The 57671-nt window shown below is 61.6% G+C and carries 48 protein-coding genes (1 of these 48 running past the window's edge); 26 read left to right on the forward strand and 22 right to left on the reverse strand.

The window, feature by feature from the left end; all coding sequences use genetic code 11:
• Positions 1–359: 359 nt before the first annotated feature.
• Both AC1DV9_RS00005 and AC1DV9_RS00010 read left to right on the forward strand, forming a co-directional pair.
• Positions 360–1361: an IS30 family transposase gene (locus tag AC1DV9_RS00005; RefSeq protein WP_477945417.1), complete on the forward strand. Its 1002-nt coding sequence runs from the start codon at positions 360–362 to the stop codon at positions 1359–1361.
• Between the two features lie 228 nt (positions 1362–1589).
• The gene (locus AC1DV9_RS00010; protein ID WP_477945419.1) at positions 1590–2726 is read left to right on the forward strand and encodes a calcium:cation antiporter; all 1137 of its coding nucleotides are present in this window, start codon (positions 1590–1592) and stop codon (positions 2724–2726) included.
• A gap of 32 nt (positions 2727–2758) precedes the next feature.
• On the opposite strand, the gene AC1DV9_RS00015 is transcribed toward AC1DV9_RS00010, so the two are convergent.
• The 10 genes from AC1DV9_RS00015 to AC1DV9_RS00060 all read right to left on the reverse strand — a co-directional run bounded on the left by AC1DV9_RS00015 (position 2759) and on the right by AC1DV9_RS00060 (position 14255).
• Positions 2759–3460, reverse strand: a complete 702-nt coding sequence (locus tag AC1DV9_RS00015) for an SDR family NAD(P)-dependent oxidoreductase (RefSeq protein ID WP_477945420.1) — start codon at positions 3458–3460, stop codon at positions 2759–2761.
• 170 nt (positions 3461–3630) lie between these two features.
• Positions 3631–4815 (reverse strand): M20 metallopeptidase family protein, encoded by a 1185-nt coding sequence (locus AC1DV9_RS00020; protein ID WP_477945421.1) that lies wholly within the window; start codon positions 4813–4815, stop codon positions 3631–3633.
• Positions 4802–5983, reverse strand: coding sequence for a M24 family metallopeptidase (locus AC1DV9_RS00025; protein ID WP_477943967.1), 1182 nt, complete (start codon positions 5981–5983; stop codon positions 4802–4804). The genes AC1DV9_RS00020 and AC1DV9_RS00025 overlap by 14 nt, the downstream gene beginning before the upstream one ends.
• 336 nt (positions 5984–6319) lie before the next feature.
• Positions 6320–7681 carry an NAD-dependent succinate-semialdehyde dehydrogenase gene (locus tag AC1DV9_RS00030; protein WP_477943968.1) on the reverse strand — a complete coding sequence of 454 codons (1362 nt, stop codon included), beginning with the start codon at positions 7679–7681 and terminating at the stop codon, positions 6320–6322.
• A gap of 48 nt (positions 7682–7729) precedes the next feature.
• A complete protein-coding gene (locus tag AC1DV9_RS00035) occupies positions 7730–8398 on the reverse strand; it encodes a copper chaperone (protein ID WP_477943969.1) in 669 nt (222 codons plus the stop codon).
• A gap of 43 nt (positions 8399–8441) precedes the next feature.
• On the reverse strand, positions 8442–10415 hold the full coding sequence (locus AC1DV9_RS00040) for a primary-amine oxidase (protein WP_477945423.1): 1974 nt from the start codon (positions 10413–10415) through the stop codon (positions 8442–8444).
• A gap of 95 nt (positions 10416–10510) precedes the next feature.
• Complete coding sequence (locus tag AC1DV9_RS00045; protein WP_477945425.1) at positions 10511–11548, reverse strand: extracellular solute-binding protein; 1038 nt, start codon at positions 11546–11548, stop codon at positions 10511–10513.
• A gap of 21 nt (positions 11549–11569) precedes the next feature.
• Positions 11570–12376, reverse strand: coding sequence for an ABC transporter permease (locus tag AC1DV9_RS00050; RefSeq protein ID WP_477945427.1), 807 nt, complete (start codon positions 12374–12376; stop codon positions 11570–11572).
• On the reverse strand, positions 12373–13242 hold the full coding sequence (locus AC1DV9_RS00055; RefSeq protein WP_477945429.1) for an ABC transporter permease: 870 nt from the start codon (positions 13240–13242) through the stop codon (positions 12373–12375). The genes AC1DV9_RS00050 and AC1DV9_RS00055 overlap by 4 nt, the downstream gene beginning before the upstream one ends.
• A gap of 11 nt (positions 13243–13253) precedes the next feature.
• Positions 13254–14255, reverse strand: a complete 1002-nt coding sequence (locus tag AC1DV9_RS00060) for an ABC transporter ATP-binding protein (RefSeq protein ID WP_477946337.1) — start codon at positions 14253–14255, stop codon at positions 13254–13256.
• A gap of 523 nt (positions 14256–14778) precedes the next feature.
• Between AC1DV9_RS00060 and AC1DV9_RS00065 the strand changes: the two genes are divergently transcribed.
• Both AC1DV9_RS00065 and AC1DV9_RS00070 read left to right on the forward strand, forming a co-directional pair.
• Positions 14779–16062 (forward strand): ROK family transcriptional regulator, encoded by a 1284-nt coding sequence (locus AC1DV9_RS00065; RefSeq protein WP_477943974.1) that lies wholly within the window; start codon positions 14779–14781, stop codon positions 16060–16062.
• 219 nt (positions 16063–16281) lie between these two features.
• Positions 16282–16584, forward strand: coding sequence for a hypothetical protein (locus AC1DV9_RS00070; RefSeq protein ID WP_477945431.1), 303 nt, complete (start codon positions 16282–16284; stop codon positions 16582–16584).
• A 5-nt stretch (positions 16585–16589) separates the two neighbouring features.
• On the opposite strand, the gene AC1DV9_RS00075 is transcribed toward AC1DV9_RS00070, so the two are convergent.
• The 7 genes from AC1DV9_RS00075 to AC1DV9_RS00105 all read right to left on the reverse strand — a co-directional run bounded on the left by AC1DV9_RS00075 (position 16590) and on the right by AC1DV9_RS00105 (position 24010).
• Positions 16590–17717: an HPP family protein gene (locus tag AC1DV9_RS00075; protein WP_477943976.1), complete on the reverse strand. Its 1128-nt coding sequence runs from the start codon at positions 17715–17717 to the stop codon at positions 16590–16592.
• Between the two features lie 139 nt (positions 17718–17856).
• Entirely contained in the window at positions 17857–18570 is a 714-nt protein-coding gene (locus AC1DV9_RS00080; protein WP_477943977.1) for an ABC transporter ATP-binding protein, read from the reverse strand.
• Positions 18567–19391, reverse strand: a complete 825-nt coding sequence (locus AC1DV9_RS00085; protein WP_477945433.1) for an ATP-binding cassette domain-containing protein — start codon at positions 19389–19391, stop codon at positions 18567–18569. The genes AC1DV9_RS00080 and AC1DV9_RS00085 overlap by 4 nt, the downstream gene beginning before the upstream one ends.
• Positions 19384–20241, reverse strand: coding sequence for an ABC transporter permease (locus tag AC1DV9_RS00090; protein ID WP_477943979.1), 858 nt, complete (start codon positions 20239–20241; stop codon positions 19384–19386). The genes AC1DV9_RS00085 and AC1DV9_RS00090 overlap by 8 nt, the downstream gene beginning before the upstream one ends.
• Positions 20238–21320 carry an ABC transporter permease gene (locus AC1DV9_RS00095; protein ID WP_477943980.1) on the reverse strand — a complete coding sequence of 361 codons (1083 nt, stop codon included), beginning with the start codon at positions 21318–21320 and terminating at the stop codon, positions 20238–20240. Before AC1DV9_RS00095 ends, AC1DV9_RS00090 begins: the two co-directional genes overlap by 4 nt.
• On the reverse strand, positions 21321–22901 hold the full coding sequence (locus AC1DV9_RS00100; RefSeq protein ID WP_477945435.1) for an ABC transporter substrate-binding protein: 1581 nt from the start codon (positions 22899–22901) through the stop codon (positions 21321–21323).
• Positions 22902–23086: 185 nt separating this feature from the next.
• A complete protein-coding gene (locus AC1DV9_RS00105) occupies positions 23087–24010 on the reverse strand; it encodes a DMT family transporter (protein ID WP_477945437.1) in 924 nt (307 codons plus the stop codon).
• A 107-nt stretch (positions 24011–24117) separates the two neighbouring features.
• Between AC1DV9_RS00105 and AC1DV9_RS00110 the strand changes: the two genes are divergently transcribed.
• Complete coding sequence (locus AC1DV9_RS00110; protein ID WP_477943983.1) at positions 24118–24993, forward strand: LysR substrate-binding domain-containing protein; 876 nt, start codon at positions 24118–24120, stop codon at positions 24991–24993.
• On the opposite strand, the gene AC1DV9_RS00115 is transcribed toward AC1DV9_RS00110, so the two are convergent.
• Positions 24962–25960, reverse strand: coding sequence for a GlxA family transcriptional regulator (locus AC1DV9_RS00115; RefSeq protein ID WP_477945438.1), 999 nt, complete (start codon positions 25958–25960; stop codon positions 24962–24964). The two genes, AC1DV9_RS00110 and AC1DV9_RS00115, sit on opposite strands and share 32 nt — an antisense overlap.
• 100 nt (positions 25961–26060) lie before the next feature.
• On the opposite strand from AC1DV9_RS00115, the gene bcoG reads away from it, so the two are divergent.
• From bcoG to AC1DV9_RS00150, 7 genes are all read left to right on the forward strand, one after another.
• Complete coding sequence (gene bcoG, locus AC1DV9_RS00120; RefSeq protein ID WP_477945440.1) at positions 26061–26963, forward strand: 3-dehydrocarnitine:acetyl-CoA trimethylamine transferase BcoG; 903 nt, start codon at positions 26061–26063, stop codon at positions 26961–26963.
• Positions 26964–26970: 7 nt separating this feature from the next.
• Positions 26971–28464, forward strand: a complete 1494-nt coding sequence (locus AC1DV9_RS00125) for a carnitine 3-dehydrogenase (RefSeq protein ID WP_477945441.1) — start codon at positions 26971–26973, stop codon at positions 28462–28464.
• Positions 28465–29169: 705 nt separating this feature from the next.
• Complete coding sequence (locus AC1DV9_RS00130) at positions 29170–30759, forward strand: ABC transporter substrate-binding protein (RefSeq protein WP_112388202.1); 1590 nt, start codon at positions 29170–29172, stop codon at positions 30757–30759.
• 92 nt (positions 30760–30851) lie between these two features.
• A complete protein-coding gene (locus AC1DV9_RS00135) occupies positions 30852–31859 on the forward strand; it encodes an ABC transporter permease (RefSeq protein WP_477946340.1) in 1008 nt (335 codons plus the stop codon).
• Positions 31856–32683 carry an ABC transporter permease gene (locus tag AC1DV9_RS00140; RefSeq protein ID WP_112514923.1) on the forward strand — a complete coding sequence of 276 codons (828 nt, stop codon included), beginning with the start codon at positions 31856–31858 and terminating at the stop codon, positions 32681–32683. Before AC1DV9_RS00135 ends, AC1DV9_RS00140 begins: the two co-directional genes overlap by 4 nt.
• Positions 32676–34307 (forward strand): ABC transporter ATP-binding protein, encoded by a 1632-nt coding sequence (locus AC1DV9_RS00145; protein ID WP_477945443.1) that lies wholly within the window; start codon positions 32676–32678, stop codon positions 34305–34307. The genes AC1DV9_RS00140 and AC1DV9_RS00145 overlap by 8 nt, the downstream gene beginning before the upstream one ends.
• A gap of 57 nt (positions 34308–34364) precedes the next feature.
• On the forward strand, positions 34365–36368 hold the full coding sequence (locus tag AC1DV9_RS00150; RefSeq protein ID WP_477945445.1) for a CocE/NonD family hydrolase: 2004 nt from the start codon (positions 34365–34367) through the stop codon (positions 36366–36368).
• A gap of 3 nt (positions 36369–36371) precedes the next feature.
• Here the strand turns inward: AC1DV9_RS00150 and AC1DV9_RS00155 are convergent, their stop codons facing one another.
• The 4 genes from AC1DV9_RS00155 to AC1DV9_RS00170 form a co-directional block, all read right to left on the reverse strand.
• The gene (locus tag AC1DV9_RS00155) at positions 36372–37283 is read right to left on the reverse strand and encodes an alpha/beta hydrolase (protein ID WP_477943988.1); all 912 of its coding nucleotides are present in this window, start codon (positions 37281–37283) and stop codon (positions 36372–36374) included.
• A gap of 104 nt (positions 37284–37387) precedes the next feature.
• Positions 37388–38581: an acyltransferase family protein gene (locus AC1DV9_RS00160; protein ID WP_477943989.1), complete on the reverse strand. Its 1194-nt coding sequence runs from the start codon at positions 38579–38581 to the stop codon at positions 37388–37390.
• Between the two features lie 155 nt (positions 38582–38736).
• Entirely contained in the window at positions 38737–39051 is a 315-nt protein-coding gene (locus AC1DV9_RS00165) for a type II toxin-antitoxin system RelE/ParE family toxin (protein ID WP_477943990.1), read from the reverse strand.
• Positions 39041–39322 carry a type II toxin-antitoxin system ParD family antitoxin gene (locus AC1DV9_RS00170; RefSeq protein WP_477945447.1) on the reverse strand — a complete coding sequence of 94 codons (282 nt, stop codon included), beginning with the start codon at positions 39320–39322 and terminating at the stop codon, positions 39041–39043. The genes AC1DV9_RS00165 and AC1DV9_RS00170 overlap by 11 nt, the downstream gene beginning before the upstream one ends.
• A 303-nt stretch (positions 39323–39625) precedes the next feature.
• On the opposite strand from AC1DV9_RS00170, the gene AC1DV9_RS00175 reads away from it, so the two are divergent.
• From AC1DV9_RS00175 to AC1DV9_RS00240, 14 genes are all read left to right on the forward strand, one after another.
• Positions 39626–40603 (forward strand): LacI family DNA-binding transcriptional regulator, encoded by a 978-nt coding sequence (locus tag AC1DV9_RS00175; RefSeq protein ID WP_477945449.1) that lies wholly within the window; start codon positions 39626–39628, stop codon positions 40601–40603.
• A gap of 40 nt (positions 40604–40643) precedes the next feature.
• Positions 40644–41882: an ABC transporter substrate-binding protein gene (locus AC1DV9_RS00180; protein WP_477945451.1), complete on the forward strand. Its 1239-nt coding sequence runs from the start codon at positions 40644–40646 to the stop codon at positions 41880–41882.
• Positions 41883–41968: 86 nt separating this feature from the next.
• The gene (locus AC1DV9_RS00185; protein ID WP_477945453.1) at positions 41969–42883 is read left to right on the forward strand and encodes a carbohydrate ABC transporter permease; all 915 of its coding nucleotides are present in this window, start codon (positions 41969–41971) and stop codon (positions 42881–42883) included.
• Positions 42883–43746 carry a carbohydrate ABC transporter permease gene (locus AC1DV9_RS00190; protein WP_442209380.1) on the forward strand — a complete coding sequence of 288 codons (864 nt, stop codon included), beginning with the start codon at positions 42883–42885 and terminating at the stop codon, positions 43744–43746. The genes AC1DV9_RS00185 and AC1DV9_RS00190 overlap by 1 nt, the downstream gene beginning before the upstream one ends.
• Positions 43747–43773: 27 nt before the next feature.
• Positions 43774–45702, forward strand: a complete 1929-nt coding sequence (locus AC1DV9_RS00195) for a glycoside hydrolase family 127 protein (protein ID WP_477945455.1) — start codon at positions 43774–43776, stop codon at positions 45700–45702.
• A gap of 1 nt (position 45703) precedes the next feature.
• The gene (locus AC1DV9_RS00200; protein WP_477945457.1) at positions 45704–46771 is read left to right on the forward strand and encodes an ABC transporter ATP-binding protein; all 1068 of its coding nucleotides are present in this window, start codon (positions 45704–45706) and stop codon (positions 46769–46771) included.
• Positions 46772–46870: 99 nt separating this feature from the next.
• Positions 46871–47458, forward strand: coding sequence for an ANTAR domain-containing response regulator (locus tag AC1DV9_RS00205; protein WP_112388214.1), 588 nt, complete (start codon positions 46871–46873; stop codon positions 47456–47458).
• A gap of 49 nt (positions 47459–47507) precedes the next feature.
• The gene (locus AC1DV9_RS00210; protein WP_477943997.1) at positions 47508–48782 is read left to right on the forward strand and encodes a CmpA/NrtA family ABC transporter substrate-binding protein; all 1275 of its coding nucleotides are present in this window, start codon (positions 47508–47510) and stop codon (positions 48780–48782) included.
• Between the two features lie 361 nt (positions 48783–49143).
• Positions 49144–50442 carry a CmpA/NrtA family ABC transporter substrate-binding protein gene (locus AC1DV9_RS00215; RefSeq protein WP_477945459.1) on the forward strand — a complete coding sequence of 433 codons (1299 nt, stop codon included), beginning with the start codon at positions 49144–49146 and terminating at the stop codon, positions 50440–50442.
• A gap of 59 nt (positions 50443–50501) precedes the next feature.
• Positions 50502–51389: a nitrate ABC transporter permease gene (gene ntrB / locus AC1DV9_RS00220; protein ID WP_477945460.1), complete on the forward strand. Its 888-nt coding sequence runs from the start codon at positions 50502–50504 to the stop codon at positions 51387–51389.
• Between the two features lie 72 nt (positions 51390–51461).
• Entirely contained in the window at positions 51462–52259 is a 798-nt protein-coding gene (locus tag AC1DV9_RS00225) for an ABC transporter ATP-binding protein (RefSeq protein WP_477945461.1), read from the forward strand.
• 4 nt (positions 52260–52263) lie between these two features.
• Positions 52264–54714 (forward strand): nitrite reductase large subunit NirB, encoded by a 2451-nt coding sequence (nirB, locus tag AC1DV9_RS00230; protein ID WP_477945462.1) that lies wholly within the window; start codon positions 52264–52266, stop codon positions 54712–54714.
• A gap of 4 nt (positions 54715–54718) precedes the next feature.
• Positions 54719–55054 carry a nitrite reductase small subunit NirD gene (gene nirD, locus AC1DV9_RS00235; protein ID WP_477945463.1) on the forward strand — a complete coding sequence of 112 codons (336 nt, stop codon included), beginning with the start codon at positions 54719–54721 and terminating at the stop codon, positions 55052–55054.
• Positions 55055–55260: 206 nt separating this feature from the next.
• A protein-coding gene (locus AC1DV9_RS00240) for a nitrate reductase (RefSeq protein ID WP_477945465.1) crosses the window boundary here: on the forward strand, positions 55261–57671 show its 5' portion. Its footprint extends 244 nt past the window's final position; the window shows 2411 of its 2655 coding nt (coding positions 1–2411); the start codon lies at positions 55261–55263; the stop codon falls past the right edge of the window.

Consider the following 57671-nt stretch of genomic DNA (forward strand, 5'->3'; position numbering starts at 1 on the left):
TTTACGAAGGATCCTGCCGTCATCGCCCGACGGCGGCAAGCGTTGGCGCGCCTGGGTCCGGCCGAGTGATGTAAGCGATCCGGCTGAGAAAGCGCAGTATATGATTGCGCTTGAGTCATCCGCCGCCGACCGAGCTGCGCAACCCTGGCSATCTCCGCCCGGACGGCGGCTAATTCCCGAGCACACATCAATATAGAATCTTGCAATTCCAGTAATAGTTAATAGAATGACGTCGCGTTTCTAAATTGCTTACTTTGTCTCATCTTTAAATAGCTGTGACATGATGTGCGTCGCGGTACATTCTATTTCCAAGTGCGACATGCCAGTAATTTCAATGGCTTCACTTTGGAGATTTTGGCATGTCGCTTTGCTATCAGCAGTTCACCATCGCCGATCGTCGCCGTCTTTATCATCTCAGAGAGCGAAAGGTGCCAGTTGGCGAGATCGCCCGCCAGCTCGGACGTCATCGCTCAACGATCTATCGTGAGCTCAAGCGCAACACTTTTCACGATCGCGAGTTTCCCGAGTATACCGGCTACTTTGATACGATCGCCGATGACATCGCCAAGGAGCGGCGTCGAAGGCTGCGCAAGCTCAGGCGGCACCCAAGATTGCGCGAGCTGGTAATTGACCGCCTGAAGGCCTATTGGTCCCCGGAGCAGATTGCCGGCCGTCTTGCCGAAGATGCCGCCAACCCGGTTCGCATTTGCCCTGAGACCATTTATCGCTTTGTCTACTGCAAGGAGGATTATGGTCTGGGCCTCTATCGCTATCTGCCGGAGGCACGCCGCAAGCGTCGACCTCGAGGCTCTCGCCGACCGCGCGGCAACGTCTTCCCGGCCGATTGCAGGATATCTCAAAGGCCTGATTTTATTGGCAATCGGACCGAGTTCGGACATTGGGAAGGCGATCTGCTGATCTTCAAGCGGGAGCTTGGGCCGACCAATGTCACCTCACTGATTGAACGCGAGAGCCGCTATACGGTCATGCTCAAGAACAACAGTCGTCATTCGCGACCGATCATGGATAAGATCGTTCATGCTTTCTCGCCGTTGCCAGCGATGGCGCGGCGGAGCTTTACCTTCGATCGCGGCACGGAGTTCAGCGGCTTCAGGGCTTTGGAGGAAGGCATCGGCGCAAGGAGCTGGTTCTGCGATCCCAGCGCGCCATGGCAGAAAGGCGCCGTTGAGAACACCAACAAACGTATCCGACGCTTCATGCCTGTTGACACGGATCTTGCCAATGTCACCCAGCAACAGCTGACTGAGTTGGCGCATCATCTAAACTCACAGCCTCGCAAATGCCTCGGATACCGGACCCCCGCCGAAGCCTTTGCCGCCTATTTGCGCGAAGGTGGCTGATGCCCTACCCTCCAAGGCGGCCATGATGCACTTGGGTTAGCTTCCCCACGCCGGACGTGCTGCGCCTCTCGCGAGGAGTTCCCTCGAAGCACAAAAGATGATGAGCTAGACTGCCGTGGCCGACGGTCGGCTCCAGAACGTTCGGCGTGCATTTGATGATCTCCTCGATTATAGATTGCCTCTGTCGCTACACGTCTGATCAAACACCGCCGGAAGTCAGGAACAGCTATGAAGCAAGCTTCGATTGCCGCCACCGAAACACATCACGCGGCAATTCCGGCCTGGACCTGGGTGGCTCCGCTTCTTGCCTCGGTCCTATTGGCGCTGAAGTTTCTCCATGTCGTGCCATCGGACGCGGCACTGGTGCTGGTTTTTGCGGCCGTCTTCCTTGGTGCTTCCGTCTTCAGCGCCGTCCATCACGCCGAGGTCCTGGCACTCAAGCTCGGCGAGCCGTTCGGCTCGATCCTGCTGGCGATCGCCGTGACTGTCATTGAAGTTGCGCTGATCGTCTCCATCATGGCCTCAGGAGCAGAAGGCAGCGGTTCGGTGGCGCGTGATACGGTATTTGCGGCCGTGATGATCGTGCTCAACGGCGTCGTCGGGCTTTGCCTGATCGTGGGCGGCCGGCGGCACTTCGAGCAGACGTTCCAGCTTCAGGGCGCGTCGTCCGCCCTGGCCGTGCTCGGCACCCTCGCCGCGCTGGCGTTGATCCTGCCTAACCACACGCTGACAGTCCTTGGGCCGTCATACTCGCCGCTACAGGCGATGTTCGTCGGGTTGGTTTCCCTGATGCTTTGGGCCGTGTTCGTCTTCGTGCAAACCGTCAAGCATCGCGCCTATTTCCTGGATACGCCTGCTGACGATGTGGAAAGCGATAGCACGGTGGCAGAGCACCACGCGAAGCCGTCCGACCGGGAATCGCTGGCATGCCTCGGTTTGCTGCTGGTATCTCTCGCCGCCGTCGTCCTGCTTGCCAAGACCCTTTCCCCCTCTCTCGACAGGGCGATCGATCTGGCAGGCCTGCCTCACACGTTCGTCGGCGTGGTGATCGCCGCGATCGTACTTTTGCCGGAAGGCATTGCGGCGGCGAAGTCCGCGCTGAAGAACCAGCTTCAAAACAGCATCAACCTCGCTCTCGGATCGGCGATTGCGAGTATCGGCCTCACCATCCCGGCCGTCGCCGTCGTCTCGCTCGTCCTCGATCAGCAACTGTCGCTGGGGATCTCAGCAGCAAACACGACGCTGCTGGTGCTGACCCTCTTCGTCAGCACCCTGACTTTAGGCACCGGCAGGACGACGGTCCTGCAGGGTGCGATCCATCTGGTGATATTTGCGGTGTTTCTGCTGGTTTCGGCAATCCCCTAAGGACCGCCTTCGCCCATGCTGAACCGTGACCGTCAGAACCGCTCGACCCATGGCCTGACTTCGATCTCCCATGACCAGGCGCTTCGATGCTGGCGCAAGAGATCGATATAGGTTTGCGCGATTGCGTCAGGGTCGAGCGTGCTATCCGGCGCCTCCGCGGGATCGCCGCGACGCTCGCTCCGGACACCCCCATCTACCACCACATGGGCGACATGAATTCCCTTCGGGGCGAGTTCTCTCGCAGCACTTTGTGCCAGCCCGCGCAGCGCGAACTTTCCCATGGCAAACGGTGCCGAGTTGGCGAAGCCCTTTACGCCGGCCGTAGCACCCGTCAGCAGGATCGCGCCCTTGCCGGCTGCAAGCATACGCCTGGCGGCTTGCTGTACCGAGTAGAATGCACCCAACGCGGAAACGGCCACGGCCCTTTCGACCTCCGAGGGATCAAGATCGGTGAGTGGTCCGCGCACGCGGCCGCTGGCGTTATAGATGACGACCTCAGGCGGCCCGATATGCGCGTCCGTTTGCGCGAAAAGTCTCTCGACCTGGGTCGGGTCGCTGGCGTTGACCTCAAGAGCCATGGCACCGGTCTCCTCTGCCAGCGATCTGAGTTTGCCGGTGTCGCGAGCAGCGATGACAACGGAGAGGCCTGCCAAGCGAAAGCTTCTCGTCAGTGAGGCGCTGATGCCTGGGCCCGCTCCGATGATGAGCGCGCTGCGATAGGGAATGGTCGACATGTCTCTTCTCCGATGTGGCCGCTGAAGATACAGATCGGATCGATGCTGCCGCCATGCAATGGCGGGAAAGCAGGAACTCGTTCGGAGGGTGTGATTTTTTCTTGATGCCGCTATGCGGCTTCAAAACCGGATCCATCCAGACTTCGGCAATGACTAGCGGTCGGGCAGCCTCATAGCCCCTCGCCTAGGGCGTCACACGCGACTTTTACGACGAGTTCGGCACCCACTCTCAAGGCTGTCTCATCGATCTTGAACTGCGGATGATGAAGGGGATAGATACAGCCCTCCGCCTCATTGCGGATGCCAAGCCTGAAGTAGACTGAGGGCCGTTTCTCGCTGTAGAAGCCGAAGTCATCGGCGGCTGTCCATCCGGCCGCCGCAACCGCTGTTCCGGCACCGAACAGGGTGTCCGCCGCCAATGCGACAACGCGGGCCAGTGCCGGATCGTTGACGACAGGTGGCTCGCCCTCGACAAGGCTGAATTCGACGGTTGCCCTATGCGCGAGCGCAAGTCCCTTCAATATGTCCTGGACACGTTCGCGGGCGCGGAGACGCGTCGCCGGGCTGCCGCTGCGGATGGTTCCCTTCAAACGGACGGTATCGGCAACGACATTGTAGGAACCGCCGCCTTCGATGCTGGTCACGGAGATGACCAGAGGATCGTAGGCATCCCGCTCCCTCGAAACGATTTTTTGCAGCTCCGAGACAATGGCGCATGCTACCGCAATGGCATCAACGCCTTCCTCCGGCTTGGCCGCATGTGCCGAAGAGCCGCGGATCACGGCATCGAAAATGTCGCTGGCAAGCGTGAAGGGGCCTCCGGCGACGGCAATCTTGCCTGCCTGCGTGTAGGGATCGACGTGAATACCGATCGCCGCGTCAATATCGTCGAGGAGCCCTTCCTCTACAATGCGGCGGCCGCCGAGAGGCTCGGCCTCCTCTGCGGGCTGGAATATGAAGCGGACTGTTCCGGCAAAGGTGTCGCGATGCCGGTGAAGATGCATCGCCGCAGCCAACACCATAGCCGCATGCGCATCATGGCCGCATGCATGCATGACGCCCTTCGCCGTCGAAGAGAATGCAACGCCGGAGCGTTCCTCGATCGGCAAGGCGTCGATATCAGCGCGAACGGCAACCTTCCGGTTGGAAAAGCCGGCTGTTCCCTCGATATCGACGGCAAGCCCGAAGCCCGCAACATCGCGGACTGCTGTCAATCCTCCGGTCTCCAGCTGGCCGCGCAGATAGGCTTGCGTCCGCCTCTCCTGATTTGACAGCTCGGGATGGGCATGCAGGTGCCTTCGCACCTCCAGCATGTGCTCGATCTGGCCCGGCGACAGGCTGTCAGGTCTTGGCATGGATTTCTCTCGGAAAATTGGTCAGGGTTTCGCAGCCGGTCTCTGTCACCAGAATGGTTTCGCTCACCTCGATGCCCCACCCGTCCATCCACATGCCCAGGATCGAATGCAGGACATTGCCCGGCTGCAGGACCGACTTGTCTCCAGGACGCAGGCTGATCGTGTGCTCACCCCAGTCGGGCGGATAAGCAACGCCGATCGAGTATCCGATCCGGGATTCCTTCTTGAGCCCATGGCGCTCGATCACCTTGCGCCATGCGAGCTCCACATCCTCGGCAAGCACACCCGGCCTGATCGCCGAGAGCACAGCCTCCATTCCCTCAAGAACGGCGTTGGCGGTGTTGGTGACCTGTTGCGGTGCTTTCCCCAACTGCATCGTCCGCGCCAAACCGGATGTGTACCGGCGGCAGACGCCGGCGAGTTCGAGAGCGATCGTCTCGTTTGCGCCAAAGCGGCGGTTGCTCCACATGATGTGAGGGGCCGAGGCATTTTCACCCGCGAGAATGGTGGGCGGCAATGCGGTGATGTCGCCGGCAAAGTCGGGACTTCCGGCGATCTGCGCGGCCTGGATCTTCGCGATGGCATCGCATTCACGAACGCCTGGTGCGATAATGTCATAGGCGGCTGAAACCGCTGCCTCCGCGAGCCGGGACGCCTTGCGGAGATAGTCAATCTCGGCCGGGCTCTTGACCGACCTTATCCAATTGACCAACAGATCAGCGTCAACAAATGTTGCATTCGGAAGTCCTGCGGTCAGGCGGGCATGTGCTTTGGGTGAGTAATAGTAGGCTTCGAGCTCGATGCCGATCCGCCGGCTGCCCCATCCCTTCGCAGTGATCCACTGCGCGATCCAATCCATCGGGTGACGATCGGATTGCTGTACGTAGCCCTCGGGAAATCCGACGATGTTGTCCGGGCGCATCCACGCCGTCAGCAAGCCGCCGGCCGCATCCATGGCACGGCCGAGCCAGACCGGCTCCGCGCTTTCCTCGATCGGCAGCAAGACGGTCTGTGGGGTATAGAACGACCAGCCGTCGTAACCCGTAATATAGTGCTGGTTCGCGACATCGTTGATCACAAGAAGCTCGAGATCGCGCCTGCCCATCTCCGCACGTATCCGGCTCAGACGCTCCTGGTATTCGCGCCTGTCAAACGGCAGCTCGATCATTCTTGCCCCTCACCTACATGTACTCTGATCAAAGGGTTTCATGTCGCGCAATCCGGCGCAACATGCCCTTGAGTACCGAGTGTGGCATCACCTCCGCACATTTTTGGTCTAAAGTTTCCCCCTTCGCTAGACGATTTCTCTCTTTGCCAAGTTGAGCGAAGCTTTGACCCGGGCCATCATCAGTGGCATTGCTGCCATCGATGCGGAAGCGCAGAGCGCCGATCGATCCTTACCGTCTCGGTGCGCGAGGGCGCACTGAACAGTGCGGCGCAAGATAATCAAACGGGCGTTGAGCCGAGAAGCCAACCGGAGGTCCCGGTTGGCTTCGTTCTTTGATCAAGCACCTCGCCAGACGAGCTTGGCATTGGCGAGCTCACGCGCGCCGAGGCCGCCAAGCTCCCGGCCGAAGCCCGAGCCTTTGATGCCGCCAAAGGGCGCGCGGGGATCGGAACGGACGAAGTCGTTGATGAAGACGGCTCCCGCCTCGATGCGGGAGGCGACGCGTTCGGCACGTTCCGGATTGCTGCTCCACACGGCGGCGCCGAGGCCGTATTCCGTATCATTTGCCAGTGCCACGGCCTCGTCTTCATCCTTGAAAGTGAAAAGCATTGCGACGGGGCCGAAAAATTCCTCGCGTGCCACGGCAGCATCGCGGGGCAATCCGGCAATCACCGTCGGCTCGTAGAAATAGCCGTCGCCCGGGATCGATTTGCCGCCGGTCAGAACACGCGCGCCTGCCTTCACGGCGTCATCGACCTGGCGCTGGACATTGTCGCGGATATCGGCTCGGGCCAGCGGACCGAGCTTTGTTTCCGCCTTCATCGGATCACCGACCGGAATGCGCTTGACGGCATCGACGAAGGCCGCGGCGAAGCGCTCGGCAATCGGCGCGTGGACGAAAATCCGCTTGGCGGCAATGCAGCTCTGCGCATTGTTCGAATAGCGCGAAACCACTGCCATCTGCACCGCTTTATCGAAATCGGCATCCTCAAAGACGACGAAGGGATCCGAGCCGCCGAGCTCCAGCACCACTTTCTTGCCGAGGGAACCCGCCTGCTCCGCAACCGTGCGGCCCGCGGCCGTGCTGCCCGTCACCGTGACGGCGGCGATGCGTGGATCGGCTATCACTGCCGGAGCACGTTTGCGATCGATCACGAGATTGGAATAGAGCCCCTGCGGCGCGCCGGCATCGAGGATCAGCTTCTCGATCGCCGCCGCCGATCCCTGGACCGTTTCGGCATGCTTGACGATCACGGTGTTGCCGATGAGGGCGGCCGGGATGAAGAAGCGCAGCACCTGCCAGAAGGGAAGATTCCACGGCATGATCCCGAAAATCGGCCCGATCGACTGATAGACGATCTTGGCAGGCGTTCCGGGGATCGGCTCGTCGGCGATATAGGCCAATCCGTCACCGGCGAAGTGCCGGGCGCCGAAAGCCGATTTCTTGATTTCGCCCTGCGCTTCGGCGAATGGCTTGCCCATTTCCGAAACGATCAGCGCGGCGTATTCGTCGACACGTGCCTCCAGCAGATCCGCAAGGCGGTTCAGAAAAGCAGCGCGCTCGCTGAGCGGTGCGGCGGACCAGGTCTTCCAGGTCTTGTGCGACTGATCGAGGATCCGTTCGACCTCGGCTCCGGTGTGTTCTTCATAGCGGCCGATCAATTGTCCATCGGTTGGATTGTAGGAAAGGAAGCCCATCTAAATCTCCTCTTGTTTTAGCAGGCAGGCATCGAAGTGCAGGAGGCGTCAGCCGCTTCCCTGCAGCAGAGAAAAACTGGCGGCGAGACCGAGCGTCAGGCCGCCAAGAACGGCAAATTCGCGCCGCCAAGGAATGAGGCTCTCCAGCGCCATCCACGTGGAAATTGCCGCCATCCAGAGCATGTTGGTGGCGCCTCCCGTGAACTGCAGCAGAACCATGCTGGCACAGCAGGCGGCGCGGCAGAGCACCTCCCTGCCCTGTTCATTCCGGCTGCGGATCAGCACGAGGACGGCGGCGGCAAACATGGCCGGGGCAAAGAGCGGCGCAGCGAAGCGGCCATCGCTATCGAGGAGCCCGAATGGACGCATCAGCCACTCGGCCAAGGCGCCGGTAATGGTGGCGGCAAGAAGCATTGGTACCGGCTGTGACGCTGCCCTGCCGCTCAGGCGGAACAGTCCACGCGACACGAGTAGCGACGGAGCGGCCATCGCCGTCATCATTACGAGCCAGGAGACGATTACCGCCGCCAATCCAGGGGGCTCTGCGGTGGACGCGCCAGCTGACCGGCAAATCACATCGCCGATCGCCTGTGGAGCGCAGTAGAGCGCGAGCCACGCCGCGAGACCGACCGCCAGCATGCCGCAATCGGCGGCACCGCCGCTGATGTTCCGTCGTGCTATCGCCGTGACCATGCCCTTGTCCCAAAGCTCCATCATCAGGGGGACCGGTGGCGGCTTGCCACCGGTCACTGTCCTCAGATCAGCTGCAGCAGCTTGCCTTGTTCTCTCCAGCGAGAACGCTTGCCCTGTTGATCACCGGCGGCAGATTGTTCGACGGATTGACCTCGAAGAAACCGGCCGGTGCGAGCGAGAAGCCGCAGGAAATGCAAGGTTGAACCGGAAAGTCTTCGGCGCGCACGACATGGTGGAGACCGAAGGAATGCCAGAGCACGATGTCGGTGTTCTCGACATTCCGGTCCTGTTTGACGAGCTCGGCGAGACCATCCCTGCCATCGGAATTGGCAACGAATTCTCCCGCCGGATAGCGTTCGTTCTCATTGAACGGCGTGACCCAGATGTGATTGCGGATGAAGTTGGAGCGGACACCCGAAGGACCGTCGTCCTGGATCATCGGTGTTACGCAGTTCGGGGCATGGAGCTTGTAGGCGACCGGTTTGCCGACCTGGTTCAGCTTGTTCGGATTGACGACCTTCCAGCTGCGATGGGTGGAAAGATCGGCGCGCCGCGCCGCCGCAAGTTCGGTCTTCAGCACCGTATCGACAGCATGGAAGGCGTTGCCATACGGATTGCTGTCGCTGAAGGGCTCCATGTAGGAGTTGGTTTCGACGACGCTGTTGCCACCACCATCCACCGCCATATCGAGGCGCGCGCAGAAGATGTGCTGATGGATCGGAGCGCCGAGACCCGGCTGAATCTCCGTCGAGTATTTGTCCGGCTGCCCGGGATGGCATGCATTGGTATTGACGATGCCGGTCGCCTTCATCTCGAATTCGATTTCACCGGCCTGATCGAGATACCAGTACTGGGCATATTCATAGTTGCCCACGGTGCAGATGCTCGAGATAACGAGCTTGCGGCCGCGGTGCAGCACCGTCCGCCCTGTTCGGAAATCCCAGTGTTTCCAGAGGATTCCGGCGTCTTCCTCATGGATGCAGACCGCCTTTTCGATGGTGACGACCTCGCCTTTCAATCCGTTCACATGTGCGTCGAGATACTGGATCTGGCCGAGGCAATCGCAGCCGAGTTTCAGCGAATTGGTCAGCTTGCCGAAACCGTATTCGCCGACATCGAAGATGTTCTGGCGGGCGTGGCCGTAGAGTGGTGATCCGTAGGGAACGACGAGCTCGGCAACAGCCGCACGCCGCACGACGGAGCGGCCGTCAAACCGGATATCGTGAAGCACGAGACCTTCGCGTGGCGTAAAACCGATCGCGAGCGTCCACTTGTCCCAGGAAATCGCATGGTCCTTGATCGTGAAGCTGACGCCATCCGGCTGAACGACATCGAGCGGCTTCAGCGGCGCGTCCGGCGGCGGCAGGAACTCCGGATCGTAATCGTAGCGCGTCATCGGGATTGGCGGATGCTCGGTATAATCGTCGACCCGCAGCACTTCGCCGGTCTTCACGTCGATCACTGCATTCAGCCCCTCGATTGGGTGGGCATAGTAGTTGCCGAACTCATGAACGCGCAGCCAGGAAAAGGTGTGCGAGATCAGCCTTCCCTCCTCATCTTCATGGCCGAAATTGCCGCCCGACCAGGAATCGACGATCACACCCGCCATGTCGGAGATGCCGCGCTTGCGGCAGGCCTCGATGAAGCGCGGGTCGTTCTTGACGTTGACCTCGACGCTTATCATCTGCTCGACCATGAAGCCGGCACGCGCGGCCGGGAAATGCGTGCGACGGATGATTGCCTTGTCCGCAACAGAAATAATGAGCTGCCAGACGCCTGGGACATCGAGATGGTTGACGTTGATACGTGCCTCGCGCGGCAGTTTTCCGCCGTCGAGATAAGCACGGTACTCGGCAGGCGATGGCTCGCGCAGGTCTATATTCTCGAACAGAACGCCTGAGCCAAGTTCCGGATCCGCCTTGACGACCGCGACGGCGATGTTGATTTCGTCCGGGGTGAGTGGCGCCAGTGCCTGCAAATGCTTCGGCGGCGGAGGTGCCGCAGCAGGTTTGAGGGTGGCAGGTTTGACGGCTTCATTCATGGTTCTGTCCTCAAATTCATGGCCGGAAGCTACGCGCCGCCTGCCGTCTTATGCGTGGAATGGCAGGGCATTCGCGCCCGCCTATTTTTGGCTGATCACTGGCGGAGCGATGTCCAGATGCGGTCGTAGGCGCGGGTTGCCTTTTCTTCGCAGGCAGGCGCAAAGACGATCTTCATATCTTTCGGCGGGTTGAATTCGGGCGATTCACCCGTTTCCTTTGGCAGGAACTTGTCGGAACCGGTGACTGCGCTCTGATAGCCGGTTGATTTCTGCTGGAGGGCGATGTTCTCAGGATTCATCAGGAAGTTCAGGAACTTCTTGGCATTGTCGGGATTTGGAGCGCCTTTCGGAACCGCGACATTGTCCATCCAGCCGACAGCACCTTCCTTCGGGAAGACATACTTGATCGTCGGCTTCTGCAGGCGAGAGGCAAGCGCCTTGCCCGACCACTGCTCGTGCATCACGGTTTCGCCGGAGACCTGGCGCTCTGTCGTGCCGTCCGAATTGTAGACCTTGACGAAAGGCTTCTGGGCTTCGAGCAGCGCGTTCAGCGCCTTGAGATCAGCCGGATTGCTGTTGCACTGGTCCTTGCCGAGATAGAGGAGACCGAGTGACATGACCTCGGACGGCGAGCCGAACATGCCGATCTTGCCTTTGAGATCGTCGGACGGCTCGAACAGCGCCTTGAGGCTGTCGGTCGGTCCCTTATAGACAGCGGTATCGACTGAATAGGAGGTCGTCCCCCAGACCCATGGAACCGTATATTCGGCCTTCGGATCCCAGCTGCGCTTCTGCCATTTCGGATCCAGGTTCTTGAAGTTCGGCATGGAGGCCACGCCGGCCTTCTCGAGCAATCCCTGCTTGACGAAGATCGGTACGAAATCGTTGCTGATGATCATGACGTCGTAGCCGGCTGCGCCCGAGCTGATCTTCGCCAGTGCCGTTTCATTGGAGTCATAGGTGTCGATCGTCACCTTGATGCCAGTTTCGGCCTCGAATTTCTTGACCATCTCCTCCGAGGTATAGTCGGTCCAATTGTAGATATGCAGGACGCCAGCATCGGCATGCGCGATGCATGGAGCGGCGATGGCAAGCAGACTGGCGGTTGCCAGCATCCTCTTTGCGGTCTTCATGTTCACCCTCTTCTTTTTTGGTTATTCGTTGCCTTGGCTCTTGCGCCCGAGCAGCAGCGCGCCGGTGACGAGCACAAGCGAGATGCCGAGCAGGATGGTGGAAATGGCATTGACCTCCGGCGTGACGCCGAGGCGCATCATGCCATAGACATAGACGGGCAAGGTGGTCGATCCGGCACCTGAGACCATCAGGCTGATCAGGAAATCGTCGAGCGAGACGACGAAAGCCATCAGCGCACCGGCAAAGATCGCAGGCAGCAGCAGAGGAAACGTTACGCAGCGGAACAGCTGCCATTCGCTGGCGTAAAGATCGCGGGCTGCCTCTTCCAGATTGGTGCTGAGATCGCGCAATCTGGCCTGGATCGGCAAGAGCGCGAAGGGGATGCAGAACACCGTGTGAGCAATCATCAGGTTGACCAGTCCGTTGGTCATCCCGAGCGCCGAAAAGAAGATCAGCGTCATGATCGCAACGATGATTTCCGGAACGATCAGGGGGAGCGCGATCAAGGAGGTGAGTGCCCCGCGCCCCCCCTTCAAGTCACCGCGCTCGAGAGCGATGGCCCCGGCCGTGGCAATCACTGTGGAGGAGATTGTCGCGACAATGGCGATGACAATGCTGTTGAAAGCCGCCCGCCGGATATCCTCGTTGGCCGCCACTTCGCCAAACCAGCGCAGGCTGAAGCCGGACCAGATGGTCACCAGCTGATTGGCGTTGAATGCGTAGACGACCAGAATGGCCAGCGGCAGATAGAGAAAGATCAGAATGGCGGCCGTGAAAGGGCCGAAACCCGGCGTATGACGCCAGTCGAATGGACGCTGCGTCTTCATAGCCGCGCCTCCTCGGCCTTTCTGGACCGCACGAGGAAGATTGCCAGAACAGCGATAGTCACCAGTATCGAAAGGGCAGCGCCGAATGGCCAGTTGCGCGACGAGGTGAACTGCATTTGCACCAGGCTGCCGACAAGGAGCTTCTTCCCGCCGCCGAGAAGATCGGGGGCGAGAAACGAACCGAGCGACGGCGCAAAGACAAGGCTGGCGCCGACGAGAACACCGGGCTTTGCCAGCGGCCAGACAACCCAGTGAAAAACGGCGATCCGGCTGGCATAGAGATCATAAGCGGCCTCGATCAGCCGCGAGTCGATCCGCTCCAGCGTCGAATAGACCGGCAGGACCATGAAGGGCAGAAAGGTATAGACGAGCCCGAGCAGGATCGAGCCGTCGTTGTAGAGCAGCGGCAAGGGCGTCGAGATCACCCCAGCAGCCTTGAGAAGTCCATTTGCCAGACCTTCGTCCCGCAGGATCAGCACCCAGCAATAGGTCCTGATCAGCGTGTTGATCCAGAATGGCAAGGTGACGAGAAAAAGCAGCGTGCGGCGGCGGTTCTCAGACTGGCAAACCAGGTACCAGGCAACCGGAAAGCCGAGCAGCATACAGATCGCCGTCGTCAGGCCCGCCAGATAGACCGACCGCAGGATGATGATCACATAGCTCCAGGAAAACAGCAGCGTATCATCGAAATCGCGCTGGAAGAGGAACTGCACATAGGCGTCCAGCGTCAGCGGCATGTCGACGCCACCGTAGGGATTGGCAGTCATGAAGGAATAGGCGACGGCCACCAGCAACGGCAGCACCATGAAGATGCCGATGACCAGGACGGCCGGGGCAGCGAGCGTCAATGTGCGCTGTGTGTTCATCCGCCCTCTCCCTAGTTCGTCAGATGCCGTTCGGCATCGCTTGACCAGTCGAGCACCACGGCCTGCCCGGCGGCCAGGCCGTCCACCGACTGGCGGGTGCGGCTGCGCAGCCGATCACCGTTCTCGATGACGATTTCGTAGAGCGTATCGAGGCCGAGATAGGTCACTGCGGTGACCGTGCCGCGGATCCGTCCCGCCGAGCCGCTTGCCGGTGCCGAAACCGCGATCCTTTCCGGCCGCACCGCGATCAGAATGTCGTTGCCGCGGCCGATCATGGCGCCGGGCAAGACATTGGATTCGCCGATGAAATCAGCCACGAAGCGGCTCTTCGGATTGTCGTAGATCTCGCGTGGCTCGCCGATCTGCAGCACGCGGCCGGCCGACATCACGGCGATATGGTCGGACATCGCCAGCGCTTCTTCCTGGTCATGGGTGACGAGGACGAAGGTAATGCCGGTTTCCCGCTGCAGCCGCTTCAACTCGCTCTGCATTTCCTTGCGCAATTTCAGGTCAAGGGCGCTCAACGGCTCGTCGAGCAGCAGCACTTTTGGCCGCGGTGCAAGCGCCCTCGCCAGGGCCACACGCTGCTGCTGGCCGCCGGAGAGCTGGCGAGGCAACCTCGCTGCCATGGTTTCGAGCCGGACCAGCCGCAGCACCTCCGCAACGCGAAGATCCCGTTCAGCCCTGGGCACCTTTTGCATCTGCAGTCCAAAACCAACGTTTTCGGCCACGGTCATGTGCGGAAAAAGGGCATAGCTCTGGAAAACCGTATTCACCGGCCGCTTTTGCGGCGGCAGGAAAGAGGAGTCCGCCCCCTCTATCCGGACCGTTCCGGCGGTCGGAAGTTCGAAACCGGCAATAATGCGCAAAAGTGTTGTCTTACCGCAGCCGGAGGGGCCAAGCAGCGTGAAGAACTCACGGTCCTGGATCTGTATGCTGACCCCGTCCAGAGCCGTGGACGCGCCAGCGCCCTTCGTAGGAAACGATTTTGAGACATTCTCGATGGTGATCATCGCTCGCAAACCAGTCTCCCAAACTGCTATGTAACTATTTAGTTATTAGCTAGCAGTGGCGAATTTACATTGTCAAGTTGAACATCAGAATTTTATTTTTTACCGCCCTCTGATGCGATAGCGTCAGGAAATAGAGGTTGAGAACACGGATTAACCGACTGTTTTAGCGTGTATATCGAAGAAACCGGTAGGATTTCTCTGCGTCAGTGGCATTGAAAAAAATGCAACCAAAGATAAACCGTCGGCAGCTTCCGTCGGAAGCACCGTTGTGAACGCCTGCCCCTGCCGCGTAGCAGCTGCTAGCGCCGGCTTCGGGCAGTTTCTATCAATGTCATCCCAGTTCTGCGCTCACCTTTCCGGCATTCAAATGCCAGCTGCCAACGGCCGGTTGTTCGGCTCTTTCATGGCTTCGCGTTCACCCATTGCCACTGTCTTTCGAACAGTAGATGGGGAAAAAGATAACACAACACTTTTTAATTAAAAGACTTTTGATAAAGCAGGCCGCGATGGTATGAATGGCGGCATGAATCTTCGCCTCGATCGTGACGGTGCGCTGCCCGGCACAAACCTGCTACAGACCCGGACGCTCAACAGAAGAGCCGTGTTCGATGCCGTCCGGCGCAGTGGACCGATCACCCGTACCGAGTTGGCGCAAACGATCGGCCTGACGGTTCAGGCAATCTCGAACATCGCGGCGGATCTCGAGGAAGCAGGTCTGATCCGCCAGCAGGGCAAACGTGCAGGACAGCGTGGGCAGCCGGCTGTGGAGCTGTCTCTCAATCCGCGCGGCGGCTACACGATCGGCCTCAGTCTTGCCTATCAGCGCGTCACCGGCCTGCTTGTCGATCTGACCGGTGCAGTTGTCGCTGCCGAAACCCGGACCCTTGGCGAGCGCGACCCGAAGACTACCGCCGGCGTGCTGGCGGACATCACCTCCGGGCTGCTGGTGGCGGGGCAGGTGCGGCGCGAGGAGATCTGGGGTGTGGGCTGCAGCGTTCCGGGCACCGTCGAGAACGGCACCTTCTGGTACGACAAGGTGCAGGAAGGCGACGACTGGACGAAGTTTCCTCTGACATCGCGTCTCGAGGAGCTGACGGGGATCAAGACATTTGTCGAGAATGACGCGACCGTCGCGGCGATTGGCGAGCGGCTCTATGGTATCGGGCGCACCGTCCGCTCGTTCTTCTATCTACACTTCAATCTCGGCATTGGCGGCGGCCTGGTACTGGATGGCCAGCACTTTCGAGGGGCGTTCGGCGGCGCTGGCGAAATCGGCCACCTGATCGTCAAGCCGGGCGGACGGTTCTGTGCCTGCGGCAGCCGCGGCTGCCTGGAGCAATATGTCTCCTTCTATGCGGCGGCAGAAACCATCTGCGGCCCGGCGCGCACGCCGGACGAGGTTTCGGCCGAAGAGCTTGTCGAGCGCTTGGTGGAGGACGATCCACGCCTGATAGCGTGGCTGCGTGAGGCGGCGCAGTATCTGCGCATCGCGATCCGCAATATCGAGGCAATGTTCGACCCGGACACCGTCGTCATCGGCGGCGGGTTGCCGGCGGAGCTTCTCGAACGTCTTATGGATGCGACGACACCGCTGCCGCCGGCGATGATCCACCGGCATTCAAGCACCCTGCCCCGCTTGATGCGGGCCGAGCACAGCTCGGAGCTGCCGGCGCTTGGCGCGGCGGCTTTGCCGATCGCAATCGCGCTTCAACCCAACGTCTCGGGCTTTGCCAGCAATGCGGCGGGCGCGGCCGCAACCGACAATCCTGCCCTTGTCTCACTCGGCATCGATCTCGGCAGGCGCTAACCCGTTGGATCCGAAGCGTGCTAACAGCCATGCAACGGGTCGGCGTATAAGCCTTACAGCGTTGCTCGGCATAGCGAGATTGCACAGCCAATCTGACGAAAAAACGCGCTGGGTGCGGAAGAAATAGTCAGTGACCGCCGGAGGTTACGGCAATACAGGCTGTTTTCAAATGGCACGGGATTTGCGTCGATTGACCGTCCAACAATCGATCGGCAGCCGATGCTCAACCTTCTGATGACCTGTCTTCTGCTTGCGGCGGCGCTCGGGCTCAGCCTGCGCCGCTTTGCCCTTCCCTATCTTGCCCGGCGCGACATCGCCGAGCAATCGGAACCGGTCACCATGGTTGCGAGCGCGGTCTTTCTGGCAGCCCTCGCCTTGACCGTATCGGACAAGGACTTCTGGCACGCAAGCCTGACGGTCGCGGGTGGCATCGTGGTTGCACTGATTTTCGATCAGCAAAGGCCCAGGCTGGCGGCCGTCTTATCGGCAGCCTGCCTGCTCTGCTATCTGGCGCTGCGCTGAGCCGTTCAGGCCGCTGCTCCCTCTTCGCCGGGTTTCTTCGGCAACGAGCGCGAGACGGAGCTCAGGAGGTCCGTCTGCGAAACCAAGCCAAGAATTTGATCGTTTTCGTCGATGATGATGACGGCATGCGTCCGGCCGTTGGTCAGCAGAGGCAGAAGATCGAAGGCGCGGTCACTGGCGCGCGCTGTCGTCGCTTCCGAAATGCGCCCTTCCAGGGCACCCGAAAAAAGCGCCAGTTCGCGCAGTCCAACGGTGCCGATAAGCCGCCGCCGGGCATCCCTCACCGGCAGGGTGCGGACGTTGTGGTTGAGCAGCAGCCAGCGGGCCTGTTCGACCGTGGCATCGGCGTCGATGGCGATCACATCGCGCGACATGATGTCGGCGCAGCTGATCTCGGCATTGGCGCGCGCGACGGCCTCGAATTCAACCCGGCGCAGCAGACGCCCGAGATCGGCGCGGTCGATGTCGAAGGTCTCGTTCAGCGCCGCAAGCGCCGCGTCGATATCTTCCTCCCGAAAGCCCGTCCGCTCTTCCGGGCGCGGATCGGCAGTCCGGTGGGTATTTGCAGGCGCGATGACGACATGCGGATAGTTGTGCCGCGAGAGCTTGTGGAACAGCAGCCCGATCGCCACCAGCAGGCAGGAGTTGAGAGCCACCGGCACGAAGGGGAAAAGCAGGCCCCAGCTGGCGACGACGGGTCCGCCGAGAACAGCGGTCAGCGCCGCAGCACCGCCGGGCGGGTGCAGGCATCGCGTCAGGGACATGGCCGCAATGGCGAGCGATACGCCGACGCCTGTGGCAACGATCGGATCCTTGATCAGGCTCGCTGCGGCAACGCCCATCAAAGCCGAGATGGTATTGCCGCCGATGATCGACCATGGCTGCGCGAGCGGGCTTGCCGGGACAGCGAACAGCAGAACGGCCGAGGCTCCCATGGGGGCTACGATCAGCGGCAGATGCGATCCCTCACCGAACAGGAACCCGCATAACATGCCCGTCATCGCGATAGCGACGAGCGCGCCCAAACAGGCGAGCAGCCGGTCCCGCAGCGTGGCGCCGGCAAGGATCGGGTGAAACAGGCGGGACGCAAGCGAGTTTTTATCGGAAAAGCGCTGCGGACTGGGAGGGGTCATGGGGTAACCAGATAAGACCGTTTGCAGTTTCGGTATGTCGATGCGGTTGATAGCGGATGTTTGCTGCCGCGAAAAGGAGAAGTTCGAACCGGCGTGGCTATGCCGCATGTCGACTGTCGGTCAGTTTGCAGCCCGGAATTCAACCCGGCAAAGTGCTGCCGGAAAGCGCCTTACGGTCCATGATCTGCGCAATCTTCCCGGCATCCATGACGACGGCACGGTCGCACATATGGGCGACGACGCCGGGATCGTGGCTGACCAGAATGAAGGTCATGCCGTGCGAGGCCTTGAGATCGTTGAGCAGGTTCAGGATTTCGGCCTGCACCGAGACATCGAGCGCCGAGGTCGGCTCGTCGAGCAACAACAGCTTGGGTTTGAGCAAGAGCGCACGGGCAATCGCCACACGCTGGCGCTGGCCGCCGGAAAGCTGGTGCGGATAGCGGCCCGCGACGGCTGTGGGCAGCCCAACCTGATCGAGTGCGATGCGCACCTCTTCCTCGACATTGCGAATGCCGCGCAGTGACAGCGGTTCGCCGAGAATGCGGGAAATGCGATGGCGCGGATGTAGCGACGAATAGGGATCCTGGAACACCATCTGGATACCGGCGCGTAGGGCGCCGGTGATTTTCCGGCCGGGGTGCAGAGGTTCGCCGGACACGGAGATCGAGCCCTGCCAATTGGTGTTCAAGCCGGCGACTGCGCGCAAAACCGTGGTCTTGCCGCATCCCGACGGGCCGATCAGTCCGAAGGTCTCGCCGTGCGCGACATCGAAACTCACCTCGCGCACGGCGGTGAAGCCCTTCCCGCCGCCCTGGAAGCTGACGGAGAGATCGGCGATCGTCAGCGCGCTCATGCCTCGTCTCCATAGACGGGAAGCCGTGTCCCGTAGGTCGCCGCCGACGGGCGAGCGGCCCAGAGCGCACGGGTATAGGCGGAGCTGGCATTGGCAAGATCGGCGGAGGCCATCTGCTCCTCGATCCTTCCCTGGCGCATGACCATGACGCGGTCGGCATAGCGGGAAACCTGTTGCAGGTCGTGGCTGATCAGCAGCAGCCCCATGCCGAGTTCTTCGGTCAGCGAGCGCAGCAAGGTCAGGATCTGGTCCTGCAATTCGCGATCGAGCGCCGATGTCGGTTCGTCGGCAATCAGCAGCTTCGGCCGGTTGATCAGCATGGCGGCGAGCATCACCCGCTGGCCCATTCCGCCCGACAAGGCGGCAGGATAGCTGGAATAGATCCGTCCGGGGTCAGGCAGGCCAACCTTGTCGAGCATGTCGAGTGCGCACTCGCGCCGCTCAGCGGATGAAAGCTTGGTGTGCAGCAGCAGGGTTTCCTCGACCTGCCGGCCGATTTTATGGGCCGGGTTCAGCGAATATTTGGGATCCTGCAAAATCAGGCCAAGGCCGCTGCCGCGCAGGCTGTTCCAGCCGGACGCGGAAAGCGCCGTGAGGTCCTTTTCATCGAATGACAGGCGCTTCGCTGCAACCTCCGCGCGCCTCGGCAGAAGGCCCATGACCGCCCTGCCCGTCATCGACTTGCCCGAACCGGATTCGCCGACGAGTGCGACCACTTCGCGTCCGACCGAAAACGAAATCCCATCGACAACCCGGATCGGCCCGGCCTCAGACGGAAAGGTAACAGATAGATCCTCGGCGGATAGCAGCGGCTCAGTCATGACGCGGATCCAGAATGTCGCGCAGGCCATCGGCCAGCAAATTGAAGGCAAAGGAGGTGACGAGAATGGCAACACCCGGAACCGCGGCCACCCACCATTGATCGAAGATCACCTGCGTGCCTTCGGAGACCATCGAACCCCATTCTGCTGTCGGCGGGCGAACGCCGAGGCCGAGGAACCCTAGCCCCGCAGCCGCGAGGATGATCCCCGAGAGATCGAGCGCCAGCCGGATGATGGCGGATGGCAGGACCAGCGGCAGGATATGCCCCCAGAGCAATCTCGCCCCCCGGATACCGACCATTTCGGCGGCCGCCAGATAATCGCTGCGCCTCAGAGCAGCGGTCTCCACGCGGGCCTGCCGCGCATAGGCTGGCCAGCTGGTCAGCGCCAGCGCCAATGCACCGTTGATGAGGCCCGGCCCCATGATCGCGACAAAGGCGAAGGCGAGCAGCAGACGCGGAAAGGACATGACGATATCGGTGATCCGCATCAGCAGGCGCTCGGTCATGCCGCCGAAGAAGCCCGCGAAGGTGCCGATGAGAATGCCGAGCGGCGCCATCAGCAGCACGACGACGAGAACGAGGAGCAAGGTCGGCCGCGCGCCGTAAATCATGCGCGACAGGATATCCCGCCCGAAGGCGTCGGTGCCGAGCCAGTGCAGGGCGCTCGGCGGCATCAGCCGGTTTGCGGTCTCCTGCAGGTTCGGGTCATAGGGCGCAATCAGCGGCGCCAGCAGCGCGAAGGCGAGAATGAGAAGCACGACGGCGCTGCCGGCGGCGGCCGATGGCGAGCGCAGGACACGCCGGACGAAGGACGGACCGCCGAGCGGCGCCTGGACGATCGCACTCATCGCGTCTTCCCCGCTTCCAGCCGGGCGACACCGAGATCGGTCAGCGCATTCAGAAGCACGAAGCAGGCGCCGACGATCAGCGTGGCGCCGAGGATGGCAGGCATGTCCCCCGCAAACATCGCCGTCGTCAGATAGCGGCCGATACCGGGCCAGGCAAAGACGGTTTCCGTCAACACCGCGCCCTCAAGCAGGCCGGCATAGGAAAGAGCAATCACGGTCAGCAGCGTTCCTGAAATATTGGGAAGAATATGGACGAAGACGATGCGGCCGAGACCTGCCCCTTTGGCGCGCGCTGTCGTCACATATTCCTGGCCGAGTTCGGTGAGGATGGCGGCACGCGTCAGCCGGGAGATGGCAGCCAGCGCATTCAGGGCCAGAACGGTGGCCGGCAATGCCAGATGGGCGAGTGCATCGCGAAAGGCGCCCGCCTTGCCGGACATCCATGTATCGATCAGGGCAAAGCCGGTGACCGGCTTGACGGTGTATTGAAAAACCACATCCGCCCTGCCCGGTCCCGGCGCCCAGTGCAGCCGGGCGTAAAACAGGAGCAGCATCAGCAGGCCAAGCCAGAAGATCGGCACCGAGTAGCCAAAGAGCGAGACGAAGCGGGCAAGACTATCCACCCAGGTGCCTTGCCGCATGGCGGCGGCGATGCCGAGCGCAAGGCCGATCACGGCTCCCAGAATGATGGCCGCGGTCGCCAGCTCGATCGTTGCCGGGAAGGTGCGGGCGATGTCCTTGGCGACCGGCTGGCCTGTGGAGATCGACTGGCCGAAATTGCCCGACAGCGCCGTCTCGACATAGCGGACGAACTGAAGTGGCAAGGGCTGATCGAGCCCCAGCTCCACCCGCGCCTGCTGATAGGTCGATTGGCTGGCATGATCGCCGACCAGCTGCAGCGCCGGATCGATCGGCGAGAGCCGCGTCATCGCAAAGGTCACCAGCGCTAACCCGAACAGCGTCAGCGCGAAAGACCATGTCCACTTGATGAGCGGCCAGACGAAAGACAACTCCCGCCAGCTGTTGTGCTGGCGGGAGTTGTTCATGTCGGCGCTATTATCGGTTGCCGTTTGCGGCACTTATTTCTCTACCTTGTCGTAATAGACCTGATCTGCATTCAGGCCCTGGGCATAGTTCTTGACCTTGTCGCTTATCACGACCTGATCGTTGCCCTGAAGCGTAAAGATGAAGGGCGAACTCGCCTGGATCTTCTTCTGCAGGTCCTGATAGAGCGCGGCGCGCTTGGCGGCGTCCTGTTCCTTGACGGCGGCGAGCGTCTCGTCGGTCAGCTCGGGGATCACCCAGCCGGCATATTTCGCGGCTGTGTTGGTCGAGTTGTCCTTGTTGATTGCAAAGGCGCTCGCGTTGGAATGCGGATCGAAATAGTCCGGGATCCAGTAACGCAGCGTCATTTCGAACTTGCCGGAGCGGCCGCGGGCATAGATGTCGCTGGCGACGCCCGGCTGGATATCGAGGGTGATACCGGCCTGAGCGAAGGTCGACTGCAGCGACTGGGCGATCGAGAGGAACGGCTGGTCGTTAAAGACGATGAACTCGACCTTGAACGGCGTCTTGATGCCTGCATCCGCAAGTACCTTCTTCGCCTTCTCGACGTCGAGCTTGAACGGGGTGTCCGTCAGAGCGCCCGGGAAGCCGACCGGCAGGAAGGACTGGTGAACGGTGCTCTGGCCGCGCAGCAGGTTCGTGGCGATACCATCGTAATCGACGAGATAGCGGGCTGCTTCCCAGAAGGCCGGGTTGCCGAGCGTTGGGTTGGCCTTGGTGTTCAAGAGGATGTAATCGGTTCGTGCCGAGGGAACCGAGAGAACCTTGACTCCGCTCTTGTCCTTCAGCGCGTCGATCTGGTCGGCAGCGAGGCCACGGGCGATATCGGCATCACCCTGCTCGACGAGCAGGCGGCGGGCGCCGACGTCCGGCACGTTGCGGATGATGACGTTTTCGAGCTTCGGCTTGTCGGACGAATTGGCGTTCGCCTGCAGCACCAGCGCCTCATGCGGCGTGTAGGTGGCGATCGTGAAGGCGCCGCTGCCGGCGGAATTGGTCTTCAACCAGCCATTGCCGAAATCATTGTCCTTGGCCTCAGCCGAAACCGTCTGCTCATCGACAACCGAAGCGATCGGCGCGGTCAGCAGCGACAGCGCAAAGCCGGCACCGACATCGGCGGTCCATGTGAGCTTCACGTGCTTGTCGTCTACCTTGATGACGGCGGCATCGACGTTGTCGGCCTTCCAGCCGAGTTCATTGAGGATGAAGGCCGGGGATTTGTTGAGCTTCACGGCGCGGGTCAGCGAGAAGATCACGTCTTCGGGACGAACCGGATTGCCGGATGCGAACTTGGCATCGGCGAGCGCAAAGGTCAGGCTCTTGCCGTCACTGCCGGCTTCCCAGGACGCGGCGAGCGCCGGCTCGATCTTGGTGCCGTCTTCGCGGTTCGACTGGACCAGACGCTGATAGAGATTGTTGAATGACTGAACGGTGGTGAGCTCGAAACCTTCGGCCGGGTCGAAGCTGACGGCGTCATCGATCGACTGCGCAACAACCAGCGTATCGGAAGGGGTTTCGGCGTAAGCGGCGAGCGGGCTTAAAGCAAAGCTGAAAACGGCGCCGAGCAGCGCGGCGCGGCAAGACTGCAGCAACATTTTGATCTCCTTATATATTTCTTCTTTGAGCGTCGTTCCGGCGATGCGCCGTGTCACCCGCAGGCCGTCAACTTACGGCGCGACAATTGTTTCGACAGATCAGATCGTTTCGATTTTGGTGTTCGTACAGGAAAAATATTCCGGCAACGCCTGTTTTCTCAAAAGCCGGCATTGAGGACGCATGTTCACGCGGCAGTTTTGCCGCGTAAGCGTGTTTCTGTGCGCCCCCGCAGGAAATCGGCAGCCGTGTGCCAGACGACGGCCGCGACGATGACGACGCCGCCGAGCACGGTTGCCAAGGGCGGCTTTTCGCTGAGAAACAGCCAGACCCAGAATGGCGTCAGGACGATTTCCATCGTGCCGATGAGGGCCGCCTCGGCAGGCGGCATGCGCTTCGCGCCAGCGAGGAACAGCACAAGCGCGATCGAGAAGTTGGTGGCGCCGAAAGCTGCAAGGACGACCCAGTTATAGAGGTCGATCGATCCGACTGAACCGAAGGGCGAGAAGATCGCCAGTGTCAGGAAAGCGCTGACGATGGTCGGCGGCAGGCTTGGCACGCCGGGGCTGATACGCGGAATGACAATGATCAGGGCGAAGGACGCCGTCATGCCGAGAGCGAGAAGATCACCGAGACCCGTCCCTCCGCCGATCGACGAGGCGACGATGATGACGACGCCGAGCAGACAGGCGCCGCCCGCCATCATGGTTCGCCGTGCAACGCGTTCCCGGAGCAGCAACCAGCCGAGCAGCGCGGCGATGAACGGGGCCGTCGCATAGATCACCGCGACATTTGCCACGCTGGTCGTATAGAGCGCGCCGATGAAACAGGCCTGGCAAAAGGTCTGGCAGGCGATCATCGCCATGCCCGACGGATGGAAGATCGAGGCCCATTGCTTTCTCGACAGACCGCCTTCGAGGAAGAAGCTCGGTATTAAGAGAAACAGGCCGCCGAACAGTGACCGCCAGGCGATCGTCGTCCAGGCATCGATGCTGAGCATGCGTGAGTAGACGCCGCTCGCGCTCCAAGCCAGCGTTGCGGCAACCACCAGAATGACGCCCTTTTCGTGCTCGCTCAGGCCGAGCGGGCGGACGTCCGTATTGAGTGACATTGGTTTTCCCGAACCAGAGGTCTGATTTGCCCTGTTTGCTCTCATTCTTGACATCAGGCAAACGAATAGTTGAGATGGCTGCCATCTGAATTTTTTGTGGCTCGATCATGCGACAACCCATCGAAAGCGATCTGCTCCGGACCTTCCTCGTCGTCGTCGAGACGTCGAATTTCTCGGCGGCGGCGCTGGCGATCGGGCGGACGCAGTCCGCGGTCAGTGCCCAGATCAAGAAACTCGAGGAAACCATAGGCGAAAGCCTCTTCGAGCGCGGCGCCCGCGGCGTTGTCCCGACCCGCTGGGGCCTGCAGCTTCTGCCCTATGCGCGGCGTGTCATCGACCTGTTGGACGAAGCAGCGGCGACGATCCGCACGAAGCCGCTGGATGGGCCGGTCCGCATCGGTATTCCCGAGGAATACAGCCAGACGGTGCTGCCTGCGGCACTTTCCGCCTTTGCCGTCCGGCATCCGGCTGTCGAGGTTACGGTCTCCTGCGATTACACGGCGCGGAATCTTGCCGCGCTCGAGCGCGACGAGCTCGATCTCGCTGTGGTCTTCGACTGGAACAATCAGTCGCCGGGCGAGGTTCTCTGCGTCGATCCGACAGTGTGGGTCACCTCCATGGTGCATCGGCTGCAGGATCTCGATCCCCTGCCGATTGCGACCTACCGGAATTCCACATGGTCGCGGGACTTCGCCTTCCGTTCGCTCGATCTCCAGGGACGGAAATACCGCGTCGCCTTTGTCGCCGACACGAGCTCGGGATTGAAGAACGCAGCATCCGCGGGCCTCGCAGTGACCACGCTGTCGCGGAGCAATATCCCGCCCGGTTGTCGGGAGCTGACGGCAGACGATGGCTTTCCGCCTGTCGACTCTTCGCGTGTGGTTCTGCGCCGCAATCCTTATCATTCAACCGAAGCTGTCCGCGAACTCGCGGAAATGGTTCGTGAGGCGTTCAAGCCGATTGGGTATCAGGCGCTGGCGTAGTGGGGCGGCGCAGCCTCCGCCGGGTGTCGGAGGGACTTTCGGAGAAGCCGGCGCGGTAGCTGCGGGCAAAGGCGGAGGCGGAGTTGAAGCCGGTGGCGGCTGCGATATCGGCGAAGGAGGCCTTGGTTTCGATGACCTTCCGCCGCGCCGCATTCAGCCGCAATGCCAGATAATGCACATGTGGCGGCGCGCCGATGCTCTCCTGAAACAGCCCCTGTAAGTGGCGGGCGCTGACGCCGACGCGTTTGGCGATACGGCTCAGCATGACCGGCTGCTCGATATGCTCCTCCATCAGCCGCACGGCCGACGCCACGCGCGGATCGCGCATGCTCAAGCCCACGGCGGAGGGTGAAAGCTGGCTTTCGTTGTGGAAGGAGATCTGCTCGTAGCTAAAAAGGCGGCTGACCTCGAGCGCCAGCGAATAGCCCTGCCGCTGGCGGATGATCTCCAGCATCAGATCGACGGTCGGGAGCGGCCCCGCCGTGGTGAGGCGCTTTCCGTCGATGACGAAGCGGTCCTTGACCGCTTTGACCTGCGGATAGGCCAGCGAAAAATCCTCGAAATCCTCCCAGTGGATCGTTGCCGTTAGGCGGTCGAGAAGGCTGGATTCGGCCAGCAGCCATGTGCCGGATTCGATTCCGGCAATGACACTGCGATGGCGCGCCGCCTGTGAGAGCTGCATTTTCAGCGCCGCCGTTGCGCTCCGGCGCCAGTTGTAGCTTGCCAGAACGAAGAGCGGTGCATCCTCCCGCGCGGTGCTGAATGCCCCGGCCGCAGGCACCGGAATGCCACTCGTCGTCAAGACAGGCGCGCCATCAGGCGTCAAAAGCCGCCAGCGGTAGAGCTCGCTGCCGGCGATACGGTTTGCGCCGCGCATCGGCTCGATGACCGAGGCGAGCAGGATCAGGTTCGTCTCAGGCAGGACGAGCAGATCGAGATCGAGGCGGTCGTTCGAGCGGCTGAGCATGGTCTCTCCAGATTGCCGAAACTGTATCAATCAATTCCGTTTCTGCAAAGCATGTGGCTGCATCTTGCCGCGTAATGGGGTCAATACGAGGGAGAACACGATGCCTCTTGCGATGAACCGCGATGTCTTCATCACCTGTGCCGTCACCGGCGCCGGTGACACGGCTTCGAAATCCAGCCACGTTCCCATTACTCCCAAGCAGATCGCGGATTCCGCGATCGACGCCGCCAAGGCTGGGGCGGCCGTTGTTCACTGTCACGTCCGCGATCCCGAGACGGGGGCTGCAAGCCGCCGCAACGATCTCTACCGCGAAGTGACGGACCGCATCCGCTCCGCCGACATCGACGTCGTGCTGAACCTGACGGCAGGCATGGGTGGCGACCTGATTTTTGGTGATGTCGAACGCCCGCTGCCGCTCAATCCCGCAGGCACCGACATGGCCGGCGCCACCGAGCGCGTCAGCCATATCGCCGAATGCCTGCCGGAGATCTGCACGCTCGACTGCGGCACGATGAATTTCAGCCTCGGCGATTACGTCATGACCAACACGCCGGCGATGCTGCGGGCGATGGCGAAGAAGATGACCGATCTCGGAGTGCGCCCTGAGATCGAGGCCTTCGACACCGGTCATCTCTGGTTTGCCAAGCAGCTCGCAGAAGAAGGCCTGATCGAGGATCCGGTGCTGATCCAGCTCTGCATGGGCATTCCCTGGGGCGCGCCGGATGATCTCAACACCTTCATGGCGATGGTCAATAACGTGCCCAAGAGCTGGACCTTCTCGGCCTTCTCGATCGGCCGTAATGCCATGGCCTATCCGGCGGCGGCGGTGCTCGCGGGCGGCAATGTCCGTGTCGGCCTCGAAGACAATCTCTATGCCGGAAAAGGCATGCTCGCCACCAATGCGCAGCTGGTCGAAAAGGCCGTGCAGGTGGTGGAGGGCATGGGCGCGCGCATCATCGGCCCTGCGGCCGTGCGTGAAAAACTGAAGCTGACGAAGCGTTGAGGGCTGCATGATCAAGATCAACAAGGCAGCCTGTGTTGGCGGCGGCGTTATTGGTGGCGGATGGATCGCCCGCTTCCTGCTGGCCGGGATCGATGTCGATGTCTTCGACCCGCATCCGGAAGCGCAGCGCATCGTCGGCGAAGTGATCGCCAATGCCGAGCGCGCCTATGCGATGCTGACAGGCGCCCCCCTGCCTACGCGCGGCAAGCTTACCTTTTGCAAGACACTGGAGGAAGCTGTTGTCGATGCCGACTGGATCCAGGAAAGCGTCCCCGAACGGCTCGATCTGAAGCGCGGCGTGCTGACTCAGATCGACGGCGCCTGCCGCCCCGATGCGCTGATCGGTTCGTCGACCTCCGGTCTGCTGCCGACTGATCTGCAGCGCGACATGCAATTTCCCGATCGCCTGTTCGTCGCCCATCCCTACAACCCGGTCTACCTGCTGCCGCTGGTCGAGATCGTCGGCGGCGAGAAGACCAGCCATGCAACGATCAAGGCGGCGATGGAAAAGCTGCCGCCGATCGGCATGAAGGGCGTGCATATCGCCAAGGAGATCGAGGCCTTCGTCGGCGATCGTCTGCTGGAAGCGCTGTGGCGCGAGGCGCTTTGGCTGATCCAGGACGATATCTGCACGGTCGAGACGCTCGACGACGTGATCCGCTATTCCTTCGGCCTGCGTTGGGCGCAGATGGGGCTTTTCCAGACCTATCGTATCGCCGGTGGTGAAGCAGGGATGCGCCATTTCCTGGCGCAGTTCGGCCCCTGCCTGCAGTGGCCCTGGACCAAGCTGACGGATGTCGTCGATCTCGACGATGCGCTTGTCGAAAAGATCGGTCAGCAGTCGGACGAGCAAGCGGGCGATCTGTCGATCCGCGAGCTCGAACGGATCCGCGATGAAAACCTGGCCGGTATCTTCCAGGCTCTGAAGGTCGGTGATGGCGGCAAGGGCTGGGGTGCGGGCAAGCTGCTCAAGGATTTCGAGCATTCGCTCTGGGCTGCTGCAAAGCCGGCCGAACAGGCGAAGACTTCGGCTCCGCTTCGGCTTGTCGATACCAAGGTCAGCCCGGCCTGGGTCGATTACAACGGCCACATGACCGAGCATCGCTACCTGCAGGTCTTCGGCGATACCACGGACGCGCTGCTACGGCTGATCGGCGCCGGTCTCGCCTATGTCGAGGCCGGACACAGCTACTACACCGTGGAGACCCATATCCGGCATCTCGGCGAAGCCAAGCTTGGCCAGGCGATCTACTCGACCTGCCGGCTGCTCTTGGTCGATGACAAGCGGCTGCACGTCTTCCACAGCATCTGCGATGCGGCGAGTGGCGAGGTATTGGCGACCGCCGAGCAGATGCTGCTGCATGTGGATTCCAAGGCCGGAAAGGCGGTTTCGGCGCCGCCGGAAATCCTGGCCGAGGCGAAAGCGATTGCCGAGCGCCATTCCTTCCTCCCTGCCCCGGATGGCGTTGGACGCCATGTCGGGCAGAAGAAACAGGGGTGAGCAATGAGCTGTCTGCCAACTCCCCTTCCCGAAAGCAGATACCGCGAGGCATCACTGCGCGGGCTAGCGGGATGGGGTGTGCATGGCAGCGCAGAAATCAACCAATACAACCAGAGGGATGGGACTGCATCTCTTTCTGCCGGGTGGCTTTTCCAGCGGAGGCACGAGATGTTTTTCGCCCCCATCAATGCGAAACCGCCCTTGGCGTGGGCATATGCTCGTTATGTCGCATACGATGCAGATCATGTCGCTACACCCGCCCCCCTACTGTCTAAAACAGCCCTTAATTCAATCTCACTCATATCAGAGGCAGAGGCAGTCCTGACGGGCCGTGTCGCCGCAAGAGCGGAGGTAGCGTAGGTTGAACGGACGTAGCTTTACCGCCTTTGAGCTGCTGACCTCCCCGCCTTCCGCCGCGGCGAAGACGCATGCGGCACGCTGTCGTCTCGCCATCGCAGGCGCCATTCTCACCCATCATTCCGATCTTCAGGAAACAGGCCGGACAATAAGAACTCCCGGCATTCCCGATCGCCGCGCCATCAAGCTGGCGCCTCCGCTCACGCGCAATCGTCGAACCGAGAAAGGAAGATAAGGCGGCACCAACCGCGACGTTTTCCCGAACGAATATGGGCCTGGCACCGGAGAGGAAACCGGTTCTGCGGTCCACTTGCCAATTCTTAAATCATGACAAGAAGGAACAGGGGAATGAACGACTACACGAAATATCTTGCAAGCCGCGTCACCGCAGGCGGGTTGAACCGCCGCGAATTTCTGGGACGCGCCATGGCTGCCGGCCTCACGCTCGCCGTCGCCGACAAGCTCTTCACCGAAAGCGCCGAAGCCGCCGAACCGAAGCGCGGCGGCCACCTGAAGCTCGGCCTCGAAGGCGGCGCTGCCACCGACTCGAAGGACCCGGCGAAGTTTCTCTCGCAATTCATGTTCTGCGTCGGCCGCTGCTGGGGCGACATGCTGGTGGAATCCGATCCGCTGACGGGTGCTGCCGTTCCGTCGCTGGCCGAATCCTGGGAACCGTCGAAGGACGCTGCCACCTGGACCTTCAAGATTCGCAAGGGCGTGAAATTCCACAACGGCAAGGAACTGACGATCGACGACGTCGTCGCCACCCTGAAGCGCCATACCGACAAGAAGTCGGAATCGGGCGCGCTGGGCGTTCTCGGCTCGATCAAGGATATCAAGGCTGACGGCGGCAACCTCGTGCTGACGCTGACCGAAGGCAATGCGGACATGCCGCTGCTGCTGACGGACTATCACCTGGTCATCCAGCCGAATGGCGGCAATGACGATCCGCTCGCCTCGATCGGTACCGGTCCCTACAAGCTGGCGAGCTTTGAGCCAGGCGTCCGCGCTACCTTCGAGAAGAACGCCGACGACTGGCGCTCGGATCGCGGCTATGTCGATTCCATCGAAATCATCGGCATGAACGATGCGACTGCCCGTATCGCAGCGCTCTCCTCCGGCCAGGTGCACTATATCAACCGAGTCGATCCGAAGACCGTCGATCTCTTGAAGCGCGCGCCGACCGTCGAGATTCTCTCGACCTCGGGCCGTGGCCACTATGTCTTCATCATGCATTGCGACAAGGCGCCGTTCGACAACAATGACCTTCGCCTCGCGCTGAAATACGCCATGGACCGCGAGACCATGGTCAAGAAGATCCTCGGCGGCTACGGCAAGGTCGGCAACGACTTTCCGATCAACAACACCTATGCCCTCTTCCCCGAAGGCATCGAGCAGCGCGCCTACGATCCCGACAAGGCGGCCTTCCACTACAAGAAGTCCGGCCACAGCGGCTCGGTTCTGCTGCGTACCTCGGAAGTCGCCTTCCCGGGCGGTGTCGATGCGGCGGTTCTCTATCAGGAAAGCTGCAAGAAGGCCGGCATCGAGATCGAGGTCAAGCGCGAGCCGGGCGACGGCTACTGGACCAACGTCTGGAACGTCCAGCCCTTCTCGACCTCCTACTGGGGCGGACGCCCGACGCAGGACCAGATGTATTCCACGGCCTATCTCTCGACGGCCGACTGGAATGACACCCGCTTCAAGCGTCCCGACTTCGACAAGCTGCTCCTTGAAGCACGCTCGGAACTCGACGAGACCAAGCGCAAGGACATGTACCGCACCATGGCGATGATGGTGCGCGACGAAGGCGGCCTGATCCTGCCGATGTTCAACGATTTCGTGAACGCCTGCTCCAAGCAGGTGAAGGGCTATGTCCACGATATCGGCAACGACATGTCGAACGGCTACGTCGCCACTCGCGTCTGGCTTGATGCCTGACGGCCGGGGGCTTCCCCGCCATCTCTGACTGAACCAGGACCGCAAGGATGTCCCTTGCGGTCCCCCTGACGTTTCAGCGCGAGGCTTTCGCCATGTCCAGTTCATCGACCGGCAGTCCACTACCGGGCCTGAGGTTCAGGCAGCGTTTTCCGCTACTTGCCCTCATCATCGAGCGCTTCGTGCTCTCGCTCGTCCTGCTGCTTGCGGTGTCGGTTCTGATCTTCGGCGGGCTGGAAGCCCTGCCCGGCGATTTCGCCACCACCTATCTCGGCCAGTCGGCAACGCCGCAGGCGGTCGCCAATATCCGCCAGGATCTCGGCCTCGACCGGCCAGTGACGACGCGCTATTTCGAATGGCTCGGCAATGCCGTGCAGGGTGACTTCGGCACGTCCTGGGCCAGCAAGAACTCGGTCAGCGAGCAGATCGGCAAACGTCTCGGGAACTCGCTGTTTCTTGCCGGTTTCGCCGCACTGATCTCGGTCCCGCTGGCCGTCGCGCTCGGCATGTTCTCGGTGCATTTCCGCAACCGCATGCCCGACAAGATCATCAACGTGATCTCGCTAGCGGCGATCTCACTGCCGGAATTCTTCATCGGCTACCTGCTGATCCTTGTCTTCGCCGTCAAGCTCGGCGTCGCGACCTTTCCGGCAACCGTCTATGACAGCATGGGCTTTGCCGAGCGGCTGCAGGCGATCGCACTGCCGACGGCAACACTGGTTCTCGTCGTCCTCGCCCACATGATGCGGATGACCCGCGCGGCGATCCTTTCGGTCATGTCATCTGCCTATATGGAAACGGCGGAGCTCAAGGGCCTCAGCGCCTTCCGCTCCATCGTCAAGCATGCGGCGCCCAACGCGCTGGCCCCGATCATCAATGTCGTGGCGCTCAACCTCGCTTATCTCGTGGTCGGCGTGGTCGTGGTCGAGGTGGTCTTCGTCTATCCCGGCATGGGCCAGTACATGGTGGATGCGGTGACGGTGCGCGACATGCCTGTCGTCCAGGCCTGCGGCCTGATCTTCGCGGCTGTCTACATCTTCCTCAACATGATCGCCGACATTCTGGCCATCGTCGCCAATCCAAGATTGAGGCACCCGCGATGAGATTGAGAGATATCCCCATCACCGCCTGGGTTGGCATGACCGGTATCGTCATCGCCTTCATCTTCGCAATCTTCGCGCCCTGGATTGCCCCTTATGGCGAGACCGAAGTGGTCGGCAATGTCTGGCAGGTGGCCGACAGCCAGTATTTCTTCGGCCTAGACAATCTCGGCCGCGATATTCTTTCGCGGCTGATCTACGGCGCCCGCACGACGCTGTTCGTGGCACTCGGCGCAACGCTGATCTCGTTTTCGTTGGGCATCCTGCTGAGTTTCACCGCCGCCGTCTCGCGCGGCATCATCGATACCGTGTTCTCGCGTTTCAACGACCTGATGATGTCGATCCCGACGCTGATCTTTGCGCTCGTCGTTCTGGCGGTCCTGCCGCAGAACATCATCATCCTTATCCTCGTCATGGCGATTCTCGATTCCACCCGCGTCTATCGCCTCGGCCGCGCCGTGGCGCTTGATGTCGCGGTCATGGAATTCGTCGAGGCCGCAAAACTGCGTGGCGAGGGCAAGGCCTGGATCATCTTCCGGGAAATCCTGCCGAATACGCTGACCCCGCTTTTGGCCGAATTCGGCCTCCGCTTCGCCTTCTCGATCCTGTTTCTCTCCACCCTCTCCTTCCTCGGCCTCGGCATCCAGCCGCCGGCGGCGGATTGGGGCGGCATGGTGAAGGACAACAAGGACGGCATCATCTTCGGCATTTCGGCAGCACTCGTTCCGGGAACGGCGATCGCCGCTCTTGCCGTCTGCGTCAATCTCGTCGTCGATTGGCTTTTGAAACGCACATCCAGCCTCAAGGGAGGGCGCGGCGATGCCTGAGCTTCTTTCCGTTCGCAATCTGAAGATCGAGGCCACCAGCTATCCGCCCGGCGAGCCGCCGAAACGGGTGACAATCGTCGATGGCGTTTCCTTCGACCTGCAGAAAGGCAAGGTGCTCGGCCTGATCGGCGAATCCGGCGCCGGCAAATCGACCATCGGTCTGTCGGCGCTCGCCTATGGCCGCGGCGGCGCCGAGATCACCGGCGGCGAGGTGCTACTCGAGGGCAAGGACATCCTACCGCTCGGCAAGGGCGGCATAAGGCAGATCCGCGGCGCCCGGGTTTGCTATGTCGCGCAGTCGGCGGCTGCCGCCTTCAACCCGGCGCACAAGCTCGGCGACCAGGTGATCGAGGCTTCCGTCAAGCACGGCCTGATGACCAAGGATGAGGCGCGCAAGCGGGCGCTTTATCTCTTCCAGGTGCTTGGTCTGCCAAACCCGGAAAGCTTCGGCGACCGCTTTCCGCATCAGGTCTCCGGTGGCCAGCTGCAGCGCGCCATGACCGCGATGGCGCTCTGCTCCAACCCGTCGCTGATCGTTTTCGACGAACCGACGACTGCGCTCGACGTGACGACGCAGATCGATGTGCTTGCCGCCATCAAGCATGCGATCGAGGAGACGCATACGGCGGCCCTCTACATCACCCACGACCTCGCCGTCGTTGCGCAGATCTCCGATGACATCATGGTTCTCCGGCACGGCAAGACGGTGGAATATGGCAGCGTGCAGCAGATCATCGAACAACCGCAGCAGGACTATACGCGGGCGCTGGTCAATGTCCGGCAGGCCGCGCGCGCGGAGGCGTCGGATCAATCGGGGGCACTGCTGAAGGTCGAGAATGTCAGCGCCGAATATTCCAATGGTTTCAAGGTTCTGCACGATGTTTCTCTACACGTGCCGAAGGGCCAGACACTCGCGGTCGTCGGCGAATCCGGCTCCGGAAAATCGACGCTCGCGCGCGTCATCACCGGCCTGCTGCCGCCGAACGAAGGCCGCGTGATCTTCGACGGCAAGCCGCTGACGGCGGATCTGAAGAAGCGCTCGAATGACGATCTCCGGCGCATCCAGCTGATCTATCAGATGGCCGACACGGCGATGAACCCGCGCCAGACGGTTCGTGATATCATCGGCCGTCCCCTCACCTTCTACTACGGGCTGCGGGGCGCCAAGAAGACGGCGCGGGTGAAGGAGCTGCTCGACCAGATCGAAATGGGCAACGGTTTCATCGACCGCTATCCCGCCGAACTCTCCGGTGGGCAGAAACAGCGCGTGGCGATCGCCCGGGCGCTGGCCGCAAAGCCGGAGCTCATCCTCTGCGACGAACCGACCTCGGCGCTCGATCCGCTCGTCGCCGAAGGCATCCTCAAGCTGCTGTTGCGGCTGCAGGAGGAGGAGCAGCTTTCCTACATCTTCATCACCCACGACATCGCCATCGTCCGGGCGATCGCCGATAGCGTGGCGGTGATGCATCGTGGCAAGCTTGTCAGGTTCGGGCCGAAGTCGAAGGCGCTGTCACCGCCCTTCGACGATTATACGGACCTGCTGCTCAAATCCGTGCCGGAGATGGAGATCGGCTGGCTGGAACGGGTTCTTGCCACGCGCCGCATGGAAAGTGCGGGCAACTGAATAGGCGCGGGGCGGCGCAAGCCGCCTCGTCTTACAAGAGTGCATCGAGGAAAAGGCATGACCGACCGCAGCTTCACCACCATCGAAAACCAATGGATTACGCTTGAGGACGGGACGCGGCTTGCGGCCCGCATCTGGATGCCTGAAGGTGCCGAGAGCGACCCGGTTCCGGCTATCTTCGAATTCCTGCCCTACCGCAAACGCGACGGAACCTGCCTGCGCGACGAGTCGACCTATCCGGTCTTTGCAGCCGCAGGCATCGCCGGCGTGCGCGTCGATATCCGCGGGTCCGGCGAATCCGATGGCGTCATCGATGGCGAATATACAGAGCTCGAGCTGGCTAATGCCTGCGAGCTGATCGCCTGGATCGCCGCGCAGCCGTGGTCGAACGGCTCCGTTGGGATGATGGGTATCTCCTGGGGCGGGTTCAACAGCCTGCAGGTCGCAGCCCTTCGTCCACCTGCCTTGAAAGCTGTGATCTCGATCGCCTCGACCGTCGATCGTTATAATGACGATATCCACTACAAGAACGGCTGCCATCTCTCGGCGCAGCTTTCCTGGGCGGCTACAATGCTCGGCTACCAGTCCCGCTCGCCCGATCCCGAACTGGTCGGCGATCGCTGGAAGGCGATGTGGCTGGAGCGTCTCAAGCACGAACCGTTCTTCATGGAAGAGTGGCTGACACATCAGCGCCGCGACGAATTCTGGCAGCATGGCTCGATCTCCGAGAATTTCGGCGATGTCGAGGTCCCGGCCCTCGTGCTTGCCGGATGGGCAGACGGGTATCGCAACACACCGCTGATGGCAGTCGAAGGGCTCGGCGAAAAGGCCAAGGCGCTTGTCGGCCCTTGGGTGCACAAATATCCACATTTCGCCTGGCCGAAACCACGCACGGATTTCCACAGCGAGGCGATCGCCTGGTGGAACAAGTGGTTGCGCGGCGAGGACAACGGCATCGACAAGCTGCCGCAAACCCGCGCCTACCTTCTCGACGCCATCCGCCCTGCCCCACGCCGCGATTTCGATCCCGGCTTCTGGGTGGCGAAGGATGTCTGGACCGCACCCGAAATGCAGTGCTTCTATGTCGAGCAATTCGGCAGGATCACCGAGGGCATGCCGATCCCGCAGGCTCCGGAACATAGCGTCTATCTTCGCTCGCCACTCGATACCGGGACGTCTTCGGGCGAGTATTTCACGCTGAAACCGGACGCCGAGATGGCGCTGGATCAGCGCTCCGACGATGCCGGCTCGCTTGTCTTCGACACGATGCCGCTCGGATCGGATCACGACTATCTCGGCCGCCCGGTGCTGACGCTGTCCCTGCGTCCGTACGCCAATACCGGCAATCTCTGCGCCCGTCTCGTTGATGTTCACCCCGATGGAACCGCAACACGCGTTGCCTTCGGCGTTATCAATCTGACCCATCGTAACGGCAATGCGGATCCACAGCCGCTGGTCCCGGGTGAAACTGTGTCCATCCGGCTGCAGCTGGATTCCTGCGGCTATCGCTTCCGCAAGGGTCACCGGATTCGCCTGGCGATCTCGACGGCCTATTGGCCGATGATCCTGCCGCCACCCGACGATCTCGGTGTCGAGATCGACATCGCTTCACTTGGTTTGGGGCTGCCGTTGCTCGGCGATCACAGGAAAATCAGCATTCCCAAGCCCGAGAACCTCGATCCGCTTCCGAAATATATCGAGCACGCGCCGTCGGTCACAAAGCGGCAAGTTCTGCGCGATCTCTCGGCCAACCGCACCGACTACCGTATCCACGAGGATACCGGCCTATTCGAACATCCGGATACCGGGCTCGCGACGCGGCAGCTGCGCGAAGAAACGTGGTCGATCACGCCCGGCGATCCGCTATCGATGAGTGGCACATCCACCTGGACCTGCGATATGCGCCGCCCGGATTGGTTCGTGCGGACGGTCTCGACGGCAAAGATCGGCTGCACCGTGAGCGACTGGGTCATCAGCGCCGTAGTGACCGCCTATGAAGGAGATGTTCAGGTCTTCGAGAAGGTATTTGCCGAAATGCGCATTCCGCGCGACCTGATGTGAGCCTCAGCCGCAAGCGAAGCGGCGCACCGCTTCGCAAACGGCGCGAAATCCGGCTCGCGCTCCGTCGCTCATGTGGCGGGCGCGAAGCCAGGCGTGCACCATCTGCGGCTCTTCGCGGAACCAGACTTCGACGCCGGCTTCTGCCAGCCGTGCCGCATAGTTCCGCGCGTCATCGCGTAGCGGATCGAAAGCGGCGGCAGTGATGAAAGCGGGCGGCAGGCCCTTTACCGTGGCGCTGTTCAGCGGCGCGGCAACGGGATCGTTCTGCGGCGCCTGCAGAACCTCGCGGTAATAGGCGACATCTGCAGTGGTCAGCCCGGGTGCTTTGGCCATCTCGATATAAGAGCCCTTGGAAAGATCGCCGCCGAGAGCCGGATAGATCAGAACCTGGCCTGCAATGCCGGAAACGCCCGCGTGCGCTGCGCGAATGGCCAGACCCGCGGCCAGATTGCCGCCCGCGCTATCGCCGATCAGCACAATCCGCTGTCCGCTTTGCGCAATTGCCGAAAGCACCGCGAAACCATCATCGGTCTGCGCCGGCCACAGGTACTCGGGGGCTAGCCGGTAATCGACAGCGACGAGTTCGGCGCCAGCGAACTCGGCAATCTCGGCGCAAATGGCATGGTGGCTTTCCAGCGAACCGACAACGAAGCCGCCGCCATGCAGGTAAAGGAGCAGCGTCGGCGTCGTCACCTTCGACGGTCGATAGCGCCGCGTTGGAACACTCCGAATGATGCTGTCGGCAAACGTCAGCCCATCTGGAATCGGTGGGCTGAAGCGGGCGCAAAGCGCATCATATTGCGCCCGTTGCGCCTCAATCGATTGCGATACCGCATCGTCGGAATAGACGCTGCTGCAGATCTCCAGGAACTTGAGAATGCCCTCTTCTTCGGGCATCGGGCGCGTAACGGTCATGGTGCAATCCGTGCGGTTCGGCGATATCACGCAGGATAGGATTTGCCGCAAATATTAGGCAAGCGCGTTGACGCCATCCCCGCGCCGGAACCCGCCAGAGGCGCTTATCCACGCCGCACCGAGCGTTCCAAGGCTTTATCTTCGCGCACCGGCCGCGGCTTTTCCGTCAGCCCCACCAGTTGACGCAGCGGGCTCGGCAACTGATCGACGGCAATGGCAAAGGCGATCGACACGGCAGCCGTTGCGGCGGCGACAAGTGCGAAACTCGGGAGCGCCGGCAGATCGAGCGGAAGGACATAATAGAGCGCTCCAACCGTTACCGTCTGGTGGACGATATAGAGCGGGAAAACCAGCCGGTTCATCGTCACCAGGCGTTCGCTCGGCTGATTGAGATAGCGCGCGGCAAAGCCTATCAGGGTGAGGATCATACTCCAGGCAAGCAGGAAGATGCTGGTCTTGAAGAGCAGGGTCTCGTTGACATCGTAGCTGCCGATCGCCTGCTCCGGCGCAAGGGTCCAAGATGCCAGATAGAGCCAGATGGTCGTCGCCAGCGCGATCCCGCCGCTGACATAGCGGCGGGCAGTCAGCGTACCGATCAGGGTCCGGTGATGGCGGGAAATCAGGAAGCCGAGGCCGAACCAGCTGGCCCAGACGGCAAACCAGGCGCCGTCATTATAGAGCGCGTTGGTCTCGCGCGGGTAGATCGGCGAAAGCGCCAGGTTGAGGCCAAGGGGCAGAAGGAAGAAAAGATAGATAGCGCCGGTCCTGGCCGTGCGCTCGAACCAGGCAAAGACCGGGTTTCCCGGCCGCAGCAGATACTGAAAGATCGGGTAGCAGATGACGGACATCACCAGCAGGTAGGCGACGAACCACATATGCGCCCAGGTGAAATTGCCGGTCGGATATTTTCCCTCGGTGAAATAGCGCGTCAGCCAGAATTCCAGGAACGAACCGGTATAGCCGTTCTCATACATCCGCTCGTACCAGACCTGCGGCACGACGATGACAGCCATGGCAAAGAGCAGCGGGATGAGCAGGCGCAGGGTGCGCCGGTAAATGAAGGTCAGCCCGTGCTCCGGCTTGAAGGTAAAGGCGACGCCCATGCCGGATATGAAGAACAGCAGCGCAAGACGCCAGGCGCGCGGAAAATCCATGATGAGCGACAGGCCGCGGCTCGTATTCTCGCTATGCAGCAGCCAGCCCATGTCGGGGAAAAATGCGGCCGCGGAATGATAGAGGATCAGCAGGCCAAAGGCGAAAACCCTCAGACGATCCACATAGTAAAGTCTCTCTCTCATCGCAGACGACGGATCCCCACACAGCACCATCATCCGATATGCTGTACCCCTCAGATATTAAGGATCGCTGCCGAAACTTCGTAAACTGATGCTTTATTAGCCAAACAAGCGAGATGCCAAGCAGGTGCCGGCGAGCTGGTGTGATGTTGCCTGGGTCAAATCGGCAGCTTTTCGAGATCGCGACGACCGTCTATGACACGGACGATCTGAATGGTTTCGACCGGTGCCTCATCATCGTCAGGAATGGTCTCGTAGAGAATCACAAATGGCGCTTCGACAAGCATTCGCGTGGTTGCACTGATCTCAGGGCGGCGCACTCCCATGCGTGGCTGGCCTGCCAGGAGCTGTGCCTTTTGCTCAAACCGATCGAAGAAGCGCTCGGCAGCGGCAGGATTGTCGAGGCCGATTTGCACGTAGGTGTCGTGCACATCCGTCAGAGCCTTCGGTAGCCAGACTAGCTTAGCGGCCATTGTTGCGCGCTGTGTCCAATGCTTTACGCGCCTGCATTCGAATGCTCTCGAAATCAGCGGCAACCGGCTCTCCGCTCGCCTTGCCTTCTTCCCAAGCGCGGCGTAGGCGCTCGATGTCGCCTTTGCGGTTCTCCCATTTGGCGGTCCAGTCCCGCAAAGCCTCGCGGATCACTTCGCTATTGCTCGCGTAGGCGCCGCTGCTTACCGCATCGCGAAGCAGATCGGCCTGCTGCGGCGTCATGGAAACACTGATCTTTTCAACATTGGCCATCGGCTGTTTCTCCAACATCGGTGGTAAATATTACTACCGCCCGAGCATTCTGCAAGGTCTCACGTGAATGGAAGCGCTGCTTCCAATGACGTTTCAGCATCCCACCTCTCCCATCGAGGGCGCGATAGCCATCCTCGCTCACCGCTATTCATAACCGCGATCGAAGCAAGATAGCTATCAGCTGTGAGAAAACCTTTTCTCACTTGACAGTCGACTTGGTAAAAGGTTTTCTCACGATCGAACTGTGGGAGGACGACACTGGATATCGCGGGCGGAAAGCGCGGGCGGATTACCATTCACGACGTGGCGGCGGCTGCGGGCGTCAGTATCTCGACGGCGTCAAAGGCGTTGAACGATACCGGCCGGATGGGTGCCGAGACGCGTGAGCGGGTCAAGCGCATTGCTGCCGAGATCGGCTTCCGGCCGAATGCTCTGGCGCGCGGTCTGCTCAGCAAGCGCAGCTTCACGATCGGTCTTCTGACCAACGATACATATGGCCGTTTCACCCTGCCTGTCATGGCGGGGATTTCCGAGGCGCTGGTCGATCATGGTGTTTCGGTCTTCCTCTGCGCCATCGAGGATGACCCGGCACTCGCGCAGATCCATGTGGATGCGATGCTCGACAAGCAGGTGGATGGCATCATTGCCACAGGAAAGCGTCTGGATAGACGGTTACCCGTCGATCTGTCGAATTTGCATGTGCCTGTCGTCTACGCCTTCACCGAAGGGGCACCTGATAGCGTCACGTTCCGTTCCGACGACGCGCATGGTGCACGGCTTGCCGCCGAATGGCTGGCGAAGCTTGGGCGGCGGCGGCTCGTGCATATCACCGGGCCGGAGGATTTCTTCTCGGTGCGCGAACGGGCCAACGCATTTCGCGAGGCTGCCGGCAGCGAGCGGCCCGTCATGTTTGGCGTCTGGTCGGAAAGCTGGGGGCACGACGCGGTCGCAAGGCTCTGGAGTGCCGGGGGCGAAAAGCCGGACGGCATCTTCTGCGGCAACGACCAGATTGCCCGCGGCGTCATCGATGCGTTGCGCGAGCGCGGCATCAAGGTGCCGCAGGATGTTTCGGTGGTCGGCTTCGACAATTGGGAGATTGTCGCCGCCCAGACCCGTCCACCGCTGACAACAGTGGACATGGAGCTGCGGGAACTGGGGCGTCAGGCCGGGTTGACGGTTCTGGCGCTTGCCGAAGGACGGCCGGTGGAGCCCGGCATCCGGAAATTGCCGTGCCGCCTCGTGGTGCGGCAGACATGCGGGGGCGACGCCCTCGGGATTTAGAAACGGCGCGAAGGAGACGCGCCCTATTGGGAGGAGTGCCATGATGAAGCGTCTGTTGGTGGCAACGAGCCTTGCCACCCTTAGCCTCGTATCGACAGCCTCGGCTGCCGAAAAGATCGAAATGTGGGTTCGCTCGGGTATCGGCGACGCCTTCAAGAAGGTCGTCGAAGCCTATAATTCCAGCCACGAAAACCAGGTCGTCGCGACCGAAGTGCCGTTCAGCGAGCTGGTGCAGAAATATGCAACGGCGATCGCCGGCGGACAGGCGCCCGATGCGCTGTCGATGGACCTGATCTATACGCCGGCCTTCGCCGCCGCGGGCCAGCTGGAGGACCTGACGGACTGGGCAAAGAAGCTACCCTATTTCAACTCGCTGTCGCCATCGCATGTCCGTCTCGGCACCTATCAGGACAAGATCTACGGCTTGCCGCTTTCGGTCGAGACCTCGGTCTTCGCCTGGAACAAGGACCTCTACAAGAAGGCTGGACTTGACCCTGAAAAGGCGCCCGCCACGTGGGAGGAAATTGAGGCCAATGCCGAGAAGATCCGCAAGCTCGGTGACGATACCTATGGCTTCTACTTCTCGGGCGGCGGCTGCGGCGGCTGCATGATCTTCACCTTCACACCGCTCGTCTGGGGCGGTGGTGCCGATATCCTTTCGGCCGACGGCAAGACTGCGACGCTCGACACGCCGCAGATGCGCAAGGCTGTCGGCTTCTATCGCGACATGGTCAAAAAGGATCTCGTTCCGGCGGGCGCTGCCAGCGATAACGGCTCGAACTTCCTGAGCTTCACCAACGGCAAGATCGGCCAGCAGTCGCTCGGCGCCTTTGCCATCGGCACACTGGTCACCAGCCATCCGGATATCAATTTCGGCGTGACGCTGATCCCCGGCGTCGATGGCAAGCCCTCGTCCTTTGCCGGTGGCGATAACTTCGTTATCACCAAGGGCACGAAGAAGATCGACGCGGTGAAGGAGTTCATCGAATATATCTACTCGATGGACGGCCAGAAAGTGATGGCCAAGTATGGCAGCCTGCCGACCCGCGGCGATATCGCCGATGAGGTCCTTGCCGGGCTCGACCCGCGCATGGAAGTCGGCCTGAAGGCGATCGCCGTCGCCAAAACGCCCTACACGCTGCAGTTCAACGACCTGATTAACAGCGCCAACGGCCCCTGGGCAACGTTCACCAACGCAGCAATCTTTGGCGACGATGTCGATGGTGCGTTCTCGAACGCCCAGTCCGAAATGCAGTCGATCATAGACAGCGGCCAATAAGTCTCTCCCGGCCGCGGCCGGGGAGCGGTGGCAGCTCTCCGGCCGATCCATCCCTGATGCAGCAATGAAAGATGCGGAGCGTTTCGATGACCGTTTCAGGTCCCCAGCGCCAGTTCGCCGGTCGCAAGCGGCGGCGCAGATCGCAATGGCGCGGACTTTTCTACATCGCGCCGGCCATGGCGCTGGTCATCGTCTTTTTCGTGATGCCGGTGCTCTTTACAGGCTGGATGAGCCTGCACAACTGGCCGCTGATGGGCGCGCAGCGCTGGATCGGCTTTGCCAATTATACCCGCATGTTCAACGACAGCCGCTTCATGGCGGCGCTGAATTTCACCGCCTATTACACCGTCATCGTCACCATCGCGATCTTCGCCGTCGCCTTCCCGCTGGCGATCTTCGTCGAGAAGGAGCGGCGCTTCGTCAGCACCTACAGGACGATCATCTTCCTGCCCGTTGTCGTCGGTCTCGCCACGGCCTCGCTGCTCTGGGTGTGGCTTGCGAATGTCGATAGCGGCTTCTTCGGTCCGGCGCTGCGCGCGCTCGGTCTCGTCGAGCGCAGCCCCAATATCATGGCGAGCTTCGACACCGCCTTTGCGACCATCGTCGTCATGGTGGTCTGGAAGATCGCCGGTTTCACGATGATCATCCTGCTGACCGGCCTGCAGGCCATTCCCACGGAACTCACCGAAGCCGCCCGCATCGACGGCGCCGGGCGCTGGCAGCGCTTCCGCCATCTCACCCTGCCGCTGATGCGCAAGACCATTGCGCTGGCGCTGATCGTCTCGGTCACCGGCTCGATCCTTGCCTTCGACCAGTTCTACATCATGACCTCGGGCGGGCCTCAGAACAAAATGATCTCGGTCGTCTACTACATCTTCAACCAGTCTTTCGTGTCCTTCAATCTCGGCTATGGCGCCGCCTTGTCGATCGCGCTTCTGGCGATCCTAGTGGCGATCTCCATCGTCCAGCTCTGGCTGCTGCGTGTCGGGGAGGAACGCTGATGACTTCCTCCAGTCAACGCCGCGCCCGCAAGCGCTTCCGCTCGCAATCGGCCTATCATGTCGCGGGGATCGCCATTTCGGTGTTCTTCCTGGCGCCCTTCGTGATCGCCCTGCTCTCGTCTTTCCGGCATGGCACCGAGGCCAGCCTCCCGCCCCTGCCGCCATGGCCGACGACCGGCGTCAGCTTCGATGCATATGCGCTGCTCGATACGTTCGGCGCCGGCATCTGGCAGCACATGATCAATTCGCTGTTCGTGTCGCTGGCAACGGTGGTGCTGACGGTCGCCGTCAGCCTGCTGGCCGGATACGGTTTCTCGCGCTACCGCTTCCCGCTGAAGAACGCGCTCTTCGTGCTGATCATCGCCACGCTGATGATCCCGTTCCAGTCGATCCTGACGCCACTCTTCATCATTCTCGCCAAGCTCGGCCTCAACAATTCGCTGCTTGGGCTGACGCTCGTCTATGTGACGCTGCAGCTGCCCTTCTCGGTCTTCATGATGCGCAATGCCTTCGACGCCGTGCCGAAGGAGATCGAGGAGGCGGCGCGGATCGACGGTGCGCGCGATTTGAAACTGCTGATCCGCGTGCTCCTTCCGCTGGTGCTGCCGGGCGTCGCGACCGTTGCGATCTTTGCCTTCCTGAATGCCTGGAACGAGTTCCTTGCCGCTCTCGTGCTGCTCTCCAGCAACGAGAAATACACGCTGCCCGTCCTGATGACGGCGGTGCGCGCCGGGCGCCTCGGCGCCATCAACTGGGGCGCGGTCCAGGCCGGTGTCGTCGTCATGACGATCCCCTGCCTGATCGTCTTCCTGCTTCTGCAACGCTACTACATGCGCGGGCTGATGGCCGGCGCGGTGAAATGATGATCTTTCAACGAAATGGATGAAGCCATGAACAAGCTGAAGAGAGACCGCCAGTTCCGTCCCCTGCCCGTGCCGAGCGTCGAGCTCGCCGGCCTGTTCGGCGACCGCCAGGATGCGATCTGCGATTCAACAGCCGAAACGCTGCTCGACCGCTGCGTCGAGGCCGGGATGATCCAGGCGATCGACGTCAACCAGCCAAGCCCCGGCGTCGTCATCCCGATCGGTCCATGGGGCGGGTCGACGCAGATGTTCTGGGACAGCGATCTCGGCAAGTCGATTGAAACAGTGGCCTATTCGCTCTACCGCCGCGCCAATCCAAAGCTGGAGGCCCGCGTCGATGAGATCATCGACATGTACGAGAAGCTGCAGGACAAGGACGGCTACTTGAACGCCTGGTTCCAGCGCGTGCAGCCCGGCCGCCGCTGGACGAACCTTCGCGACCATCACGAGCTCTATTGCGCCGGACACCTTATCGAAGGTGCGGTCGCCTATTATCAAGCAACAGGCAAGCGCAAGCTGCTCGATATCATGTGCCGTTATGCCGATTACCTGATCACCGTCTTTGGCCATGGCCCGGGCAAGCTTCCGGGCTATTGCGGTCATGAGGAAGTGGAGTTGGCGCTGGTGAAGCTTGCCCGCGTGACCGGCGAGAAGAAATATCTCGACCTCTCGAAGTTCTTCATCGACGAGCGCGGCGCAGAACCGCATTTCTTCACCGACGAAGCGACCCGCGATGGCCGCAGTGCCGCCGATTTCCACCAGAAGACCTATGAATATGGCCAGGCGCATCTGCCTGTGCGCGAGCAGAAGAAGGTCGTCGGCCATGCCGTGCGCGCCATGTATCTCTATGCCGGCATGGCCGATATCGCCACCGAGTATAACGACGATACGCTGACCTCGGCGCTCGAGACGCTCTGGGACGACCTGACGACCAAGCAGATGTATGTCACCGGCGGCATCGGACCGGCCGCGTCCAACGAAGGCTTCACCGACTATTACGACCTGCCGAACGAGAGCGCCTATGCCGAGACCTGCGCCTCTGTCGGCCTGGTCTTCTGGGCCAACCGCATGCTCGGCCGCGGTCCGAACCGCCGCTATGCCGATATCATGGAGCAGGCGCTTTATAACGGCGCGATGGCGGGCCTTTCGCTCGACGGCAAGACCTTTTTCTATGAAAACCCGCTCGAAAGCTCGGGCAAGCATCACCGCTGGATCTGGCATCATTGCCCCTGCTGCCCGCCGAACATCGCCCGGCTTCTGGCATCTGTCGGCTCCTATATGTATGCGGTCGCCGAAGATGAGATTGCCGTGCATCTCTATGGAGAAAGCAAAGCGCGTTTCGAGGTTTCGGGTGCCAAGGCCGAGCTTTCGCAGACGACGCGCTACCCATGGGACGGCGCGATCCATTTCGACCTAGATCTCGACCGCCCTGCCCGCTTTGCCATCTCGTTGCGTATCCCGGAATGGGCTGATGCCTCGACGCTTTCCGTCAATGGAGAAAGCATCGCGCTCGAATCCGTCGTCGTGGACGGTTACGCTCGCATCGATCGGGAATGGAAGAACGGCGACAAGGTGGATCTCGTCATTCCCCTTGAAGCCCGTAAGCTTTTCGCCAATCCGCGCGTGCGCCAGGATGCAGGACGGACGGCGCTGATGCGCGGGCCGCTGGTCTATTGCGTCGAGGAGACTGATAACGGCGCCGGGCTGAACGGCATTTCGCTTTCCGCCGATCCGTCGAAGGCAAAGGTCTCGGAAATCGCCGGATTGCGTGGCGCCGTCGCGCTCGATCTGCCGGTAAGCCGCGACGCGTCGGACTGGGGTGCCGATCTCTACCGGACAGCGCCGCCTTCAGCGAAGCCCGCAACGGCGCGCTTCGTTCCTTATCCTCTGTGGGATAACCGCGAACCGGGTGAGATGCTGGTCTGGGTTCGCGCTGGCGAGGCCCGTGGTGAATAAGATGCCTGATACAGGAGTGGTGCTCTCAGGCATTCGCAAGAGCTTCGGCAGTCTCGACGTCATCCATGGCGTCGACCTGACGATCGCGGAGGGATCCTTCGTGGTCTTCGTCGGTCCGTCCGGCTGCGGCAAGTCCACGCTCCTGCGGATGATTGCCGGGCTGGAAGATGTCACCGATGGCGAGATCGAAATCAAGGGGCGCAATGTCACCGATCTCGATCCCTCCGACCGCGGCATCGCCATGGTCTTTCAGTCCTATGCGCTCTATCCGCATATGAGCGTGCGCGACAATCTGGCTTTCGGGCTGAAGATGGCGCGGACACAAACTCCGGAGATAGATGCCCGCGTCAAGGCGGCGTCGGCGATCCTGAAGATCGACCATCTTCTCGACCGCCGCCCCGGCCAGCTTTCCGGCGGCCAGCGGCAGCGCGTCGCGATCGGGCGGGCCATCGTCCGCAAGCCCGACGTCTTCCTGTTCGACGAGCCCTTGTCGAACCTCGATGCAGAACTGCGCGTCTCCATGCGCATAGAGATTGCGAGGCTGCACCGGGAACTCGGCAACACGATGATCTATGTGACCCATGATCAGACCGAGGCGATGACGCTGGCCGACAAGATCGTCGTGCTGCGCGATGGCCGCGTCGAGCAGAGCGGAACACCGCGCGAAGTCTACGAAAGGCCGGCCAATGTCTTCGTTGCCGGTTTCATCGGCTCGCCGCGCATGAACCTGCTGAACGCCGAATGGCGCGGCGGTGGCCTTATCGCCGCCGGTGGCCAGACCATACAGTCGCCGATCTCCGGCGATGGTCTTTCGACCGGTGCCAAGGTGACGCTCGGCATTCGCCCAGAGCATCTCACCCTTGCAACCGCGGGCACCTTGCGCGCCACGGTCGATTTCTCCGAATATCTCGGCGGGACGCAATATGTCTACTGCCAGCTGCCGGATGGCCAGCCTCTGACGGCAGAGTACCGTTCGGCCGTGCCGATCGACGTCGGCGCCGAGGTCGCCTTGCGGGCTTCGCCGGAGGATATCAGGCTGTTCGATGAACAGGGATTGAGGCGGGACTGACGCCAATAGGGAACGCCTATTTTTTATCCACAGATGTTCCTTGCCCAAATTTATAGCCGTTATCTTGCGAGTCTTGCTGCACTGCGTCATAACTGACGCATGAACCACCTCGACCTGACGATCCTTGTCATCGACGAAACCGCGATCCGTGCTTCGATCATCGAAGAAGGATTGCGCGAAGCCGGGCATCTGCGCGTCACCGTCATTCACGAGGTCCAGGGCGTGGCGCGCATTATCGAAACGCTAAAGCCTGATGTCATCATCATCGATATCGAAAATCCGAACCGCGACATGATGGAACATCTGTTTCAGCTGACGCGCTCGGTCAGCCGCCCGATCGCCATGTTCGTCGATCGGTCCGATAGCGCCTCGATCGAGGCTGCCGTCGATGCCGGCGTCTCGGCCTATGTGGTCGACGGACTGAAGAAGGAGCGCGTCAAGCCGATCCTCGACATGGCCGTCAGCCGCTTCAATGCCTTCAGCCGCTTGCAACGCGAGCTTGCCGATGCCAAATCAGCCCTTGAGGAGCGCAAAGTCGTCGAGCGGGCCAAGGGCATCATGATGCGGATGCGTGGCCTGTCCGAAGAGGAAGCCTTTGCGTTGCTGCGCCAGACGGCGATGAACGAAAAGAAGAAAATGTCTGAAATCGCGCAGAGCGTCGTGACTGCGGCCGGGCTATTGATGTGAGCCCGCTCTTCGACGCGATGGGCGCCCGGAGGACGCTGGAGTGAATGTCTTGACGAAAATCAGCAGCGGCGACGGCCGCGCCGCATCTCCCGCACTTTTGACCGGCGAAGGACCAAAAGCCCTGCGCGCAGGCTTCATTCCGCTGGTCGATGCTTCGGTCTTGATCGCCGCCGCGGAATTCGGCTTTGCCAAGAAGGAAGGGCTGACGCTCGATCTGGTCAAGGATGTCTCCTGGGCCAATGTGCGCGACCGGCTGGCGTTCCGCCAGTTCGACATTGCCCATATGCTGTCGCCGATGCCGGTCGCAGCCATGCTCGGCCTCGGCTCCAATCCGTCCCCGGCAATCACGCCCTTCTCGCTCGGGCGCGGCGGCAATGCGATCACACTCTCCACGCGCCTGTTCGAGCGCATGCAGCAGACGGCAGGCATTTCCGAGACCGCCAGCGCGCTCGACAATGCCAACGCGCTTGCGGCCGTTCTTGCCGATATGCGTGCGCGCGGCGAAGCCATGCCGACCCTTGGGATGACCTATCCCTTTTCGTCGCACAATTACGAATTCCGCTACTGGCTGGCAGCCGGCGGCATCGACCCGGACAAGGACGTGAAGCTGGTGGTCGTCCCGCCGCCGCTGACCTCCGACGCGCTGGCAGCCGGCGGCATCGACGGTTTCTGCGTTGGCGCACCGTGGAACATGGTGGCCTCCGAACGCGGCGTCGGCCGTATCGTCGCCGCCAAGCAGGATATCTGGCCTTCGGCGCCGGAAAAAGTGATCGGCATGCGGCCGGATTGGGCCGAGAGCCACCCGGAAACCGTGTCACGGCTGATCGTGGCGCTGGATGGCGCGGCCCGCTGGTGCGACGACCCCGCCAATCACGATGTGCTGGCGGAAGCACTGGCTGACGCTCGCTATATCGCCGCCCCGGTCGAGATCATCCGCCACGTTCTTGCCGGCGAATTCAGCCTCGATGCCAAAGGCAACCGCCGCGTCATCGAAAACTACTTCCAGTTCCACGCCGGTCACGCCAATTATCCGCGGCCCAGCCAGGCGCTCTGGATTTATAGCCAGATGGTGCGCTGGGGCCAGGCGGAACCAAGCCTGACGCTGGCACGCGCCGCCGCTTCCGCCTACCGGCCCGACCTTTACCGTGCGGCGCTCGGTGATGACTGCACACCTGTTGACGCCGATGTCCGGATCGAGGGTGAGCGCGATGGCGACCGCTTCATGGACGGCCGGATCTTCGATCCGGGCGACTTCGCGGGCTATATCAACGGCTTTCCGGTCAAGAGCGCATCCATCCTCATCCGCGAGCCCACAGAGGCGTAAGCTCTACTGCGCTGCACAAATCGATGGCAGCCGGGCGCGCCTTGTTGAGAGCATTCGCATAAAAGATACGCAGTTGTCAGCGCTGCTCAATTTGAAGCAGACCGCCCTTTCTGGCTAAAAGTCGCAACCTTTCCAGATACTTGAATAGCCGCTTTTGAAATTGGCACGCCCTTTGCAAGGCTAGTAGTGCCCGGATCAACGGCGATCCAGGCAGACGAGCGCGCCATAGGCGTTCGCAACAGACATCGACGTCGCAAGGTTTTTGCAGTCCGGGACGCTCCCTTCCCGCAGACGCAATCTCCGAGCGGCGTTTTTTTTATGCCCAAAATCCGGCAACCACTCGACAGCAAGGGGACTGCGCATGACCAAGATCTTCTCCGGCAGCATCGGCCGCCGCAACGTCCTGAAGATAACCGCCACCGCTGCTCTCATCGGCGCAGTCCGTTCCGCCTTCCCATCCGGCGCTTTCGCTGCATCGGCAGGACCGGAAGTATCCGGCGCCAAGCTCGGCTTCATCGCGCTGACGGATGCAGCTCCCTTGATCGTGGCCAAGGAAAAGGGTCTCTTCGAAAAGCACGGAATGCCTGATGTCGACGTCGCCAAGCAGGCGTCATGGGGTGCCACGCGCGACAATCTCGTCCTCGGTGGCGCCGCGAACGGCATCGATGGCGCGCATATCCTCTCGCCGCTGCCTTATCTCATGCACACCGGCAAGGTGACTCAGAACAACCAGCCAGTGCGGATGGCTCTGCTCGCGCGCCTCAACTACGACAGCCAGGGCATTTCCGTCGCCAAGGAATATGCCAGTACCGGCGTCGGGCTTGACGCCTCGAAGCTGAAAGCGGCCTTCGAGAAGAAGAAGGCCGGCGGCGGTGAGGTCAAGGTTGCGATGACCTTCCCGGGCGGCACGCATGATCTCTGGGTCCGGTACTGGCTGGCCGCAGGCGGGATCGATCCCGACAAGGATGTCTCGACCATCGTCGTTCCGCCACCGCAGATGGTGGCCAACATGAAGGTCGGCAACATGGACGTCTTCTGTGTCGGCGAGCCCTGGAACGAGCAGCTCGTCAACCAGGGCATCGGCTTCACAGCGGCGACCACCGGCGAACTCTGGAAGCACCACCCTGAAAAGGCGCTCGGCATGCGCGCCGACTGGATCGAGAAAAATCCGAACGCCGCCAAGGCCTTGCTAATGGCGGTGATGGAGGCCCAGCAATGGTGCGACAGCATGGACAACAAGGAGGAAATGTCGGCGATCCTTGGAAAGCGGCAATGGTTCAACGTGCCGCCGAAGGATGTGCTCGGGCGCCTCAAGGGCGACATCAACTACGGCAATGGCCGCGTCGAGCACGGCACGGATCTCTACATGAAGTTCTGGGCCGGCGGCGTTTCCTACCCCTTCAAGAGCCATGACAGCTGGTTCATTTCCGAGAACATCCGCTGGGGTAAGTTCGCGCCGGATACGGATATCAAGACGCTAGTCGATCAGGTGAACCGCGAGGACATCTGGCGCGAGGCTGCCAAGGATCTCGGCGTTGCCGCCGCGGATATTCCGGCCTCGGCATCGCGAGGCAAGGAGACCTTCTTCGACGGCAAGGTCTTCGATCCCGAAAACCCATCCGCCTACCTCGATAGCCTCGCCATCAAGGCCGCGTCCTAGTTCCCCGCCTCCGGCGCGTGACGGGCGCGCCGGCCTTTTCATTCTCAAGGAGCGATCGCATGTCAGCCCTCGCAAAGAACGAACCGATCACGCCGGTCCCGGCCTCATCGAAAGCCGCGAAAGTGGTGCATCTGACCAAGCCGCCGGTGCGGCGTTTCAATCTCGGCAGTCTCGGTGCGGCCATCGTACGCAATGTCCTGCCGCCGATGATCGTGCTCTTCATCATCCTCGGCGTCTGGCAGGTTCTCTGTTCGTCGCCGACCGCCTCGCTCCCTTCGCCGCATCAGGTCTGGCAGGAAAGCTATGATCTGATCGCCTACCCGTTCTTCAACTACGGCTCGCAGGATATCGGCCTCGGCTGGCGCGTACTGATTTCGCTGCAGCGCGTTGCCTATGGCTTCGGCCTGGCGGCCATCGGCGGCATCGTCATCGGCGCCATCATCGGCCAGTCGGTCTGGGCGATGCGCGGGCTCGACCCGATCTTCCAGGTGCTGCGCACCGTTCCGCCGCTCGCCTGGCTGCCGCTGTCGCTGGCTGCCTTCCAGGACAGCAATCCATCGGCAATCTTCGTGATCTTCATCACCTCGATCTGGCCCGTGATCATCAATACCGCCGTCGGCGTACGCAACATTCCGCAGGATTATCGCAACGTCGCCGAGGTGCTGCGGCTCAACCAGATCGAATTCTTCTTCAAGATCATGCTGCCATCTGCCGCCCCCTACATCTTCACCGGCCTTAGGATCGGCGTCGGCCTGTCCTGGCTCGCCATCGTCGCGGCCGAAATGCTGACCGGCGGCGTCGGTATCGGCTTCTTCATCTGGGATGCGTGGAACTCGTCGCGCCTGCCCGACATCATCGTCGCGCTCGCCTATATCGGCGTCGTCGGCTTCGCCCTCGACAAGCTCGTTGCGGCAGCCGGAAGGCTGATCACCCGCGGCGCAAACTGAGGAGCAGCAATTCCAGGAAAAAGGGGAACCGGTTTTCGGTCCGGAATTGCGTCCACAACAAGGGATACTCAGATGACTGCCTATTTGAAACTCGATCATATCGACAAGCATTTCGATCGCGGTGGCACGCGCGCCGAAGTCCTGAAGGGGATCAACCTGACGATCGCCAAGGGCGAGTTCGTTTCGATCATCGGCCATTCCGGCTGCGGCAAGTCCACGCTGCTCAACCTGATTGCCGGGCTGACGCCGGTGTCTTCAGGCGCAGTTTTGCTTGAAAACCGGGAGGTGAATGCACCGGGGCCGGAACGCGCCGTGGTGTTCCAGAACCATTCGCTGCTGCCTTGGCTGTCGGTCTATGACAACGTCAATCTCGCCGTCTCCAAGGTCTTCGGTGGCACCAAGACGAAGGCCGAGCGCCATGACTGGGTCATGGCCAATCTCGACCTGGTGCAAATGGCGCATGCCAGAGACAAGCGACCTTCGGAAATCTCGGGCGGCATGAAGCAGCGTGTCGGCATAGCACGCGCGCTGGCAATGGAGCCGAAGATCCTGCTGCTCGACGAGCCTTTTGGCGCGCTCGACGCACTGACCCGCGCCCATCTGCAGGATGCGGTGATGGAAATTCATCAGCGGCTTGGCAACACCATGGTGATGATCACCCACGACGTCGACGAAGCGGTACTGCTGTCCGACCGGATCGTGATGATGACCAATGGCCCTGCTGCCCGGATCGGCGAAGTCCTCGACGTTCCGATCCCGCGGCCGCGGGGCCGCATCGAGCTGGCTTCCGACCGAACCTATCTCAAATGCCGCGAGGCCGTGCTGAAGTTCCTCTACGAACGTCACCGCTTCGTCGAAGCTGCGGAGTGACCCCATGACCGAGAAACTCGTCATCATCGGCAATGGCATGGCGCCCGGGCGCATGCTGGAGCATCTCTTCGAACAGGCACCCGGCCGTTATCAGGTCACGATCTTCAACGCCGAACCGCGCGTCAACTACGACCGAATCATGCTGTCGCCGGTTCTCTCCGGTGAGAAGACCTACGACCAGATCGTCATCCACGGCGACGGCTGGTACATCGATCACGGCATCACGCTCTACAAGGGCCACAAGATCGTCGCGATCGACCGGACGGCGAAGACCGTCACGTCGGATCACGGCGTCACCGAAAGCTACGACAAGCTGGTGATTGCCACCGGCTCGGTGCCTTTCATCATTCCGGTTCCGGGCAAGGATCTGCCGGGGGTCATCACCTATCGCGATCTGGACGATGTGCAGGCCATGTTGCTTGCAGCACAGTCGCGCGCCAAGGCTGTCGTCATCGGCGGCGGCCTGCTCGGCCTCGAAGCGGCCGCAGGTCTCAGCCTGCGCGGCATGGATGTCACCGTGCTGCACGTGAACCCGACCCTGATGGAGCGCCAGCTCGATCCCGCCGCCGGCTATCTCCTGCAGAAGGCGATCGAGGAACGCGGCATCAAGGTGATCTGCAAGGCCAATACCAAGGCGATTATCGGCAACGGCAAGGTCGAGGGCATCGAGCTCGATGATGGCAGGATCATTCCCGCCACCCTCGTCGTCATGGCCGTCGGCATCCGGCCGAATGCCGGTCTGGCGAAGGAAGCCGGGCTGGCCGTCAATCGCGGCATTGTCGTCGATGACGGCATGCAGACGTCCGATGGCAGCATTTTCTCACTCGGCGAATGCGCCGAAGTCGGCGGCATGGTCTATGGACTGGTCGCGCCGCTCTACGAAATGGCCCGCATTGCCGCCGCGCATCTGGCCGGTGATACCAAACCCGCCTTCATCCACTCCGACACGCCGACCAAGCTGAAGGTCACCGGCATCGAGCTCTTCTCGCTTGGCGATTTTGCCGATGGCGACGATCGCGAAGAGATCGTTCTCCGCGACGCGACAGCCGGCATCTACAAGCGGCTCGTCATCAAGGAAAACCGCATCATCGGCACGGTGCTCTACGGCGAAACCGCCGACGGCGCCTGGTTCAACGACCTGAAGAAGAAGGCGACCGATATTTCGCAGATGCGCGATACGCTGATCTTCGGCCAAGCCTACCAGGGAGGGTCGCCGCTGGACCCTATGGCGGCCGTTGCAGCCTTGCCGGATGATGCGGAAATCTGCGGCTGCAACGGCGTTTGCAAGGGAAAAATCACGTCGGCAATCACCTCCAAGGGTCTGACATCGCTCGATGATGTCCGTGCGCATACGAAGGCGTCAGCCTCGTGCGGCTCCTGCACCGGGCTTGTCGAACAGCTGATGTCGCTGACGCTCGGCGACGCCTATAGCGCCAAGGCGGTTCAGCCGATGTGCACCTGCACCGAGCTCGGCCATGACGACGTCCGCCGCCTGATCAAGGCGAAGAAGCTGAAAACGATCCCCGCCGTCATGCAGGAACTGGAATGGAAGACGTCCTGCGGCTGCGCCAAATGCCGCCCGGCGCTGAACTATTATCTCGTCGCCGACTGGCCGGATGAGTATGCCGACGACTACCAGTCGCGTTTCATCAACGAGCGCGTCCACGCCAACATCCAGAAGGATGGCACTTACTCCGTCGTGCCGCGCATGTGGGGTGGTGTGACCAACGCCAGCGAATTGCGCGCCATCGCCGATGTCGTCGACAAGTTCGAGATCCCGATGGTGAAAGTCACCGGCGGCCAGCGGATCGACCTTCTGGGGATCGAAAAGGAAGACCTGCCGGCGGTCTGGGCCGATCTCGGCAAGGCGGGTTTCATTTCCGGTCAAGCCTATGCGAAGGGGCTTCGGACCGTGAAGACCTGCGTCGGATCCGACTGGTGCCGCTTCGGCACCCAGGATTCGACAGGCCTCGGCATCCGCATCGAGAAATTCATGTGGGGTTCCTGGACACCGGCAAAATTGAAGCTCGCCGTCTCCGGGTGTCCGCGCAACTGCGCGGAGGCGACCTGCAAGGATATCGGCGTCATCTGCGTCGATTCCGGTTTCGAGATCCACTTCGCCGGCGCCGCGGGCCTCGACATCAAGGGCACGGAGGTGCTCGGCCTGGTGAAAACCGAGGATGAGGCGCTGGAGCATATCGTGGCGCTGACGCAGATGTATCGTGAGCAGGGCCGCTATCTCGAGCGCATCTACAAATGGGCAAAGCGTATCGGCCTCGACGAAATCCGCCGCCAGATCATGACCGATCACGACAAGCGCCGCGGATATTACGAGCGCTTCGTCTTCTCGCAGACATTCGCCCAGGTCGATCCCTGGTCGGAGCGGGTCTCCGGCAAGGACAAGCACGAGTTCAAGCCGATGGCGACTGTCGGCTTTAGCGAAGCGGCGGAGTGAGGAAATGGATATGAACTGGATTTCGATCGGCCACATATCCGACATCCCGCTGCGCGGCGCGCGTTGCGTGAAGACGCCCCAAGGCAAGATCGCCGTTTTCAGGACGGCGGAGAACGAGGTCTTAGCGATCGAGGATCACTGCCCGCACAAGGGTGGGCCGCTCTCGCAGGGTATCGTCCATGGCAAAGCCGTCACCTGCCCGCTGCACAACTGGGTGATCTCGCTGGAAACGGGCAAGGCGCTCGGGGCGGATGATGGAGCGGTGCGGACGATCCCTGTCAGAAACGAGGATGGGGCGCTGTTTATCGCGTTCGAGAGTTTGATGATGGCGGCGGAGTGAGCGGCTGATGGTGGAGAGAACATCCCCCTCTGCCCTGCCGGGCATCTCCCCCTCAAGGGGGGAGGTCGACTCGCGGTTGGCGTCTCGCCAAACAATTGAAGGTAGAACGATCGGTCGCGCCCAGCCAATCTCCCCCCTTGAGGGGGAGATGTCCGGCAGGACAGAGGGGGGTAACCACACCCGCCAGCACCTGAGAGGGCAGCCCCATGCCCACTGAGACCAAAACCACCTGCCCCTATTGCGGCGTCGGCTGCGGCGTCATCGCAAAACTCGACGACAACGGCACAGTCTCCGTCAAAGGCGACCCCGATCATCCCGCCAATTTCGGCCGCCTCTGCTCCAAAGGCTCGGCGCTCGCCGAAACCATCGATCTCGACGGCCGCCTGCTTTATCCTGAGATCGGTCGAGAACGGTCGGACTGGAATACCGCCCTCGACCTCGTCGCCTCCAAATTCTCCGATGCCGTCGCCGAACACGGCCCCGATGCCGTCGCCTTCTACGTTTCCGGCCAGCTGCTGACCGAGGACTACTACGTCGCCAACAAGCTGATGAAAGGCTTTATCGGTTCGGGCAATATCGACACCAATTCCCGTCTCTGCATGTCGTCGTCTGTCGCCGGTCACCGCCGCGCCTTCGGTTCCGATACCGTGCCCGGCACCTACGAGGATCTGGAGCTCGCCGATCTCGTCATCCTGACGGGTTCAAATCTCGCCTGGTGCCATCCGGTTCTCTATCAGCGGCTTTCGGCTGCAAAGACCGCCCGCCCTGGCATGAAGATCGTCGTCATCGATCCGCGCCGGACAATGACCTCTGACATTGCCGACCTGCACCTGGCGATCCGCCCCGATGGCGACGTCGCGCTTTTTACCGGCTTGCTGGCCCATATCGCCACCAGCCCGGCCATCGACCAGAACTATATCGGCGCTCACACAGCCGGATTTGGCGAGGCTTTCGCGGCCGCATCATCGATCAGCTGGGATACTTTGCTGGAACGGACCGGGCTGCCCGCCATGCAGCTCCGCGAATTCTTCCGGCTGTTTGAAACCACCGAGCGGGTGGTCACCTGCTACAGCCAAGGCGTCAACCAGTCGTCATCGGGCACGGACAAGGTCAACGCCATCATCAACTGCCACCTGGCGACCGGCCGGATCGGCCGGCCGGGCATGGGGCCGTTTTCGCTGACCGGCCAGCCGAACGCCATGGGGGGACGCGAAGTCGGCGGTCTTGCCAACATGCTAGCCGCCCACATGGCCATCGAAAACGCCGACGACAGGGATTGTGTCCAGCGCTTCTGGTCGTCGCCCGTCATTGCGCAAAAGCCCGGTCTCAAGGCCGTCGACATGTTCCGCGCCGTCGCCGATGGGCGCATCAAGGCGCTCTGGATCATGGCCACCAATCCCGTCGTCTCTATGCCTGACGCAAACGCGGTCGAGGCGGCGATTGCCGCCTGCCCCTTTGTCGTCGTTTCCGATGTTCTGCGAGAGACGGATACGACCCGCCATGCCGATGTGCTGCTGCCATCGCTTGGATGGGGAGAAAAGGATGGCACGGTCACCAACTCCGAGCGCCGCATTTCCCGCCAGCGTCCATTTCTGACCATTCCCGGCGAGGCAAAGCCGGACTGGTGGCAGCTTGCGCAAGTCGCGCGCCGCATGGGACACACGAGCGCTTTCGGCTTCGAAAACCCTGCGGCGATATTCGCCGAACATGCCACGCTTTCGGCTTTCGAGAATGACGGCACGCGCGATTTCGATATCGGGGCGCATGCCGATCTGGATCCTGATGCTTACGACAGTCAGCCGCCGTTCCAATGGCCGGCGCCGTCAGGCGGCGGCAACACGGCCCGGTTCTTCAGCCAGGGCGGCTTCTTTCACGGCGATCGCCGCGCCCGTTTCATCGCTGTCGAATTGCCGGAGACGGATCGCACCAGCAGCGGCTACCCGCTGACACTCAACACCGGGCGTATCCGCGACCAGTGGCACACCATGACCCGCACCGGCAAAAGCGCGCGCCTGTCTGCCCATATCGCCGAACCCTTCGCGGAGATCTATCCCCGCGACGCGATCGAACTTGGTGTGCGCAGTGCCGGTCTGGTGCAGCTCGAAAGTCCACATGGCACGGCGGTTGTCCGCGCGCTGGTAACCGACCGGCAGGCCCGCGGCAGCGTGTTCGTCCCGATGCATTGGAACGACCAGTTCGCCGCCCGCTCCCGCATCGATGCCGTCGTCGCGCCCGTCGTCGATCCGCTCTCAGGCCAACCGGCTTCGAAAAACGTTGCGGTCAAGATTCAGCCGGTGAAGGTCCAGCACTATGGCTTCGCGGTCTCGGTCGAAAAACCGGATGGTCTCGACTGCGATTACTGGGCACTCGCCAAGGCCGACGGTGGCTGGCGGCTGGAATTCGCGGCATGTGACAGCATGCAGGATTGGACGGGGTGGTGCAGAGCGCATCTCGGAATTCCGATGGAGGCCGAGCCGATCGGCTACACCGACGGCGCGACTGGTGAGACCCGCCTCGCCTTTTTCGACGGCAGCCGCCTGCTTGCCGCCCTCTTCATCGCCGCCGAGCCGGTCGCCGTCGCCCGCACCTGGGCGATCCAGCAACTGGTCGCCTCGCA

It is taken from the genome of Rhizobium sp. 01L410, assembly GCF_056400165.1.

What these genes read in the sequence shown, in the direction of transcription:
- AC1DV9_RS00140 (WP_112514923.1), top strand. Translation starts at nt 31,856, where the DNA reads ATGAGATTGAGAGATATCCCCATCACCGCCTGGGTTGGCATGACCGGT.
- AC1DV9_RS00075 (WP_477943976.1), bottom strand. Translation starts at nt 17,717, where the DNA reads ATGACCCCTCCCAGTCCGCAGCGCTTTTCCGATAAAAACTCGCTTGCG.
- ntrB (WP_477945460.1), top strand. Translation starts at nt 50,502, where the DNA reads ATGTCAGCCCTCGCAAAGAACGAACCGATCACGCCGGTCCCGGCCTCA.
- AC1DV9_RS00110 (WP_477943983.1), top strand. Translation starts at nt 24,118, where the DNA reads ATGCGACAACCCATCGAAAGCGATCTGCTCCGGACCTTCCTCGTCGTC.
- AC1DV9_RS00070 (WP_477945431.1), top strand. Translation starts at nt 16,282, where the DNA reads ATGCTCAACCTTCTGATGACCTGTCTTCTGCTTGCGGCGGCGCTCGGG.
- AC1DV9_RS00005 (WP_477945417.1), top strand. Translation starts at nt 360, where the DNA reads ATGTCGCTTTGCTATCAGCAGTTCACCATCGCCGATCGTCGCCGTCTT.
- AC1DV9_RS00200 (WP_477945457.1), top strand. Translation starts at nt 45,704, where the DNA reads ATGCCTGATACAGGAGTGGTGCTCTCAGGCATTCGCAAGAGCTTCGGC.
- AC1DV9_RS00170 (WP_477945447.1), bottom strand. Translation starts at nt 39,322, where the DNA reads ATGGCCAATGTTGAAAAGATCAGTGTTTCCATGACGCCGCAGCAGGCC.
- AC1DV9_RS00010 (WP_477945419.1), top strand. Translation starts at nt 1,590, where the DNA reads ATGAAGCAAGCTTCGATTGCCGCCACCGAAACACATCACGCGGCAATT.
- AC1DV9_RS00180 (WP_477945451.1), top strand. Translation starts at nt 40,644, where the DNA reads ATGATGAAGCGTCTGTTGGTGGCAACGAGCCTTGCCACCCTTAGCCTC.
- AC1DV9_RS00050 (WP_477945427.1), bottom strand. Translation starts at nt 12,376, where the DNA reads ATGAAGACGCAGCGTCCATTCGACTGGCGTCATACGCCGGGTTTCGGC.
- AC1DV9_RS00205 (WP_112388214.1), top strand. Translation starts at nt 46,871, where the DNA reads ATGAACCACCTCGACCTGACGATCCTTGTCATCGACGAAACCGCGATC.
- AC1DV9_RS00155 (WP_477943988.1), bottom strand. Translation starts at nt 37,283, where the DNA reads ATGACCGTTACGCGCCCGATGCCCGAAGAAGAGGGCATTCTCAAGTTC.
- AC1DV9_RS00055 (WP_477945429.1), bottom strand. Translation starts at nt 13,242, where the DNA reads ATGAACACACAGCGCACATTGACGCTCGCTGCCCCGGCCGTCCTGGTC.
- AC1DV9_RS00020 (WP_477945421.1), bottom strand. Translation starts at nt 4,815, where the DNA reads ATGCCAAGACCTGACAGCCTGTCGCCGGGCCAGATCGAGCACATGCTG.
- bcoG (WP_477945440.1), top strand. Translation starts at nt 26,061, where the DNA reads ATGCCTCTTGCGATGAACCGCGATGTCTTCATCACCTGTGCCGTCACC.
- AC1DV9_RS00090 (WP_477943979.1), bottom strand. Translation starts at nt 20,241, where the DNA reads ATGAGTGCGATCGTCCAGGCGCCGCTCGGCGGTCCGTCCTTCGTCCGG.
- AC1DV9_RS00145 (WP_477945443.1), top strand. Translation starts at nt 32,676, where the DNA reads ATGCCTGAGCTTCTTTCCGTTCGCAATCTGAAGATCGAGGCCACCAGC.
- AC1DV9_RS00105 (WP_477945437.1), bottom strand. Translation starts at nt 24,010, where the DNA reads ATGTCACTCAATACGGACGTCCGCCCGCTCGGCCTGAGCGAGCACGAA.
- nirD (WP_477945463.1), top strand. Translation starts at nt 54,719, where the DNA reads ATGGATATGAACTGGATTTCGATCGGCCACATATCCGACATCCCGCTG.
- AC1DV9_RS00045 (WP_477945425.1), bottom strand. Translation starts at nt 11,548, where the DNA reads ATGAAGACCGCAAAGAGGATGCTGGCAACCGCCAGTCTGCTTGCCATC.
- AC1DV9_RS00225 (WP_477945461.1), top strand. Translation starts at nt 51,462, where the DNA reads ATGACTGCCTATTTGAAACTCGATCATATCGACAAGCATTTCGATCGC.
- AC1DV9_RS00190 (WP_442209380.1), top strand. Translation starts at nt 42,883, where the DNA reads ATGACTTCCTCCAGTCAACGCCGCGCCCGCAAGCGCTTCCGCTCGCAA.
- AC1DV9_RS00215 (WP_477945459.1), top strand. Translation starts at nt 49,144, where the DNA reads ATGACCAAGATCTTCTCCGGCAGCATCGGCCGCCGCAACGTCCTGAAG.
- AC1DV9_RS00115 (WP_477945438.1), bottom strand. Translation starts at nt 25,960, where the DNA reads ATGCTCAGCCGCTCGAACGACCGCCTCGATCTCGATCTGCTCGTCCTG.
- AC1DV9_RS00125 (WP_477945441.1), top strand. Translation starts at nt 26,971, where the DNA reads ATGATCAAGATCAACAAGGCAGCCTGTGTTGGCGGCGGCGTTATTGGT.
- AC1DV9_RS00100 (WP_477945435.1), bottom strand. Translation starts at nt 22,901, where the DNA reads ATGTTGCTGCAGTCTTGCCGCGCCGCGCTGCTCGGCGCCGTTTTCAGC.
- AC1DV9_RS00025 (WP_477943967.1), bottom strand. Translation starts at nt 5,983, where the DNA reads ATGATCGAGCTGCCGTTTGACAGGCGCGAATACCAGGAGCGTCTGAGC.
- AC1DV9_RS00150 (WP_477945445.1), top strand. Translation starts at nt 34,365, where the DNA reads ATGACCGACCGCAGCTTCACCACCATCGAAAACCAATGGATTACGCTT.
- AC1DV9_RS00015 (WP_477945420.1), bottom strand. Translation starts at nt 3,460, where the DNA reads ATGTCGACCATTCCCTATCGCAGCGCGCTCATCATCGGAGCGGGCCCA.
- AC1DV9_RS00160 (WP_477943989.1), bottom strand. Translation starts at nt 38,581, where the DNA reads ATGAGAGAGAGACTTTACTATGTGGATCGTCTGAGGGTTTTCGCCTTT.
- AC1DV9_RS00040 (WP_477945423.1), bottom strand. Translation starts at nt 10,415, where the DNA reads ATGAATGAAGCCGTCAAACCTGCCACCCTCAAACCTGCTGCGGCACCT.
- AC1DV9_RS00130 (WP_112388202.1), top strand. Translation starts at nt 29,170, where the DNA reads ATGAACGACTACACGAAATATCTTGCAAGCCGCGTCACCGCAGGCGGG.
- AC1DV9_RS00065 (WP_477943974.1), top strand. Translation starts at nt 14,779, where the DNA reads ATGAATCTTCGCCTCGATCGTGACGGTGCGCTGCCCGGCACAAACCTG.
- AC1DV9_RS00030 (WP_477943968.1), bottom strand. Translation starts at nt 7,681, where the DNA reads ATGGGCTTCCTTTCCTACAATCCAACCGATGGACAATTGATCGGCCGC.
- AC1DV9_RS00035 (WP_477943969.1), bottom strand. Translation starts at nt 8,398, where the DNA reads ATGATGGAGCTTTGGGACAAGGGCATGGTCACGGCGATAGCACGACGG.
- AC1DV9_RS00080 (WP_477943977.1), bottom strand. Translation starts at nt 18,570, where the DNA reads ATGAGCGCGCTGACGATCGCCGATCTCTCCGTCAGCTTCCAGGGCGGC.
- AC1DV9_RS00185 (WP_477945453.1), top strand. Translation starts at nt 41,969, where the DNA reads ATGACCGTTTCAGGTCCCCAGCGCCAGTTCGCCGGTCGCAAGCGGCGG.
- nirB (WP_477945462.1), top strand. Translation starts at nt 52,264, where the DNA reads ATGACCGAGAAACTCGTCATCATCGGCAATGGCATGGCGCCCGGGCGC.
- AC1DV9_RS00195 (WP_477945455.1), top strand. Translation starts at nt 43,774, where the DNA reads ATGAACAAGCTGAAGAGAGACCGCCAGTTCCGTCCCCTGCCCGTGCCG.
- AC1DV9_RS00085 (WP_477945433.1), bottom strand. Translation starts at nt 19,391, where the DNA reads ATGACTGAGCCGCTGCTATCCGCCGAGGATCTATCTGTTACCTTTCCG.
- AC1DV9_RS00135 (WP_477946340.1), top strand. Translation starts at nt 30,852, where the DNA reads ATGTCCAGTTCATCGACCGGCAGTCCACTACCGGGCCTGAGGTTCAGG.
- AC1DV9_RS00060 (WP_477946337.1), bottom strand. Translation starts at nt 14,255, where the DNA reads ATGATCACCATCGAGAATGTCTCAAAATCGTTTCCTACGAAGGGCGCT.
- AC1DV9_RS00165 (WP_477943990.1), bottom strand. Translation starts at nt 39,051, where the DNA reads ATGGCCGCTAAGCTAGTCTGGCTACCGAAGGCTCTGACGGATGTGCAC.